This is a genomic window from Opitutia bacterium ISCC 52, from assembly GCA_014529675.2.
Lineage (GTDB): Bacteria > Verrucomicrobiota > Verrucomicrobiia > Opitutales > UBA2995 > UBA2995.
This window is the reverse complement of the sequence record CP076040.1, coordinates 3344946-3402616: the sequence shown is the minus strand read 5'-3', so window position 1 is coordinate 3402616 and position 57671 is coordinate 3344946. Positions and strand designations below refer to the sequence as shown.

Below are 57671 nucleotides of genomic sequence, written 5' to 3'. Positions count from 1 at the left end.
ACCCGTATCCCAATCGGCTTAAAACGGTTGCTCTGCTAGCTGTATCAAAACAGATGACTCACAACGTCCTCGTTAACGGGCAAAATTTTAAGCCGTTCATTCTCAACCTCGAAGCAGCTGCACGGGTAGCTTGGGATCCGAATGGATTTGATGAGGATGAATTCTACGATGAATGGACTACCCGTTATTTTGGGAAGTCTGCCTCATTCTCTGCGACTCAGAGTCTGAAGCTGCTCCATGATGTTCACCACTACGCAGTGGGTTTTCGGGAGCTTATGAAGGCGTCGGAAAAGATTCTTAAGAATCTTGAGAATGGAAAAGTTGAAATGGAGGAACTTGCAAACGTGAGGACTTCGCTTGCTCTGGCCCAAAAATCTCTTGAGTTAGCTGAAGAGGGATTGCCCTTTGTACCGGAGCATTCGATAAATGTTTATGACGACCAAGTATTGTTTCCCGTCAAAATCTTTGTTGAGAATCTCCAATTCTTGAAGAGTTTGATCGAATTCAACAATGCCTACGTCGCCAATCCAGGTAGGAGAAATTCGAAATCCCGCGAGCAAATTCGAGCTCTTGGTCTAACTGCCCGTGAGCAGTTGCTCAATTTGCGGATCTCTCTGGAGCAGGGCTCTCGTTGGGAAAAGTGGCAGGGCTGGTATGATCCTGAAAACTTCCGGATTCATACGCCGCCTCCGGCATTGAAGGACATTGATAGGGTGCTAGAGACACTTTGATTGCGAAGTTTTCCCAAAAAATAAAATCTCGCGAATCCGAATTCTAGGTTCTAACGTATAAATTCCTGGATTTGCTATGAAGTCATTGTCGATAGGGGCGTTGGTTCTGGCGCTCAGCTCTCTAATTTATATCCCGGTAACCGCAAACAATGAGTTTGAGGAGATTGATGCCGAGCTGATGGACCGAGCAGTGGTCCTACAACTTCCAGAAGGGGTAAGGCGCATACGTCTGCGTATTCTTGATGAAAGTGGAAACTGGGAGACACATACGATTGCCCACCTGAAGGGTAGTGAAGGTTTTCTGAAACTACGTGTACCAGATGGGGTGCAGAAGGATGAGATTGAAGTCTCGGCCAGTTGGTCAGATCCCTTCCCTTACGAGTTTTATTCCGGTGAAACGGTTTTTGATCCTTCTGAGCCGGATGGAAACAGCAATGGTGCCCGACTTGCCGATGCTGAGGGAGTAGCTTATGGAACTAGCGAATCGACCGTCGAAGAGTCAGACATCTGGAAATGGCGTGATCAAACGCTCTATTTCTTTAATCAATATCGCGGATTACAGGTTATCGATTCATCTGATCCGGCAGATCCCAAACGAGTCGCCACGATGCGTGTTCCATTTGGGGGAGAACAAATGTATCTTCACCCGACGGAGAACATGGTCGTACTTCTGACCTACAACGGTAACACGGGGAATGGGCAAGTGCTTCTGGTTGAGCATGAAGATTCGGACACGCTAACAGAGAAAATGACTATCGATGTACCTGGCTACATCCTGGAATCTCGCTTGGTCGGAAATATACTCTATGTGGTATCGCGACGTTGGTGGCAGGAGAGTACTGTCGATGAAGAGAGTGGAGTCGAGCACCTGCGATCTGTATCTGGCCTAGCTGTGAGCAAGATCGATATGGCCGATCCCGAGAATGTAGTGGTTGCTGATCCTCTTGAGTTACGTGACGGTAAGTACAACTACTGGGGCGGAATTGTGCAGGCGACTTCTAGAGCCCTCATGATTGCGACTTCCGCCTATGACCATATAACCAGAACGACGCTCTCTACGGTGCATGTGGTTGATATCTCAGATCCTGAAGTGGATCCGATACTCACTCACGAATTTCCCAGCAAAGGCCACGTCCGTAATAAATTTAACCTGAACTTAAAGGACGATATCCTCACCGTGGTCAGTCAGGTCTGGCGTGATGAAAACAGGCAACGGTACGCCAGTGTGGAGACCTTTGATATTTCAGAACCCAGTGAGGAGCCGGTGGAAGCTTTGGCCGCCCTGGAATTTGCCAACAATGAATCGATCACCTCTTCCCGTTTTTCTGGAGACCTTCTATATGTAGTTACCTTTCTGAGGATTGATCCTCTATTTGTCATCAGTCTGGCCGATCCGGCCAATCCTCAACTCTTGGGTGAATTGGAAGTCCCGGGCTTTTCCACTCATTTGGAACCGATGGGTGATGATGCTTTGGTTTCAGTGGGTGTAGAAGAAAATCAAATTGCAGTGTCTTGGTTTGATGTTTCGGATCCAACCGATCCTACGCTCGCATCGCGTGTATACATTGGCGAGGAAGACGGCTGGTCCTGGTCGGAAGCGAATTGGGACGAAAAGGCCTTTGGCTTTTTCCCGGAAGAAGGTTGGGCGCTCGTCCCATTCTCTGGTTATGATCCAGATAATGGATCCATCAGTGGTATCCAACTGGTTGAGCTTGGTGAGGGAGAGCTGGCGAAGCGTGGGGCCATCGAACACGATTTTCGGGCACGTCGGGCACGAGTCATGGACGAGGTGGTAGTATCTATTTCGGGTCAGTCGCTCAAGTCACTTGATATTTCTGATCCGGATAATCCGGAGCTCCTTGCTACCTTGCCTTTGGCCTGGCCAGTTGACTTGGTGCATCGTGTAGGGGATTACTTGGTACAGCTTCAACGGGGTCCAGGCTTCTGGTATTGGGGCGGCAACGATCAAAAGCCTCAGTTGCATGTTACTTCACTCGACGATGCAGACGAATTACTTGCCTCCATAGCATTGCCTGAAGGCAGGATCGTTGGATCGATTTTGCTCGAAAATTACTTGGTGATTGCACAGTCCAACTATGGGAATAATCAAATAGCAGAAGGTGAGTGGGAATATCGGGATAGCTTCCGCACGACGATTATTGATCTTTCGAATCCGGCCGAACCCGTCGTTCTGGGCTCGGTCATGGATGAATTGGTTTCCAATCAATATGTCTTCTATGGTTCCAGTGATTATCAGGCTAAGTTGTTGGAGGATGGCACCTTGCTCTGGTATCCGGGAGAGCAAAACTCCTATTTCTTCCTGGAACCTGGGTTTGCTGATTCAGGCAGGCTTTCCTCTGACTTTATCAGTCCTTACTACTCTCCTGGAGGGAAGTTGTATTTAGTAAATATTGAGGACAAGAGCGCACCGGAGATTCTTAGTTCCGTTAATTTACTGACCAATCTTACGAATGGTGACGAGCCAAGAGAATGTTGGTCGGAAGGGCAAATCAGAGTTCTCGATTCGGTTGTTTACTATGGCCTGCAAAGTTCTGAGTTCATTGAAACCGTGGAGGGTCAGAATCGGTGGATGGCCCGTCACTGGTTAGGACAGATTAATCTGAGCAACGCCACAGAGCCACAACGGCTTCCTCTCGTTGAGATTCCAGGTACTTTTGAGAACGTGATCGATAACGGTTCCGGCGGTGTCATTCTATTTTCCTCAGTCTACCGGGGTTATTACGACAAAGAAGTATGGCGTAGTGCTTTCCGGGTACAGGCTTCCGCCTTTGATGGTGTTTCGGCCTACTTGATTGATGAGCTGGTGGATGAGGATTCCAACTATGGCCCCAAATTGTTTGAAGATGAGTTCGTTGTGTTGGGTCGTACTGAATACACCGAAGGTAAATCGCTAACAGAATTAACGACCTACGAGTGGCTCAACAGCGGGGCCTTTTTTGAACATCAGGCGGTGAATCATGAGGGTGCTATTTACCGTTTGGGTGTGGTGGATGATATACTCGTTGCACCAGGATCTGGCGAATTGAGCTTTATGGATTTCACGGATCCTGCCGACCCACAAAAAACGACGATTTCCTTTCCCGATATCTACTTCTGGCAACGCATAGATCTTATTGATGTTTTTGAACGCGAACTCGCCTATATTCCCCAAGGCTGGTACGGTGTAGAGACCTTGGATTTCGGCGGCGCTTTCTCAAATGTCGAGTCCTCATTGGAAGCTCCACAGCTTCAAATGCATCATGAAGATGAATGGATGATCATTGGTGCGGAACAGCTTTCGTTCACTCAAGCAAGTGGAAGTCATATACTGGAAGAGTTGGGAGACGGGGAACCATGGGCGTATGCCGATACGGTGGTTCAAAAGTCTTACAATGATTGGATGACGCAACTCCTCGGGTTAGGAGAAGGAGATAATGTGCCCGAAAGCGCAGGGGATCTCGATGGAGATGGGGTATCCAATGGTTTTGAATTCCTTACAGGTTCGAACCCTGAGGATGATCAGGATGTATTACCCATTGTCAGCTGGGTGGCAGAAGGCGAAGACGGAGAACGTTATCTCTATCTTCAAGTTGCTCAAAATGTGCATTCAGTGGAGGGGCAGGAAGTGATGCCTCAGTTTTCCTATAACCTCAAGGATTGGATCTCATTTCCGGAAGGACACGAAATTACCGATTTGGATTTTCGCACTGGAAAGTTAGTGCGGTACTTGGAGCCGATTGATTCAACTGAAACGATATTTATTCGTCTGTTGTTGTCAGACGGTTGAGCAATTTTCTAGCAGTCTAGTTGAAGCTTGTTCCTTTCAGATAGCATCTGCTAGGGTGCTGACTATGTCTCCCTTTGATCAAAAACCCCTGCATCGATTATTTCATACCATTAATTGGTTTGGCTTTTTTGGCCTCCTGTTTTTTTGTTTGGTTATGACCTTAGCTAATGGACGGCGACCCGGGTTTAACTATGAAGAGGACAAAGTTCCTGAATATACCTTGCCGGATCCTTTGATCCTTGAAGATGGATCTAAAATTCGGTCAGCCGCCCAATGGATAGGGAGGCAGCGTGGTGAGATCTTGGCGTTATTCGAAGACCAAATGTATGGGCGTCGACCAGGGCGACCAGTTCTAAAGCGTGTTTCGACTGAGGCTGTAGAAGCTAATGTATTGAATGGGAAAGCCCACCGTACGGAGCTTGTTATTCGCTACGAGGATGTAAGCCCTGATTTTGAAATGCGCGTCTTGATGTATATTCCGGTTGGCGAAGGTCCCCATCCCGTGTTTCTCGGGTACAATTTTAATGGCAACCACACCATACAAGCTGACCCGGAAATAACCTTGTCCGACAAATGGATGCGAAAGGGGAATGAAAATGGAAACGTAAACCACCGTGCGACCGATGCTGCTCGGGGATTAAGCGCAAACCGCTGGCCGGTGGAAACGATTATTGATCGTGGTTATGCGTTAGCCACGGTTTATTATGGGGATGTAGAACCCGATCATAAGGACGGTTGGAAGCACGGCGTTCGCGCACATATTAAGACCGATGAGTCGGGTAACCCGTTGGCGCTGGAAGACTGGAGTGCCATATCGGCGTGGGCCTGGGGATTGAGCCTGGTGGTGGATGAGTTCGGAAAAATGTCACACATCGACGGTTCTAAGATCGCCGTGATTGGTCACTCGCGACTGGGGAAGACTTCCCTCTGGGCTGGGGCGGCGGATCCTCGATTTGCACTCGTGATTTCAAACAATTCTGGTTGCGGTGGTGCTGCACTGAGTAGACGGGCATTCGGCGAAACGGTTAAAAAGATCAACGATACTTTCCCCCATTGGTTTTGTAAGAGTTTCAAGCAGTATAATGCTAACGAGGCAGCCTTGCCGCTCGATCAGCATATGTTGATTTCTCTGATGGCCCCCCGACCGGTTTATATCGCGAGTGCCGTGGAAGATGAGTGGGCGGATCCCCATGGAGAGTTTCTTTCGGGAAAGCATGCCGGACCCGTGTATGAGCTCTTTGGCAAATCGGGCGTTGGAGTAGAGAAGCAGCCACCCCTCAATCAACCTGTAGGTGACTCAATCGGGTATCATATACGTACGGGAAAGCACGATGTGACCGGTTTCGATTGGGAGCAGTATTTGAATTTTGCCGACCGCCACTTTAACGATTAATACGATGTTCGATTTAGTCCCTGACCCAAATAAAGAAAACAACATCCGGTGGACCAGCGGTTGCTGCAAAGGCATGCTGTTTGGAGCTATCTCTTTTGCCGTTGTCAGCGTGATTGCCTATTCAATCTGGGCATTCCGTCTGGTGCCTGGACGGTATCCCATGTGGGGATCTATTGCGGTTGTTTACCTTGGTTTATCAAGTTTTGCATTAGGGCAACTGGTGGTAAAACCGAAGAGCGCAATGAAGTTCTTTGGATTATTCGCCGTCTCCTTTTTTCTCTACGCAGTTAGTTACTGTGTTTTCTGGTTTGGCCTAAAAGGAAAGTTCCAAGCAGACCTCTTCGGGTCATTCTTTGGGCTCTTGATTATGGCTGTGCTGTTTCGCTCCGCATTTGGCAGTGCGAAGGCACTGCTACCCCTTGTATCTGTCCTCTTTACCTGTCACACGCTCGGCTATTACCTTGGAGGTGAACTTCATGCAGCAGTGCCTGGTTTTATGGGTCGCATCCTTTGGGGACTCGGTCACGGCCTGGGGTTTGGAGCTGGTTTAGGGCACCTTATGTATCAGTGCCAGTCACGTGAATAATTTCTATTAAATAGTACCTCTATGAAGCTACGTTCTGTACTTACTCTAATTTCTCTATGTCTCAGTTTGGTTGCTGCTGATGTCTCAGCACACGAATTATCTCCAGCTGAGAAGGCAGCCATCGCTCTGCCAGATAGTTATGAAGGCCTTCCAGGAGATGGCCCGATTCGAGGTCAACATGACTGGTTTCAGAATGTGTGGAATCAGCGGCGAGGATCTTGGCATCACCGCACCGAACAAGATCAGGGTGCGGTTGTATTCTTAGGGGATTCCATATCGCATGGATGGCGAGATCTACCTAATCTCTTTCCTGAACTCAAAATCGCTAATCGTGGCATCAGTGGTGATACGACGCGGGGTATGCTCATCCGATTGGATGAAGATGTCCTGGCGCTTAATCCAAGTGCGGTCGTGATGCTTATGGGAACCAATGACCTGGCCGATGGTGCGACTCCTGAACAAATTTATGGCAATGTGAAATTGATGCTCGATGCGTTCAAAGCTCACAACCCGGACATGCCTATCATTTTGTGTCGGGTTATGCCTAGTCATCCCGATAAGAAACGCACGCCGGAAGATATTCAGGCCATCAACGATGCTTTGGCCTCCGTTGCTAAAGGCGATATCCGTATTACTGTCTTGGATACCTGGACACTGTTTGCGAATGAGGAAGGTAACTCCAAGTTGGAAGAGTTTCCCGACCTACTTCATCCCAATGGTAAAGGCTACAAGAAATGGGCAGAGGCCTTGCGTCCTGTTTTTGCCACGCTCGGTATGGTCGAGACCGCTCCCGATACTTTTGTTGTTGAGAATGATTTTGTTCCTCTCTTCAGCGGGAAAAACTTAAATGGTTGGGGCTTTAAAGTGACTCCTCCTCGTAAGCCGAATAAGAACGGACTGATATTTTCTTCCTTCGATAAGCCTGAGAATTTTTATGGAAAAACCGTCAGCAGTGATGGTCGTTATTTGGCCATCAATGATCGACTGGTAGTGACCACTCCGACTGAGGGTCGTCGGATCCAACAGCTTTGGACCACGCGTGATTTTGAAAAAGACTTCGTGTTGAAACTGGAATTCCGCGCTACACCCAATGCCGACAGTGGAGTGTTTCTAAAAGGTAAACAGCTCCAGTGCCGCGACTTTCCTTTGGCAGGTCCCTATACGGACTTAAAGCACTATCGCCAAGGTGGTTGGAACGAACTGGTCATCACCGTCACGGGAACGACCGCGCATGCTACCTGCAACGGGGAAGTTATCGAAGAGGCTATGGAGATTCCAGCCAAGGGCGCCATCGGTCTGGAAGGGGACCGTGGTCAGATCGAGTACCGACGAATTCGAATTAAAGAGATGTGATTTCAAGTCGCCGTGTCAGGAACTTGTCCTACTAATTCCAACACATCTTCAGCGCAACCCCAGGAGAGTGTGTAGCCACTACCGCCATGTCCGTAATTATGGATGACTGGAAGTTCAGTTATGGCTTGATCGAGCTCAAGTCGGACTGATTTGCGTCCTGGACGAAGACCTACTTTGTGCTGAAGAACTTTTTGGGATTCGGTTTCAGGAACGATTTTTTCGCATCGGGCCCGAATATTGGAGGCGGTTTCCGGGTGTGCTTCAAGGTCCCAATTGTCGGCAAGCGCGGTTCCTCCGAGAAGGCAATCGTTGGACCTTGGCACGATGTAGCTTGGGTATTCGCCTGCGTCGTGGGTGGTAATCGGCTCATTGGGCTTATCCAGCTTTTCAATCACCACGACCTGGCCTCGAATGGGATACACGGACTCATCCTTGACCAACTGCCTGGCCCAGACTCCGCTGCAATTGATTACGACATCGTAGTTTCCTTTTAATTCTTCAAGCGAGTGGAGATCGTGCTCAATAATGTTGGCTCCAAGCGATTGAACTTTCTCGTGGAGGTACTTCATGTAGCTAGCGGTTTCGATCAGATAAGTGTCGAATTCGTATGCATCGCTGAATGCCTCAGGCAGTTGTTCGGTAGGAATCTTTTTATAGTTTTGGAGCAGATCCAGATACCAGGGATCTTTTGCTGGCTCTTTAAAGATTTCACGATTGCGCGTCAGACTGATACCGCATTCCGGATGTTTCATTTCCCTTGAAAACACGTCGCGGGTAAAGCGTGCCCATTCCAGAGCACGACCGTGCGGCCCGACCCTGTATGGGCACCAAAAGGAAGCTGCCACATCCGAAGTTGTATGGGGAGTGATATCCCGTGCATGAATATCCACCGAGTGTCCTGCTTCAAGAAGGCGAATTGCGGAGGTGAGGCCAATGACGCCGGCACCCACAACTGCGATTTGCTTTTCGGTATCTACTTTAGCGGCCATATTTCTCCTCAAATACTTTTACCGGGTTCCAGTCAGGGTCGTTGTAGAGCTGCTTGTTTCTCTCCCATTTGCTGTTGGGGTAGTAGTCGAATATTTCTCCTTGGCCAAGGATGCGGGGATCCTTGTGTGCGATGAGGTCACTCTGCAATTGTTTCCACATGCCTTCCTTGATTTTTGCGTAGCTTGGATTGTCGGCCAGGTTGTTAACGCAGTGGGGGTCGTTGAGAATATCGTAGAGCTCCTCCTTGGGGCGTTTACCGAAACTCATTTTAAAATAGTGATACTCGGGGTCAGAAGGTTTTAGGTCTGTTAGATAGGTTTTTGTGGGTGAACCATCGGTATTCTTGTATCCATATTCTGGATCCCCAGCTGGCCAACGGTGAGGAAGCAGGTTTCTAGAATAGAGGAAGAAGTCGTTTCGGATCGCTCGAACGGGGTAAGATACAGAGCGTAATCCATTGTCTACCCGTCCTACGTCGTGACGCTCTTTGCCAAGCAAGGTATAGCTTCGATCTTCGTCAATACGACCGGAATCCTTGGACATGAGTTGTGGAAGGAAGCTCTGTCCTGTCATTTGGTCAGGTGCATCAACTTTTAGAAGATCAAGCAGGGTAGGAGCCCAATCGGGAAAGGTGATAAAGTCAGAAACCACGCGTTGGGGAGCTATCGTTCCTTTCCACATAGCGACGAACGGTACCCTGAAGCCTTCGTCATAGATTTGTCCCTTCACGCGGGGGAAGGGCATGCCGTGATCAGAGGTAGCAACAATCAGTGTATTCTCTAATAGTCCTCTTTCTTCCAGCAGTTTGAGTGCCGCCCCGATCTGTTTGTCATACCATTCCACCTCAATGGCATAGTCGGCTAGGTCGCCGCGAATAGTTTCGTTGTCCGGATAAAAATTCTGCACCTCCACGTCATCCAGATTGCGTCCGTCCTTTTTCCAAGAGTCTTTCTCGTAACCCCTGTGAGGTTCCTTTGTGCCTAACCAGAAACAGAACGGTTGGGAGGTTTCATCCCATTCATAGAGGAAATCAGAGAAGTTTGCAGGGTAGTCCATTTTATTGATGCCTTTGTAAGGCACATCCCGCTTGTTATTGTTGTAGGCATGGCCGGCTGGATTGTCGTTTTTGGCGTTATTTGCATTCACGTCGCTCCTTCGCCAAGTTCCAGGTCCCCAGCCTTTACCGGTAAAACCGATGAAGTAACCATTCTCTTCCAGGATATAAGGATAAAAGATCCACTTGTCCGAGAGGATGGGATTGTGATTGGTCGCCTCTTCAAGTTGCCAGGAGTAACGGCCTGTGACCAGACAGGCTCGAGCTGGCGCGCATTTGGGGTTATTGTTATAGGCGTTTGTAAATAACACACCTTCTTCCGCCAGGCGATCGAAGTGAGGGGTCTCAACATAATTGGCACCATAGGCTCCAAAGCTGTTCCGTGAGGCATCGTCTGCGATGAGGAAGAGGATATTGGGGCGGTCGTCTCCTTGGAGAGCAATCAGGCTAAATAGATTGAGTAGGGCTAGGGTGAGTAGGGTAGGTCTCATGGGAAAGAAGGTGGCAGGTGTCGGGTGTCAGGGAAATGATTTTTTTAACCACAGATGTACACAGATAGACGTAGATCTAAAGCTCAGCCTATGGATAGGAAAACCAGAATCTGTGTTCATCTGAGGTTTTAAACCATACTTACATTAAGCATACGCACTATCAGTGGTTCACTATCACTTCTTCCACTCGACAAATTCCAGTGCGCGGCGTTCTGACCAATAGGTTCTGCTTCGACTGAAGGTGACGAAACCGACATGTCCTCCATGAGAGGGAATCTCAAGGTGGAAGAATTTGCTCTCTCGTGCGGCCTTGGTGGGATAGCAATCTTGCGGAAGAAAGGTATCGTCGGCGGCGTTGATGAGCAGGGTAGGAATGCGTATGCTAGGCAGGTAGGGTTTGCTGCTGGATTGCGTCCAATAGTCCACAGCGTCCTTGAATCCATGAAGAGGAGCTGTGTATTCGTTATCAAATTCCCTAAAGGTCCTCATCTCCTTCAGTCCTCTATCCTCAATTTTCCCTGGGAAACGTCTCATCTTTAGCCTGATCTTTTTTCGCAGGGTGAGCATGAAGCGCTCCATGTAGAGACGGTTTTCTGCGCGCTCGAGGCGATAAGAACTGCTTTGTAAGTCGCAAGGTACTGAAAAAGTGACTGCACTTTTAATGCGCGTATCCACTTCCTGGGCACGCTCACCTAAATACTTGAGCGTCACATTGCCTCCCAAGCTGAATCCAATCAGTGAGATCTCTGTGAACTCATCCATGTTGAATACATGATCGAGTATGGTCTGCAGCTCCTCTGTAGCACCGCTATGATAAGACTGTGGCTTACGATTCATTTCTCCGCTGCAGCCACGAAAGTTCCAGGCGAAGGTGTTCCAACCAGCATTGCTGAAGGTCCGGGCCATGCCTTGTATATACGCTCGGTGTGAGCTTCCTTCCAGTCCGTGCGTCAGAATAACCAACTTCCGGGATGTGTGGCATCGGTACCAATCCAAATCCAAGAAGTCACCATCCGGGGTATCGATGCGCTCCCTCTCCTTCGTTATCAAGGGAACTTGCCGGATTACAGATGGATAAATCGTTTGCAGATGTGCTGATCGAAAAAACCAAGGTGCACGATAGGTGGAGTTGTGGATAAGCGGCATTATCAGCTATGGAAGTGAAAAGAGCTTGTTCCGCAAGCCTCGCAAATGTGCTCGCCTTGTTTGTGGTGGCGAAACTTAATAACGGTAGCATGAATCAAACCCTAAGACTACTCACTCTGCTTTGTATACTTCCATGGCTCGTTCAGGCCCAATCCGGTAATACTGATCGAAGTGGAGGGATCGTTCCCGATGAAATGATGGTTTACAAGAATGTACCTGGAAAGGTCACTGAATTGAAGCTCCATATATTTTACCCAGGGGGACACAAAAAAAACGCAAGTTCCCCTGCTATGGTTTTCTTTTTCGGAGGTGCTTGGAATGGAGGTGACGCTCGTCATTTTTATGCTCAGGCCAGCTATTTGGCTTCCCGAGGTATGGTGGTCATCTGCCCGGATTACAGGACGAAGAATAGCCATGGTGCTCTGCCGTATCATTGCGTTGAAGATGGCCGGGCGGCTATGCGTTATGTTCGGGAAAATGCAAACAAGCTGGGTATCGATCCTGATCGCATTGCAGCCGGAGGGGGATCGGCTGGAGGCCATGTGGCTGCTGCTACCGCAACGATTGATCGATTTGATTCAGGACGAAATTTGGATGTGGATCCCTTTCCGAATGCTTTAGTACTCTTTAATCCAGTGTACGCCAACGGCCCGGGTGATTATGGGTACGATCGAGTGAAGGACTACTGGACCTACTTCTCCCCCATGCACAATATTGATAAGGATCACCCGCCTGCCTTGGTGTTCTTTGGTGACAGCGACGACCTGGTGCCCGTGCCAACCGCGGAGGAGTACCAGCGGCGTATGCAGGAACTGGGAATCCGCAGTGAACTTCAGGTGTTTTCGGATAAAGGGCATGGGTTCTTCAACTGGGATAGAGATGACTCTCCGACTAAGGAAATTATAACAGCCACGTTTTCGGCTATGGATACGTTTTTAGAGTCTCTCGGATATCTGGAAGGCGAGCCCACGGCGGCTGACTGGGTAGCCTCACGGCTTTAATTTGTAGGAGCTGCTTCAGCTGCGATTTATAAAAAGCCAAGCTGGTGCTCGGCGCTCCCAGGTTCGCAGCTAAAGCAGCTCCTACATTTTAAATGAAATGCTTCTTATTAGATGAATCCATCTGACCACAGCTTCCACATACTCGACATCGTTCTTCCTCTTGAGCGATCGGAAGACGAAGTCGAATGGCGTAAGGCTTCAGCTGAAAAGCTTGCGGTGTTGCCGGATGAGATTGTCGATATCCGTTTGCGAAAGCATTCGATCGATGCCCGTCAGAAACAGATAAAGATTCAGCTTCGGTTGGAGGTCTCTCTGGATGGCGAGTTGCCTGCAGACCCTGAGCTTACCCCTTCTTACTCAGCTATTGGCAGTGAGGCCAAACGAATCATCATTGTCGGATGTGGACCAGCAGGGATGTTTGCCGCTTTGAGGTGCATTGAGCTCGGTTTCAAACCGATCATTCTTGAGCGTGGAAAAGATGCCTCGAGTCGCCGCTTTGACTTAGCCCCATTACTCCGTGAAGGGCGCGTGATTGAGGATTCGAATTATTGCTTTGGTGAGGGTGGGGCAGGTACCTTTTCTGATGGAAAACTCTATACCCGGGCCACCAAGCGTGGGCCGGTTCGTCATGTCTATGAGAGTTTGGTCGCGCACGGTGCACCTTACAATATTCTCACTGATGCGCATCCGCACATAGGATCCAATTTGCTACCCAAGGTAGTCATGGCGATGCGTCATTCCATCCTCAACGCTGGTGGTGAAGTTCACTTTGGAACACGGGTGATTGGATTCATCCGATCTCCGGATATGCAAACCCTGCTCGGAGTTCGTTCTGCCGATGGGAAGGAGTTTCTTGGGGCGGGAGTCATCTTGGCTACCGGTCACAGCGCTCGGGATATATTTAAACTCCTGCAAGAGGACCAGGTAGCCATCGAGCAAGCACCCTTTGCGGTGGGCGTGCGCATCGAACACCCGCAGCCTCTCATCGATAGCATTCAATACCACTTTGACCGAAAGGTGGAAAGACCCCGCATCTTGCCGGCGGCCCGCTATCAACTGGCCACCAAGATCGATGGTCGTGGGGTCCATTCCTTTTGCATGTGTCCGGGAGGATTCATCGTGCCAGCTGCTACTGAAAACGATGAAGTGGTGGTCAATGGTATGTCCTTGGCCCGTCGTGACTCTCCCTTTGCTAACAGTGGATTGGTCGTCACGGTTGAGCCTGCGGATACGGCGGCATTACAGTCAGAGTTTGGCGCCTTAGCGGGAGTCGCATTTCAAAAGGAACTAGAAGTGCTAGCCTCAAAAACGGGTGGAGGCAAACAACAGGCTCCGGCTCAACGTGTGACAGACTTTTTGAAAGGTCGCCTGTCAGACGAACTTCCTGAAACGAGCTACCGTCCTGGAATTGTATCCGCTCCATTGCAGGAATTGTTACCTGCCTTTATTGCCGACCGTATGCAGCGTGGGCTCGTTCAATTTGGAAAATCCAAGCCAGGCTATATTACGGACGAGTCTAATCTAATCGGGTTTGAGACTCGAACCAGCTCACCCGTTCGTATTCCGCGAGATAAAGCTAGCTGCGAACATGTTGAACTCAAGAGGCTATATCCGTGCGGTGAAGGCGCCGGCTATGCGGGTGGTATTGTGTCGGCTGCCTTAGACGGTCTGCGGTGTGCAGATGCGGCTTGTGGAAACAAGTAGGGCCTCACTCTATTGCGGTGTCCGAGAGTTTTTGAAGCGGCGCCCTCGGCAAGGTCGCGCTACCTTTTGAAATTAAAGGGGTAGGGCAAGAGCGTCCCGCTCTGCCGTCCGTTGTTGTTGCCAACGAAGCATCGTTTACTCAGTGAAAGACTTGCTACCGAGTGCCGACGATTAAGAGTCCTGCGAAGAGCAGGCCAAAAAGCAGCCATGCTCTCACCCAAAGGAGCGGCCAGGTTTTTACCCACAAGATCATGATGCTAATCTTTGCTTTGCCGAGGGCAGCTATAACTACGGCAGCGACTATCATGATATAACCCAGGAGCTTGAAGATCGACTCATATTGGGTTGCCGATGCTGCAAAAATGAGAGTCACTCCCAGAAACAGACGAATGAGGATAGCTATGATGAAGCTCGCTTTGTTTTTCCAGAAATCGGTGACCCATCCGATCAATTGTTTGGGAAAGACTAGCCCGTAAAGGCAGAGCAATCCTATGACTGCTCCGAAGACCATTACGATTTGAGCGGCTAGTTTTGGGTCCATAACCGTTTAATCGATTTTGATGATTTCATTGACCTTCCAGACGGGAGCTTGTCCCTTACGTTGGAGGCGCAGCCAATTGAGAGAGGCTTCATGGACGATTTCATGTCCCCCTTTGAAGATCGTGATGCGGGTGTTGTCGCCAATCTTTCGATAGAGTGGGCGGCGGTTTCCATAAGCAGGATCTTTAAGATCTCCCGATCCATCGGCGGGAGGCGTTTGCGTCGCGTAAAATGAATCGATGTCTTCTTCGCTAATGGCATGTTTACCTGAAACCACCCGATTGAAAGCGAGCAAAGAGTGCGTAAATGGTACGCTGCCTTTACGCCCGTCATCGATGCCGTGATTGATATCCAGGTTCACGCCGCCTGCTCGGGACAGATATGTTAGGGGAGAGCGATAGCGACCTTGCTCAGTGGCCTCTTCATCAATGCCAGGGCGGCCTCCGAGAGCTTTCTCAATCTCTGTCGCGTAACGCTTGTTTTTCTTGTCGACCGATTTCTGCTCCCACCAGGTTTGGATGTTCGTGATCGGGCACCAGGCAGATACTCCCGCCCAGATTTCCGGATGACGCCCTGCCATGAGCAGGGACATATGTCCGCCTCCTGAAGTGCCGGTTAGATAAATACGATCCTCATCCACATTGTAGGTTTTTACCATGTACTCGACCGCACTTACGATATCTCCCACAGCCAAGTCTGATCCGAGGGCCTTGGGTGTACGATTCTTTCCCCGGAAATTGGGGTGAATAAGAAACCAGTCGTTTTGCCTGCACCATTCGCCAAAGAGTGGCTGACCCCCTTCTTGGAGAAAATCATTGGACCACGTATGGAGGGCAACGAGGAGCGGGCGTTTGCTTTCCGATTTTTTGGCGGCATAGACCAATGCGGGTTGTTGCGAGTTGTCTGCGGCGCTCGGGTAATAGATCTCTTTGACCCGACGTGACCAACGGTTTTGGGCTTCCACCGAAAGCATTGGAGCCAACAGGCTAATGATTAAAAATAGGAAAATGGGTAGTTTGAAGCGATTCATGAACGACATCTGCTTAGTAATTGAATAAATCCTGTTTCTTGTAGTTTTGCCCACTTGCCAAATTCATGGAGCGAACGACTTTGTTTTGCACATTCTTCGTTAGTCTTCGGCCCTTGCAAGCCTTTGCCACCATCTTGTGTGTTATCTGCTCAGTGGAAGCGTTCACCAAATCATGATTTGTCAGGCCGTGCTCCTCCATCTTTTGGGCAATCGGCTGATCTCCGAGATTTCTTTCTAGGGTTTCTTCCATTCGTTAATCCTCATACTGTGATGGCTTGGATTATCCTTTGGCAAGGAAACGTATCACCTGGGTAAAGAAGGGATACGAACTTGCATCTCAGAGTAAGAATGGTTTGATGAACGTATGATCATGTCTCCTCAGGACGCTCTTAAAGAACACTTTGGCCTGGAAAGCTTTCGCTATCCACAGGAGGAGGTCATCGAATCAATTCTGGAGAAGCGGGATACTCAGGTGATTATGCCAACCGGAGGGGGCAAGAGTCTTTGCTACCAATTGCCGGCTCTTTTGTTGCCGGGAGTGACGCTGGTCATCTCTCCTTTGATCGCATTGATGAAGGATCAGGTAGATGCTCTGAAAGCTAAAGGCATTTCTGCCGCCATGATCAATAGCTCTCAATCGTGGGCGGAACAGCAGGCGATTCTGGCATCATTGAAGGAGGGTGAGCTCAAACTGCTCTACATTGCCCCGGAGCGTTTTCGGTCGAGAGTATTCACCGATTCCTTGAGAGGGATTGATATCTCATTGGTTGCCGTGGATGAGGCGCATTGTATTTCCCAATGGGGACATGACTTCCGACCTGACTACCTGCGTTTGGGAGAAGCGCTTCAATATTTGGGGCAGCCGTTGTGTGCTGCATTTACCGCTACTGCTACTCCAGAAGTTCGTGAGGATATTCAGAATAACCTGCGATTGAAATCACCCAGGTCCTTTGTGTCTGGGTTTTCGCGACCCAACCTGACTTTCACTATTCGTAAGCCAAAAACCAAGCTGAAGAAATACGCGCGAATCCGTTGCTTGATTGAACTGCACAAGACCGGAATCGTCTACTGTGCTACTCGCAAGAGTGTCGAAGAGGTATCGGGTTGGATGAAGGAAGACGATCAGGACCATGTCATTTACCACGGTGGTCTAAGCGATTCTGAACGCAGTGCTGCTCAGGATCGGTTTATTTCCGGGGAAAGTTCGGTGGCGGTTGCGACCAACGCATTTGGTATGGGTATCGACCGTGCGGATATTCGCTTTGTTTGTCATTATGAGATGCCGGGCAGCATTGAAGCCTTTTACCAGGAGGCCGGCCGGGCAGGACGCGATGGGAAACCCGGGTTTTGTGAACTGCAATTCATGTATGCTGACAAACGCGTGCAGGACTTCTTTATCGAGGGAAGTAATCCGGACGCAAAGCTCATTCAAAGCACTTATGCCCATTTGCATTCAGAGGCACCCGACAACTACGAGCTCTACATGCCCATGGATGAGCTCGTCTATCGACTGGGTAAGAAAACAAACGGCATGTCAGTGAGTGCGGCCATAGGTGTGTTACGTAGGCAGGGGATTATTGAACGCTTCGATGTACCTGGGAGTCGGGTACGAGGCACTCGGCTATTGCAACCGGACCTCAAGCCCAAGGACTTGGTCCTTGATGCGGAAGCTCTCGCAGTCAAAAAGAAGCGAGATGAGAACAAACTCAAAAAAGTGATTCAATGGGCCTATGCTCAGAATTGTCGTGAGCAATGGATCCTTCGTTATTTTGGTGAGCAGCATAGTCAGCCTTGTGGCCGTTGCGATGCTTGCATGGCAGCCATTGATTCTCCGGCCCGTGCGCTCGATGAGAACGAGAGCATCATCGTTCAAAAAGCCCTGAGTGGTATCGCCCGAATGTCCCACCGCCTGAGCAAGCATGAGTGGGAAGCAAAGTTTGGTCGCGATCGGATCATCAAGTGCCTGCTGGGGAGTAAGGCCAAATCAATTCTCCAGGCCGGCCTCGATCAACTGCCTACTTGGGGTATCCTGAAAGCGCATACATCCGATTTTGTTTCTGATCTTTTCGATGCGATGGCTCAGCAAGGATTAATCGAAACAACCGATGGGGAGTATCCAATGGTTCAGATTACGGAATTTGGCAGCGGGGTGATGTTTGGTGAGGAATTCACTGAGCTCGCCTGGCCCGAAGTAAAGTTGGAGGACCTGGCTGCCAGTAAATCCGAGGATATCGATTACGAAGAAGATCTGTTCAAAGCCCTCGTTTCTAAACGCAACGAGCTTCGCCGACAACGCGGCAACGTGCCAGCTTACACTATTTTCCCCAATCTGGTGTTAAAGAAACTGGCAGCTCTCAAGCCAGCTACTCCTGAAGAAGCCATGGAGATCAAAGGTATTGGCCCTGCCAAAGCAGATACCATTCTGCCGCACTTCCTTGAGATTATTCAGCAGCACGGATGAATCCTAGAAGGATACCGCTGCAGGCTGGCTGACGCGAAGAACAGATTGTTGTCCGCTGATCTCTTTCCACAGGGTTCGGATCTCATCTACTTTCCTGGAATTCTCCTCTGTGTCCTTGTGAATCAAAATCAGGATACGTGTTCGGTTGCGTCGAGGCGTCTGTCCTTCTTTGATACGCCACTGACCGGTTCCCTCCAGGAGGGTGAGCCCTTCCGGAAAGCGTGGAGTCACTGCTTCGTTAATATAATTTTCCCAGCGTGAGTCCTTGCTGCCGTCTGCTGGCATCGCTGGCCGCTCAGACGTCTACGGGGCAATTTGCTGTCACTAAATTCCAAATGGAATTGGCAGATAATGGCACCAATCCCTTCGATCGGCTCCCTCGGGCCCGTTGCGTAGGGCCGAATGGGCAGCAGTTTACGGTGCCGGGCTATTATACTGGAGGAAACAATTACTCTATCCGTGTCAGCTTTCCTGAACCTGGTAATTGGACGGTTAGCTCTGAGGAGACCGACGATACTTGGCAGGTTTCAGTTTCATCAAACCCTTAGAAGAAAACCGTAATCGCTAGCTGTCCTTTTGGTAATGGGCGGCGACTACATCTGGATGGGAACGCATCCTGATCTTCATGATATTCTCACCATAAAGTGAATGGATCGGATCACCCGCATTGTCATGGTGTCCGCCCGTCGCCAATGAATCGAACTCATCGGGAAGGGAAATGGGATTGAACACAGCATCCAGGCGAGGGTTCATAAAATATGCGATGGATATTCTTTCCTGACCTAATGGCGGGCTTTTCACCTGGTGCTTGGTTGCTTTTAAAAACCCATTGGTCGCCGCCTGGAACATTTCTCCCAGATTCACGATGAACGTGCCCGGGACTGGGGTGACATCGTGTAGTTCTCCATCTCGCAGAACCTGCAAGCCAATGACTTTATTTTGCAGGATAAAAGTAAACAGCCCAGAGTCATGGTGCAGCCCAAGACCTTGTGAGGAATCCGGTCCTGGTGCTTGTCCAGGGTAGCGAGAGATCTTCATGCGGGAATAGGGATCCGGCGACATGGTATCGTCAAAATAGTGATAGTCTTTGCCTAGTCCCATCGCCAGGGCCCGAAACAATTCCATCGCAACGGATTCCATTGAACTCATCCAATCGGTAACCGTAGTGCGCATCTCGGGCATGGATCTTGGCCATTGGTTGGGGCCTTTGAGGTGTAGCCAGATCGGGTCATTTTCTTGTAAGGAAATGGCAGCTTCTTCAGGACCGATGTCTATCTGATCTCGCCAGTCACTTTGTCCGTTGGTTCGCTCGTCCCCTAAAATGGTATAGCCCCGAAAGTGGGGTGAATTTACAATCGCTATTTCGCGTCGTTCTTCCTCTGGCAATTTGAAGAACCGCTTGGATGCGGACAGTAGTTGCTCACTTTTTTCTTCAGGAATTTGATGACCGGACAAAAAGAAGAACCCAGAGCTCCGGCTGGTATCGATCAGTGATTTACAGAATGCCTGTCCTTCTTTGCCGAAGGGGTCTTTTAGAAATAGAGAGATATCTAGAATCGGTAACATGCGAACGCGTTTTGTAGGACTGATTTATCGGGCGAGTGTTATTACGGATTAGGGGAGGTGAATAGGAGAGTCAAGGATCCCCATCGGACGTCTATAGCTTTTGACCTTTGGTCAGGAGATCCGCATGCTGTTTGAAACTATAGCTATGGAAAACACTACGAGCGACGAACCCCAGTCCCCTGTTTCGTCAAAAGAGAAAGGACCTACTCTACGCCGGGCACTCGGTCCTCGAATTGCGATCGCGGTTGTGGTGGGCAATGTGATCGGCTCGGGCATTTTTCTGAAACCAGGTAACATTGCAGCCGAGTCAGGTAACTTTGGATTAATCATTTCGGTATGGGTGTTTGGCGGAGTGCTTTGTATTCTCGGAGCACTCTGTCTAGCTGAGTTGGCGGCGATGTTACCCAAAGCAGGAGGTATGTATGTTTACATCCGTGAAGCCTATGGGCGTAAGGTGGCTTTCCTTGCCGGGTGGAATGAGTTTTTATTCGCCAAACCAGCGAGTATCGGCGCTCTTTCGATTGCGTTCACCGGCTCACTCGGACTTTCGATGGGGTGGCAGTTATCGGGGTTTCAACAAGCGATGTTGGCAACCTTGGTTATTATTCTGCTTTCCTGGGTAAACATCATGGGCGTGCTTTGGGGTGGGCGTTTGCAACTGGCAGTTACGGTTGTCAAAGCCCTTTTTCTTGGACTGGTGGCAGCCATTCCGTTCATACTTATTCCCTTCGTTGAGCAGAGCATCCAAGTCTCCAATTATGGGACCATTATTGAGCCGAGACAAATCTCCCTATCTGCTCAGGTAGGTGTGGTGTTACTTGCCGTCATGTGGGCCTATAACGGTTGGAATGGTGTCGTTCCGTTGGCTGAAGAAATAAAATCCCCTCAGCGCAATCTCCCCATTTCTCTGTTTGCTGGAATCGGTATTCTTATAGCCCTCTATCTGGCTGCGAATTTCGCCTACCATGGAGTGCTTTCCATGGAAGAAATGGCCTCCGCTGGAAATCACGTTGCCGAGCAAATGCTGCTCAAGTTGGTCGGGCCTGCAGGGATGGCAGCTATGTCTGCTGTGATCATGTGCAGCACCTTTGGCGCGATAAATACCAATTTGCTCATCGCTCCGCGCGTGACCTTTGCCATGGGCCGAGATGGGGTGTTCTTCCGGACACTGGGACGTGTGCACCCCGAGTATCAAACTCCGGTTCCTGCGATTCTAGTGACCGCTTTGATGGCCATCGGCCTGGTATTCCTCGTGCCGCTTGGTCAGCACCTCGTCAGGGATGTTTCAGTGGAAGAGATCGCTTCGCCCGTGATGCAACTCATTGTTGGAAGCCTCCAGGATTCTTCGATCTTTGAACTGTTGACCAATTTTATTATTTTTTCTCTTGGAGGGTTTGTTAGTCTGGCTGTTTTTGCTGTGATTGTCCTCCGATTTAAACAACCAGATCTTGCTCGGCCCTATAGGTCTTGGGGATATCCCGTGACTCCAGTCATCTTCCTCAGCGTTTATATCTGGTTCATGATTCAGATTTACCTCAACAAACCCCTTGAGTCGCGGATTGGGCTGTTGTTTATCGCATTGGGCATTCCCGTTTATTTCCTCTACCAGAAATGGTCTTCATCCTCCAAAACGGAAAGATAGAATTGTGACAAGCGAACCCAATACCATCCCCGAGTTTACCTCTTTTAACATACGACCTCTGACAGGCAGTCTGGGGGCAGAGATTCTGGACACCGATCTGAGCCATGCCAGTGACGAGGAGATTGCCCAAGTGCAACAAGCGCTCGACCACTATCACGTATTAGCCATACGAGATCAAAAGCTAGATCCCAATAGTTTCCATAAACTGGCTCGAAGGTTTGGTCCATTCAGTGGAAATCCGGTTCATGTCCCACTCGAAGGTTTCGATGATTTGGTTCGGTTTACTCGCGAGGCAGAAGACCGTGGTCCGGTGGTCGGTGAAGATTTGCATATGGATCTGGCTTGGATGGAAATTCCACCAGGTACAACCATACTTTATGGCGAAGAAATACCTCCCGTCGGAGGAGATACAATGTTTGCGAGTTTATCAGCTGCTTATGAAGGATTATCGGACGCGATGCGCGATCTCATCCATAATTTGGTCGGAGTTCACAGTGGAAAAGGAGTTTTCGCACTCAATGCGTCTCACGCCACTGCCTTTTCTGTGAAAGAAAGTGGGCAGAAGGTTGATGATATTGAGACCGCGCATCCGCTGGTGTGTCGCCATCCAAATACGGGTCGAAAGCACTTGTATATAAGTCGTGCGCTTTGCCGTTTCGTCGGCATGACGGAGGCAGAGAGCAAACCGATTATCGATTATCTTATAACGCACGCCCAGAAAGTAGAGTATGCCTGCAGACTACGATGGGCACCCAATACACTCACCATGTGGGCGAATACCTGTCTTATGCATGCCGCTATCAATGACTATTCTGGACAACGGCGAGTTGTTTTAAGAACGACCGTTGCTGGCGCACGTCCCTTGGCCGCAGGGGATTAGGTGAGATTTGTGCCTCGTAGCTGGAACCGGCGACTTTAGTTTGATGTCCATTCAAATTGGTGACTTTACATCGCTCACATCTCCTTTCAGTTTGATGGTTTTGAAGAGCGTTTAAGGCTCTCTAATATTGAGAATTTATTTCCTGCCCCAAAAGCTATGAAATTAATGAAACCCTTTCTGATTCTTGCGACCTTGATCGGGATTACAGCCCCGCTATTATCTAAGCCACTCGTTTACGAAGGCACCGAAGGATTCGGAAAAGGAAAACACATTGTCTTCATCGCTAACGATCACGAATACCGTTCGGAGGAAACCTGTCCTGCGCTCGCCAAGATTTTGGCCAAACGCTATGGCTTTAAATGCACGGTTATTTTTGGACTCGATGAAAATGGTGCGATCCAAGGTGGCGGTAAGAATATGCCAGGAACGGAAGCATTGAAGGATGCGGATATGCTCTTTTTCTATTCCCGTTTTATGGATTTACCAGACGAGCAAGTAGATCATCTGGTTGATTACTTTGAACGCGGGGGTCCAGTGGTTGGAGTGCGTACTTCAACCCATTGCTTTAATGGACAAGAAGGCAAGTGGGAGAAATTGAATTTCAATTATACGGGTGATGACTACATGGGCGGCTTGGGTGAACAGATACTCGGCATTACCTGGCACAAGGAACGTGGGCAGTCACATTACGGATCTAATCATGTCATGGGTTGTCGGATAACACCGGTCGCTAGTGCAAAGGGACATCCCATCAATACCGGAGTGAAAAGTATCCATGCATACTCGGGTGCCTACAAATCACCGCCTCCAGCAGACGCAACCCCGCTCTTGGAAGTGCAGGTCCTCAACACCTTTCACGCAAGTGACGATATCAATACGGAAAAACCCATCGTGAATGCCGGTTGGACTCGAGGTTTTTATGTGGCTCCTTCCGGTGCCAAAAAGAATGCCCGGGTCGTCTATGCCTCCTATGGAGCTTCCGAAGATTTGCTCAGCGAAGATGGGCGACGCTTTCTCATCAATGCCTGCCTCTGGGCCGGAGGTTGGGAGAAGCAGATCAAAGCCCATCTTAATGTGGACATCGTGGGCGGTTTTGCTCCCAGTGCTTATAATAACGGCGTGGGCATCTCGGGTGTTAAACCAGACGAGTTAGCGTCTTGGGATAGTCAAATCATGCCGAAAAGTGCGGAGATCGGAGGCCTTTCAGATCCCGCCAAGGTAGCCAAATTAGGTCGAGTTATTAAAAATCGTCCTGAACTCCGAGCGCGCATTGCCGGCGAGCACCCAGAGTTTTTTGTTAAGGGTGGTTTGTTGGAAGGTTTCTGAGAAGCTCGGAAAGTCCAGTAACTACGCGGGTTTAGATCAAGCTAACAGCTTGTAGCTTATAAAAGGTTTTATAACTTTTGTCTCAGGCGGCTGTTTGGGTCGTCCCCCTGTCATTATTCTGATGCGTGTTGTGGGACTATTAAGCTGCAGTCGTCATGCATTTAAGAATTTCCCAACGATTCCTCCTCCAAACCTTGGTAATATTGCTGAGTTTGGGACTGTCCGTGCTCTCAAGTTCTTCCTCTGAATCTGAAAACGCTGGGCCTTCAGGATTCGACAAACTGACGGTGGGTAAAAATACCTACTACAAAGTCCGTGTGAATGCGGTCACGCCGGATGCGATTACCATATTTCATTCCAAGGGTATTACCAAAGTTCCACTGTCCAAGCTTTCACCAGACTTACAGAAGGCATTTAATTTTGATCCGGAGGAGTCGGCTAACTATCTTCAAGAGCAGCGGCAACGGTCAGAGCAGGCCATTGCTGAGCGCCAACGGCTCATGAAAGCTGCGCAAGCGCGTTCCTCCGAAAAGGAGTCTTCAGATCTGCTTCAAAAGCTTAATGCTCCAATCGAGCTCAAAGAGTCGATGGATCTTCGACCTAGAATACGAGAGCTGTCTCTCATCTCCAAAAGCCAAGGCCTACGACCCAGTTGTGCAGTGTTTGCAGTGGTGAGTGCTTTGGAAATACAAAGTGCCAGACATACCAATAGAGCGGCTCGGCTTTCGGAAGAGTATTTAATTTGGGCGACGCGCAAATCGCTGGGCTTAGACAAAATGGCCTCTCGAATGAAAGGGTACAAAGTCGTGGGGGCGGATGCGGGTTTTGCACTTATGGAAGTCGTATCGGCTGTGCGCAGCTATGGGGTTCCTACCCAAAGCGAAATGCCTAATACCTTCGGTAAAGGTATGGATGCCATCGAATCTCCCCCCGAGCAGCTCATTCAAAATGCACGTGAACGTGGTAAAATCACCGCTTACAATGTAGCTGCCCGTGATCCTTCAACCAGCTTGGAATACATCGTTAAGATATTAAACGAGAAGCAACCGGTGGTCATTGGGATGGGGTGGCCCACTTGGCGGAAATTGGGTCGAGGGCATTTCCTTTCCAAGCAGACGGCCAGAGAAGGATACGCTCATGCCGTAACTTTGGTCGGGTACAAATGCGAGACGGGCCGACTGGAGGATACCCGGTTTATCTTTAAGAATTCCTACGGGGTAAGTTGGGGGATGGGTGGCTACGGAATTGCCACCTATGAATATCTCTTAAAGAACTTAGGCAGTGCCATCTACTTAGATACCATTTCGATCTAACCATTACCGCCACATATCGGAACGCATTTCCAACGAGCTTTTGATAGGATTCGTTTTCGTAGGCTTTCTTCGTGAATCCTGGGTTTATCTAGACCACTTTTGATTGGTCGTAGCTGTGGGCCCAGGCAAGGGCTGGAGCCAGCTCTCTTCATGAAAGTGAGTTTGAGCGATTACCTTGCTTTTTGCACGGGACCAACACCTTGCGGATTGACCGTCCTTGGTTTGTCGATCGGTTGGGCTTCCTTGGAAAGTGTGTTCATGTCGAGTGGGAGGATTTTACCGTCGGTCAGTGTTTTTATCCGAAGATCCTTTATGTGTACGCTGTTTGGATTCCCACGATGCAATTGGATCGCGAGTAGCCCTTCCAGTGATCGGCCTGATTCGTGATGATCAACCAGCTCAGAAGTGATCTGTCCATTAACTTTGTGAATCATCTGGTTTCCGCGAGCGATGACTGTGAATACATTCCACTCGGAAAGATCTACCTTCACTGCTTCGTGTTCGGAGGTCAGCCAACGATTACCTTCTAAGTCGAGAGCCACCTTCTTCCCATTGAGCCCAAAGATACCACGTCCCTTTTCTTCGTAAGTCATACCGGTATGTTCGAGGGCCGGATGGATGTCGCACTGATAGCCAGAAATGACCCAGGGGCCGATTTCAGGAAGTGTGCGACTACGGTATTGGATACCCGAATTGTTGTCACCGAGAATGCGGACGGTAGCCTGTAGCTCAAAGTCTTTGACCGTGCCTCCCTGCCAAATGAGGAAGCTGTTATGCTTCAAATCCTCTGGTCCGGAATTGGTCCCGATGACAATTCCATCCGCCACTTTCCAATGAGCGGGGGATCCATCCCAGCCATCGAGGTTCTTCCCATTGAACAAAGGTTGGAACTCCTCCTCAGCATGAAGTAGTGATGCGAAGCAGAGTAGATACAGTAGTGATGCTAGCTGTTTCATGTGCGGTGGTGGTTTGAGTTAATCAGATGCCAATCATCAATCGGCGAACGGCCAGTATCCAGATTCCCGTAATGGGTTCTCGAGTTTGGCTTTACGAAGCAGGGCGATGGTTTCCTCTTCGGTAAGACGGGGTAGGTTGAGCTTATCGTCATTAGCCAACTCATAGGCTAAGAGGCTGATGATCGCGATGGATTTTGAAAGGGTTGTTTCATCCACTTTATCGAAGGTATCACCAAAGTCGTGATAGAATCGGGATGATGCTTCATTGATCGGAGCGTAGAGCGTGATCGAAGGAATGCCTTGTATAATGAAAGGCATGTGATCGCTTCCATTCCAGGGTTTGTTGTCCATGGCTCTTGTGAAGGAGAGCGCGTTTAGCTGATTTGAAAATTCTTCGAGGAAAGGAATCAGCGAGTCGAATCCCATGGCATTGATCCCGATGGGGTCTCCGACCATGTCCATGTTGATCATAGCCCTTATTGGATCGTTCTTGTGTTTCTCCATGTAGGCATAAGATCCATACAGGCCAAATTCCTCTGCGTTGAACCAAACAAACTCCAGGGTGTAGTGATTATTCGGGTGGATGGCTTTCAAGAGTCGAGCGACGTCATAGGCCTGGGCAATTCCCAATCCATTGTCCAAAGCTCCCTGACCAAGATCCCAGGAATCGAAGTGTGCTCCGATGACGATCTTCTCTTCTACTTGACCGGGGAGTGTGGCTACCAGGTTGGCCGTTCGCATTGGTTTGGTCTCTGATCGCGTGGTCAATTGAACGCTTGGAGTTTCTCCTCGTTTAATGAGTCGTTTTAGCCAGTGTCCTTCTTCTTCAGTGATTGTATAAACCGGTATGGGTGAAGGACTGCCCTCACGGTGCTGTGTTCGAGCCAGGAGTTGTCCTCCGTTCTTACGGTTGATCAGGAGAAGGCCTTTGAGCCCACGTTCATTCACCAGGAGATCAATCGTCTTGGTGCTCAATTTGACGTTCGCAGGGACCAGCCCGATTTTACCCTTCAACTCTGCCGTTATTTCTTCCTCCTTCGATTTGTCGATGAGTGTGACCTCTGCCGAAAAGCTTGGATGGGATTGAACGTAACCAAGTGCAATCGCTCTCAAGGGTCGGTTCACAGGCTCAATTAAAACCGCTTCGTCCTTACCCCGAACCCAGCCCGGGAAGGTAAAGGATTCTTGCCACGATTTGATCCCTTCTTTCTCCAAAGCTTCTTGAATAAATGTCATCGATTGTTCGTTCGATGCTGATCCTGTGATACGTCCACCAAAGCGATCCGACATCTCCTCGAGCAGATGATAGGCTTGGTTATCTAGATAGGCAGCTCCCATCAGGCGTTCCCGGATGGGTGAGTTGCTTCCTTCGAGCGATGCAGAAATAAAGAGAAGTAGAGTCAGTCCTCTAAGGATATTACGTTTCATAATACGGGCTTATCAGCGTAGCGATTCTATGCTTTCTTGCTCTCGTCCAACAGAAACGCCACACCATCAGGCTCACGCTCGTGCTTCCAACCGTAGAACAAGAGCATCCCATCTACTGCAGAACCGTCCGGGCGTAGTACGGGTTGCACATTGTTGTAACGCATGCCCGCATACTTTTTAGGATCAGGCGAAATGTCTCGATGCTTACTCCAGCTATAACCTTTGTCTTTTGAAATCCATTGCTCGATCCTTCCTCCGCCGTGGGAGTTGTTAACCCCTTCAAGATCAAGGTAACCTTCTCCAACGATTACATAGGCGTGGATGTGACCTTTTTTGTCTCTACGAATATAGCCACTATTCCATTGGTGATTGGATGCAGTGATAGGTGTCTGAACCCAGCGGCCGGTAACATCTTTTCTTACATAATAGTAAGTGTGTGTTCTTATGTCCTGTTCGGACAACACGTGCAGTAACGCCGGATTGTTGTTTTCATCCAACATCACTGCTGGAGGAACACCAGCACCGCGCCAATCGGTGTCCCAGATCATGCACTTTTCTTTGGCGGTGTAATAATCAACCGGTGTATCGAGTACTTCATTACGTTCGTTAAGCACCTCTTGGGTCTCGAGATTTATTTTCACATAGGACAGATTATATTTCCACTCATTACTCACCTCGTGCTTGTAGCGTGGATTATAGAACCGCCTGGGCTCTTTGGCTTTGTTGTCATCGTAGTCGGTGAAAATGACATGTAAGAAACGCCCATCGGCACTGGTTACTTTACAGTGGTAGGTGGACCAATCTGGATGCGATACCAAGTCGAGGTCCGTGACATCTTTGTCGCGTGCCTTCCAGGTGCGACCATTGTCTGTGCTGAGGCTGTAGGTCCAGGAACTGGTGTGACCGGCGGTTCGATAATAGATCACCTGGCTGTTGTCATACACTTGAAACAGGGTGGGGTAGGACATGCCGGAAGCAATATCCTGGGCCTTGATCCAACCCGATGATTCGTCCGTACCCATTTCTCCTGGTTTCTTGGAAATCAAGTGAGTGCCAGGCGTTCTGTGGCAGCCATGAAGCACATGGAGGTGACCTTCGTTATCGGCCCACACAATGGGACAATAGTGATGGTCGGTGGTCGGCTTTCCCAAGTGTACGGGTTCCGAAAAGGTTCTCGTTTTGGGATCGTAGCTGATGAGCAGGGTATACGCTTTACCACCCCCGGAGCGATCACCGTTGTTGGCTGTTACGCGTTCAACGGAGTTGCCTTTGTAACCAATAAATACCTTACCGTTTAAATAGACGGCTTGTGGTCGCTGACGGTTGTCATAAAGCATCTTCTTTCCACCTTTGTAGCCAAATGGGAGGATGCCCTCTGTTTTATCTGAGGCCCATGACCACTTGGGTATTACGCCCGCGACTGGCACTGCCAGGGCTGTTTTTACAAAATCTCTTCTTTTCATTTCTAGATAGTTAAAGTGTTTTATCGAACCATTAGACGAGTCCAAAGATGGGTTTGTTCGTCATCCAGGCGCCGTCGGTAAAGTCGGGGAAAGCCATGGGGGAGCTGCCGGTGGAAATCGATGCTTCAGAGAGTGGAGCAATGGCCATCCAGGCCGCTGCATCATAAGCGTCAATGGGAGGCGAAGATTGATTCCTGATACAGGCGACAAATTCGCGCAGCTCGAGAAAATCGGTTCCGCCGTGACCGGCTGTTTCCGCTTCATGCAAATAACTTTTCCAGAGAGGGTGCTCATACTTTTCCTGGAAGGGTCCAAAGGGTTCCCATTGGTGCTTCGGGCTTTTGCCATCGAGGTAGATCACTGATTTTTCCTTGGAGGAAGAATCCCCATCTTGCATCCACATGCCAGCCGTTCCTTGAACCTGATACATGAAACTCATGGGGCGGGGCAGTCGTGTATCAAAGGTCATGACCACGGTCTCTCCGTTAAAGCATTTCAACGTGGTTGTTACGATGTCACCCTGGTTCCAATGAATGTTTCGCCGCTTGTGACTTGAATCGAGATTGTCTTTAGACCATTGGCTGAGTCCTCGCGATTTGGAAGCGGTGGATGTCAGGTGTTGAATGCGATTACCGCGTTGGATATTCAGGCATTGAGCTATGGGACCGAAACCATGCGTCGGATAAAGCTCTCCATTGCGATGTTCGTTGTGAGTCGATCGGTAATCACCCTCTCCTTTGGCGGTCGGTCCTGTTCCTTTTCCAAGAACAATGCGCTCACGCAGGTCGTGCCCATAACCACAGGTGCAATGAATCAATTCTCCAAAGAGACCCTGGCGCACCATGTTCAGCACGGCCATGTTGTATCGAAAATAGCAGTAGTTTTCCAAAAGCATGCAGGGGACTCGTGTTTCCTCATAGGTGTTGACGAGTTCCCAGCACTCGTCGACTGACGAAGCAGGTCCTACCTCTGTCGCCGCATATTTACCCGCCTTCATGGCCGCTATGGTCATGGGAATGTGTAGCTCCCAGGGGGTGCAAATAATCACGCCATCCAGATCATCCCGTTCTAAAAGATCCAAATAGGACAGTTCGTGGTCAGCATAGCCATCGGGCCTTGCCCCTTGCGTTTTCTCAACCAGGTCTTGTGCCGCTTTCAGGTTTCTCGGAAATGTATCACAAACGGCGGTCACGCTAACGTTGGGTAATCGCATGGTTGTCTTGAGCATACCCGTTCCACGGCCACCGATACCGATGATTCCCAGTTTGATCTTTCGATCGTCTTTGCCTTGGAGGATGGCGGGCGCTGTAGATAGGGCGAGGCTGGCCGCTACGCCGCTTTTTATGAAAGTGCGTCGTTCTATTTTATTACTCATGGGGTAGATCTGAATCTTAGGGTTAACTCCTTCCGATATGCCATCGGAATCCCAGTTCTTCAGCAAAGAAAAAATACCTTAAGCCTCTAAATGTATACTGTCTTCCGGTAAGTACCCGACTGCATCTTCAGAGTGCTTTAAGTCTACCCATCGGTAATCACTATTTGAAAGGCCGTAGAGAATTTCAAACTGAACACTATCGGGGGCTCTTAGGCAGCACTCGACCAGGCGAACCATGTCGTTCTTGGTGCTCGCGTTTGGCAAAACAGCTTGCGGTACTTGATCCTTAGAGTGGATGCCGCCCATCCGGATACAGATACAGGACAGATCTGTTGTGCTGCTATACATACGTGCCAGTGCCTCTCCAAAAACCTTGCTTGAGCCATAAAAGTTTACCGGCCAGGTAGGAGCTGTGACAGAAATGTGATCATACGATTCCGGGACGTTTTTATAGTCCATCTCGTAGATGCTCTTATAGGGCTCCATATTACGGAAATATCCAAAACTTACTTGGATGGAACTCGCATAGATCACTCGTCCAATTCCTGAAGCCTTAGCGGCCTCAAACAGGTGCTGAGTGGCTTCTATGTTATTTTTTAATGTGCTTTCCCAAGCAGCTTGGTCGTCGGGATCAGCGGCCATATGGACGATGGTATTGATTCCCTTAAACTGCTTTTTAAGCTCACCTTCATTCGACAGGTCCGATAAAATAAAACGGTCTTCTGGCACTTCGGTGAACTCGTCTGGGTGAAGGCGCGATGATCTTTCTTTGTTTCGATCCAATCCATAAACATCGTACCAATCGGGCTTTGCAGACAAGTGTCTATAAATACAGCTTCCAACCAGCCCGTAAACGCCAGTGATAAGAATGGATTGTTTCTGCATGTAACTTGGATCGTGCTTCGTGCAATAGGTCAAATATCCATCATGCGCTCAATGTCCGGATCCAGCTTCGTCTTGGTCGTGAAAAGCGATACACCCATGAACAGGATCATCGAACTTACGAAGGCTACCAGTTGACCATTCATGCCATAAGGGAATGTTATTCCAAACAGTTGAGTACTAAGGTTGATGGTCAAAGCCGTTACGATGGCCGCGACCGCACCGCTGACGGTGGCCCCTTTCCAGTTTAGGCCGATGGCTACGACAGGGAATATAGAGGCCGCGAAGGTTCCCCAGCCGAAAGCTCCCAGTAGTGCGACCAGAGTGGCGTCTTTGTAATGTGAATACAGTGCAAAGGCAGCCGCTACGATTGCGAGGAGTGCTGTGACCATTCGAGCCCAGAACAATTCGTTTTGAATACTTTTTCCGCGAATGGCTTTTGGTATGTCGTGGATGATCGCCGCTGTTCCAATATTTAGAAATGCATCGGAGGTGGACATGATGGCAGCAAACAGGCCTGCAAAAACCACACCCGCCAGCAAGGGGTTTGTGAATATGGAAAGGAACGCCGACGCAGCATCATCCGGTAGCGCCAATGGAGAGATCTTTCCATCGATAACGGCTGCACGCATGACGACTCCGATGGATACCCATAACAAGGCCGCCATTATATAACCAAATAAGGACATGGGCAAAATGGTGCGATTTTCCGCCATTTTTCGATTCATCATCATTTTGGTGATCAGGTGAGGCTGACCGGCCATCCCAAGACCAAAGACGAAGAACCAACCCATGGAGGCGATGATACCAGCCGCACCGAAGGGCATCATGGATTCCGGGTCATCAGCCACGATAATGGAGGTGGCTTCCTGTATGCCTCCGTCAAATACCGACATGGCAGTGAATAGGATCAAAGTCCCGGCTACGATCATAATGGAGCCTTGAACCAGGTCGGTGTAAACCGAAGCGATAATTCCACCCGAGACACAATAGAAAATGAGTACCGCGGATGAAACGATTACGCAGGTTACCAGTCCAATGCTGGCAAACATTTCAGTGCCGGAAAGAATCGCCTGCATGACCACGGCCATGGCTAGTATTTGTGTTGCAAGGTAACCCATGACACCGAGCACAATCGTGATCGCTATGAGCAGTTGTACTGTTTGGCTTTTATAGCGCGCCACCACTACATCCGGTAGTGAGATACAATCCCGCACTTCGGCGATCATGCGAATACGTTTAGCTACTAAAAAGAAGGCCAATGCATAGCCGGTGGAAGAAACAGCCACCATCCAGAACGAACTGGCTCCGATGGAGTAAACGAGTCCGGGACCGCCCACGAATCCAAAACCGCTTAAGGTGCTCGAAAATAAAGCCAGTGCTAATACGATGGGTCCCAGGCCACGTCCCGCTATGAAAAAATCGGACGCATTGTGAGTGCGGCGCATTGCCCAAATTCCGGTAACGATACAGAACACCATGTAGAGGAGTACCGCACCGACGATAATTTCTTGTCTAAAGCCTTCCATACAGATGACTAATCGGATTCCGATTTGCTTTTGAGTAACTGGTTAAAAGATTCCTCGTCCTCCGGTGTATAAATAAATTTTCTAAACCCGAAGGTGTAAATGGCTACCAACGGAATAGCGCACAGCCAGGTTCCATATAGCTGCCAGGCAGTAGGTGTAGGGAACCCGAATGAATAGGTGGTTTCACCGCTTTCGAGAAATGCCTGATGACTCATGAAAAGCTTCCAGGAAACCAGCATCGTGAACGCAAACGCTGCGCCTGCATAAATCCAGAACTCTCGGGTCCTCTTTTTGGGGGACACACCAAAAGCGGCCAGGCTAACGATCATCAGAAAGACCAGAGATATAAACGCGAACCCATAGTGGCCGATAAAGGCTATGCGCGCAGCCCCATCCCCGCCGATTTTCATGCTGGCTATACTCGGGTGGTTAGTGCCTCCAGGATCCGCAACCGGCTCGGCAAATCCGATGAAGATAAGGATCAGCCCCAGTGCAGATGAGATAGCCAGGAGTACATAGATGAGTTTGTTGTCCTGTGTCGTGTCCATTGCGCGATTCTGATCCTTTTATGGGGATGTCGCACTAGAACTGCAAGAACGGGTTCGAGTCTTCGACCAGAAAATTTGGATACGCCTATTAATTTCTCTGCTTCCGATACATGTCTATGTCCGGGCCTTCGGCTTGGATCTCCTCGTATAGCCCCACCATGCGGTTCTTGAGGCGTTCGAATCGTTTTGCTTGCTTAGTCGCCAGGTTGTTTTGCTCTGCCGGATCTTTCTCGAGATTGTAGAGTGTAAAGCGAGAGAGCTCAGCTTCTTTAATAAATTTCAAAATAGACCATCCCTCGGGATGAACAGCGTCATTGCTGCTTCCGGGGTCTTTTTGGGGAACCATGGTCGCGAGCAGCTTGTAGTCGCCTATGCGCATAGCGGTTTCAAATCCACCGCGAGCGTGCCAGAGCCACCAGAAGAGGGGGACCTCACGGTCGAGTTCCTTTTGATCAACTAGAGCCGGGAGCGTGTTGGTGCCATCGAGAGGTTTTTCGGAAGTAGGATTGATGCCTGCTGCTGCACAGAAGGTGGGAAGCCAATCTGTTCCGTTTATAGGTTCATCGTTGACGCTTCCCGCTTCGACTCGGCCGGGCCAACGGACGATGCCGGGAACGCGGATCCCGCCTTCGTGCATGTGCCCCTTGGCGCCGCTCAAGTTGGCCGAGCTACCGAAGGCAGTGGGTGTCCGGTGTTCGGGGCCGTTGTCGGAAGTGAAAACTATTAGAGTGTTTTCTGTGAGCCCTTTTTCATCAAGGTATTTGAGGAGTCGACCGATGTGGTGGTCGAGCATGGTTACGCAACCAAAGTAAAGGTCAGGGGCTTTGAGTACGTCTCTACGTTTGACCGTTGGGCCGCCCGATACTTTTAGATACTCGAGGTGAGAAGCTATTTTCTCTTTGGGATAAAGGGTCCGAAATTCATCCGCAGCTAGAACCGGTGTGTGGGGTTCGCTGAACCAAAGGTTGGCGTAAAACGGTTTATCTTCATCCCGTTGGTCCAACCAATCCATTGTCTCGTTCACAACCACTTCGCTCATCCAGCCTTCGACTTGCTCGACTGGCTTTCCGTTCCTCAGGAAACCTTTGGCGTCTTTCCCAAAGTTACTTTCATGGGCTAGCCAATGATCGAAACCATGATCTCCTGGGTAGGGTTGTTTGCCTGAATAGAAGTCACCTGAGAGGTGCCATTTTCCAGCAAACATGGTTTGATAACCGGCAGTCTTGAGCTTCTCAGCTACTGTGGTTTCATCGGTTGGGACATGGAGGGTTTCGAAACGGGCAAAGTCATACATGCCGACTCGATAGGGTGTGCGACCCGTTAGCATTCCCGTGCGAGCAGGAGAACAATTCGGACTTGCGGCATAGCACTGAGTCAGCTTCATGCCTTCGGAAGCCATCCGATCCAAGTTGGGCGATTGAATGATCTTGGAACCGAAACTACCCAGATCGCCATAGCCCATGTCATCGGCGAGGAGGAAGATAATGTTGGGCTGTTCAGGAGAAGACTTCGCCCAGCTTCCCGATTGCAAAAACAGGAAAGTGACAAGCGCAAAACAGAGTAGGGCCAATGCCCGGGTAGGGTATTTCATTTCGTTTGTGTTCTCGGGGTAGGGAGAAATGAACTAGACGATGGTCCAACCGCCGTCAACAACGAGGGTATGTCCAGTGATCATCGACGCTGCCTCTGAGGCTAGGAAAATTACGGGTGCTGAAATCTCTTCCGGTTCTGCCAGGCCTCTTCGAATGAGATTATTCTGTTTGATGGCCTCTGAAAAGGTTTCGCTGTCCTTCATGGCTTGCTCCGCCAACGGGGAGCGCGTCACGGTAGGGGCGACTGCGTTAACACGAATTCCAAACTCAGCCCATTCTGCCGCCATGGTCTTAGTCAGGTTATTGACGCCCGCTTTGGCTCCACTGTAGGGGCCTCGTTCGGGCGCACCTATCACGCCTGCCTGGGAAGTGATATTGATAATCACACCACCGTCTTTCTGAGTCATCATTTGTTTGGCTGCTGCCTGACCGCAGAAGAATACATTCTTTAAATTTGCATCTACAATGAGATCGTACTGCGCTTCATCGTAGTCGATGATCTTCGCCAGCTTGTTATAGCCGGCATTGTTGATGAGGACATCAATACGGCCGTAGTGATCGATCACTGCCTTGATGAATGCTTGGATGGAATCGACATTGGTAACATCGACCGGATGAAAAAAGCATTCTCCGCCGGCGTTTCCGATTTCAATGGCCAAGGTCTCCAACTCAGCTGTGGTTCGGCTACCAACAGCCAGTTTTGCTCCTGACTTGAAAGCGTCGGTAGCCATGACACGACCAAGCCCGCGGCCGGCTCCGGTGACAATGACCACCTGATTATCTAAAGAGAAATTGGGAAGAGAAGGCATAATTCTATATGAGTTGTAGGAGCTGCTTTAGCTGCGATCTCCTGGAAACGCCAAGCTCCAGCTTGGCAGCAAGTTTGATTCAAAGTCACTCTGAAAGGAGTTGTAAATCATAGCGTCAATCTAAACGACGGACTCGAATGTCCTCAAAGTAAACAATGCTATCGGGATCGTGACCTTGCAAGGCGATGGCACCTCCTTCAGTTCGTAGGACTCGGCCTAAACGTTTCTCGGAACGTTCTGGCTTTTCTGGTTCGGTATAGTCAACCAGTTGAGTGCCATTGATCGAAACCGTGATCTGTTTATCTACCACCTTGATGTTCAGTTTGAACCACTCCGCTTCTTTGACGGGTGATTCAGGTATGTCCACTATTTCATAGAGACTGCCCGTCTTTCTCTTTTCACTGGCTTTGCTGTTTATCTGGACTTCGTAACCGTTTTTCAGGTGATACTTGTCATCACGAATCTCCTCATCGGTGTGAATGAACACACCGGAATTCGAGTCGGCCTTACAAAGAACAGAGGCTTCAAACTCAAAATTCTTAAAGAGAATGAATTCGTTCTCCTGATTCCCCACAAAGAAAAGGTGAGACTTCCGCTTGGCAGGGTCTTTGCAGTGAGCCTTGAGCAGCCCGTTCTCAACGGTGAAAGACTCGGGCAGAATATTTGCTTTCCAGCCGTTCAGGTCTTTGCCGTTGAACAACGACTGCCATTTACCATCTGAAAAAACTGGCGTTGTGAATCCGATTAAGATGACAAGTAAAAGAATATTATTAGCTCTCATGCCTAATGAATGTTTTTCTCAATAAAATCACGGCAGAGCAGGGATGCTCTTGCCCTACCAATACGCCATAGAGAGGTAGGGCTACTGCGTCCTCGCAGTGCCGGTTTTTCGAATTTTATATGTTCGACCATCAGACTACTCCGCCAAGTATTTATCAAACTACGCTACAAACTGTGGCTCGTCATCGATCCGGTTCTTCCAGCCGTGCTTGGCACCTTTTTTCACCACCAGTTCGAAGCGGACTCCGAAGCGTTCTGCCTGCCTTCCAAAGCTTTCAGCCTGAAAGAGTGGGACGACATTATCCATGTCACCATGGATAATGTAAACCGGAGCGGTTTCCCGGTTGATGTGGTATATGGAAGACATTGCATGGCCGAGCTCTATGCGTCCTTCAGCCGTTTCCGACTCGGGACCGAATGCCGGTTGCCATCGAGCTTGCTTACCCACACCTACAGCCATGTCGCCTGGCTCTGCCCACTTACGATAATCAGTAGGTGGGTAAAAGACAGCGGCGGCCTGAACTTCACTGCTGGCCCGATCGATTGGATCCTCAGCATCGGGATCGCCAGGGGCACCTTTTGTTGCAAGAATCAAACTCAAGTGGCCCCCTGCACTGGCGCCAGTTGCTCCGATCCTGTCAGGATCGATATTCCATTGATCGGCGTTGAAGCGAATGTAGCGCACCGCCCTATGCATAAAGCTGATGATGTCCCGCACTTTGTCGCGGGGTTGTGACCCATGTACTATTGAGAATACGGTGTATCCACTATTTGTATACGGAGCTGAGTAATTGTCATTGACCCTGGCGTGACTCGATTTCCAGCCCCCACTGACGATCTTGATGACGGCGGCCCCATTGGGTTTCTCCGGGATGAACACATCCATGGTGAGGGCAACACCCTCGGTTTTGTGATAAATGATATCCAGGATACGCTCAACGCCTGCTGTCAGGCTATGGGCAAGGAGAATGAGTGCTAAGGTGGAAACGGTTTTTGTCATGCGAGTAGAGTTCATGAAGTTTAGGGTTTATTATCTAGGGAAGGGGTCTCCCTCTGTTGGGTTGGGGAGTGTCCCGTGATGCGCTTAAAAACCCTTGAGAAGTGATAGGGGTTTTTAAATCCGAGATCGAAACTGATTTCCTTGATGCTCTTGCGGGTTGAATCGAGAAGCTCTCTTGCGACGTTGACCTTGTAGCGGGTCAGGTAGCTGCCGGGAGATTCGCCAAAGAGTTCGGAGCAGTGCTTGGAAAGGGTCGACTTACTTAGTTCCATGAACTCGGCCAGCTCTTCGATCGAAGTTCGGTTGGATAAGTTTCTGCGGGCGAATCGTTCCATGCGGCTCATGAAGCGTTGATCGTCAGAAATTTTTCTAAAGGCTGGGGCAAGACGGTTCTTGGGGATATGGTTGAGGAGTATCCAGCAGATGTGCTCCACCAGGCAGTCTTGGATTTCAGATGAGAATCGATGGTCCGACTTTGACTCCGTACTGATGGCATTGAGAAGCGGTTTGATTTCCTTAGTGGGTGCGGTGAATACCTGCATAGCTGGATCCAGATCATCAGTGAAGATCCGGTAGTGATCCCCTTGTTTCAAGGAACCTCCCCCCAGGTCGAATTGCAGGACAAAGTGGCGTTGTCCTGTTTCGCAGTCCACTTCATGTAAGTCCCCGGGTTTGACCAGTAGGCATTGCGGCGAGTCCAAACTGATAGCGGTCCCATTTAAGCGGGTTTTATAAGGCCCTTTGCTTACCACGATCAGTTCATAACTGGAATGACGATGCGAAGGATGCCTGGTAGGTGCATCGATGGCGACCTCATTAAAACCCAGAAAATAAGGTTTCAAAGAGATCCGATAGGGCTCTTCCGTGTTGCGCCGTGTTTTTGATACAACTCGGTAGTTCGCATCGTTCCAGCCAATGGGAAAGTCGATGTGATCTATTTCCTCCTGATGGGCTGGCATCGATATGGGTGGGGTTAATTGAGTTTCGAAGTTATTCGGTTTCGGAAACAAGTCTTTCTGCAGGATTGGGGAACTCAAGTTATTTAATGGGACGGTGCATCTTTCAAATGTTATGGATTGCATAGCTGACTTCTATTCACTCAGAGCATGCTGAGCTTTCAGCGATCGATGAATTCGGTCGAAGATTAGGGCATATCTCCCCAACCAAAGACATATCTAAAATTACGTTTACGCGTTTGGAGGTGGATCTTACCTCCCATTTGAATGCATAGTAGTTGCTTCGAGAACTAAACTGTGTTGGCTCTTGAACTGAATCGGGCCTCCAAATTCTTCCCTATTTCAAAAATGAAGCACAACTTAATATTTGTTCCTCTTGTTCGAATTTTATCATTTGGCTTAGTCGCATTAATCTCCAGCCCATGTATATCGCAAGCGGAGTCGGTTCCCAAAGGTCTTATCGGTGACTGGACTCTTTATCTGACATCTAACGAACCTGCCTGGTTGAAAGTGGAAGAGGTGGATGGCGAGCCAGTCGTTCACATGCGGGTTCATGTTCAATCAGCTGGACCCCACAAGATCACGGAGTTTAAAAACGGTCGCATCACCTTCGATATGAAGATCAAACGCGAAGTAGGGGAGGGAGGACCGCAAACGAAGGCCAATACCGTTTCAGTCGGTCTTAAAAATGGGAAGCTGGATGGACTCATCATGGGAGACTGGGATGAAAAGAAATTCAACCGGATCACCTTTACGGGTAAGAAATATCCGCCCATGCCTTCTAAACCCGATCTTTCAAAAGTACGGTTTGGTAAACCTAAGACCTTATTCAATGGAAAGGATCTGACCGGATGGGTAATCGACAATCCCGAGAAGAAAAACGGGTGGCGAGCAGAGGATGGAATGCTCGTAAACGTTTCACCCAAGACCGATTTTGGTTCCACCGGATCTTACGGAAACATTCAAACCGTCGAAAATTTTGAAGACTTCTGGTTGCACATCGAGTTTCTCATTGAAGCAAATCGAAACAGCGGTGTTTACCTCCGCGGTATGTATGAAGCCCAAGTCGTGGACCGCGATAGTCGCATGCAAGGACTGCAGGGTGTCGGTGCCATCTTTAGCCGCATCGCCCCTTCTGTAAATGCAGGCAGATTACCCGGTGAGTGGCAGACCTATGACCTGACCTTGGTTGATCGCCATGTGACCGTTGTTCTGAATGGTGTGACCGTCATTGATAACCAACCGGTTGAAGGACCGACAGGTGGGGCTATCAATACCGACCCGACGATGCCTGGGCCGATTCACCTGCAAGGGGATCACACCTCGGTAAAATACCGGGACATCTACTTGGCGCCGGTGATTAAGGACTAGGTTTCCTTTCCGCATCTATGGGTGCTTCTGGGCGTGCCTTCTGCTCCAATTTTGCCTGAATTAGGGGAGTAGACTTCTTCAAGCGTCTCTATTTGTATGATCTATTCTTCAAATACCTTGCTTCTCCCAGTAGTCGTACCTGAACTGTGGTGACAATTCTCTAACTAACTACACGTGCAGGAAGCCATTCAACAGCTGTTTACCCCCATGGGATTGTTTCTCATTGTACTGGGGACGTCTCTCGGAATCTTTGTGGGAGCGGTGCCGGGGTTGACCGGGACGATGCTCTTAGCGTTGATCTTGCCGCTGACATACGGGGCGGATCCGCAGTATGCGCTTACCCTGCTGATCAGTGTATACGTGGGTGCGATCAGTGGGGGAATGATCACTTCGATTTTGCTCCGTATGCCGGGCACACCGGCGTCGATCGTGACTACTTTTGATGGTTTTCCCATGGCTCAGAACGGTCAGGCGGAACGGGCTCTTGGGCTCGGGGTCATGGCTTCCTTTTTCGGGGGACTTATTTCCTGGGTGTTCCTAGTGCTGCTCGCACGTCCGATCGCGCTTTTATCGACCAAGTTTGGCCCCTTCGAGTATTTCAGCCTGGTTATGATGGCCCTGGTCTTGATCGCGAGCATCGGAGGTAAGTCGATTCCTCGGTCCTTGTTCTCCGGCTTTCTAGGAATTTTGTTATCCATGCCGGGTATCGCGGTGGCAACAGGGCAGACTCGTTTGACCTTTGGGATACCAAGTCTGATCGATGGATTTAAATTGCTGCCCGTTCTTATAGGTCTCTTCGCAGTGAATCAGATCTTTCGGGATATCATGGATATCAAGAACGAGAGCAAGATTGAGGCCATTGAAACCAAAGGTGTTTCAATAAGGTTCAAGGACCTCGTCGATCATGGATTTAATCTCGTTCGATCGTCTGTTATCGGAACCTGGATCGGTTTGCTTCCGGGTATTGGTGCAAACATCGGTTCTGTGACTGCCTACACCGTTGCGAAAAGCTCCTCCAAAACACCTGAAAAATTCGGCACTGGTCACGATGAAGGAGTCGTCGCGGGCGAGGCCGCCAATAACGCAACGGTTGGTGGTGCGCTGATCCCATTGATTTCCATGGGGCTTCCCGGATCAGTCGTGGAAGCGGTACTGCTAGGGGCGTTGGTCATACACGGATTGCAACCGGGGCCACGACTATTTGATGAGCATCCAGTGATGGTATACACGATCATGGGCGCCATGCTTATGGCGAATATCGCCATGGTCATCATCATGCGGTTTTCCATGCGCGGCCTGGCCAAGATCTCCAAGATCCCGCGGACCTACATGCTGCCGGTGATTCTCATCTTTTGTGTCATCGGTTCCTTCGCGCTTTCTAATCGCCTCTTCGACGTATGGGTCATGCTTGGCTTTGGGGCGCTGGGATTTATTTTGGAGTCCAATAAAATTCCATTGGCACCGTTCGTTATCGGGTTCGTTCTCGGCCCTATCGCGGAAGAGAATCTTACCTCCGGTCTGATTTCCACGAATGGTTCCTGGTTGCCTCTCATCACGCGACCCATTCCGCTCATCTTTCTCCTGGTTGCGCTGACCATGTTGTTCCTGCCCATGATCCGGAGGCGACTCTCTAAAACTGCAACCCCAACAGCCTCGTGAAATTTCCCCGCCTTGTCATAACGGTTGTGCTATCGATCCTCATTTGTCTGCTGCTAGTGTGGCGGCTGTCGAATATTTCGGGAAGTGGGATGACCGAGTTCCCTAATCAACCGCTCCAGATCGTCGTGCCTTATGCAGCGGGCGGTGGAACCGATGTATTCGCGCGGACCTTACAAAAGTCGATCAACGCCCGAGAGAGCCTTCCTCAACCGGTTGTGATCATCAATCAACCCGGTGGAGTTGGGACTATTGGATCGCGCTTTGTTTTGGGGTCTCGGCCGGACGGCTATCGCTTACTTTGCATCAATGATGTGGTGATCACCACTGAATTATCTGGAACGGTCAACTATGGTCCGGAAGATTTCACTCCAGTTGCCCAGACTGGAAATCTCACGACCATGGTGGTGGTTCGAGAAGATGCACCCTTCAAGAATCTATCTGACTTTCTCGATGAAGCGGAAGCCAACCCTAAGAGTTTACGTATGGGAGCGGATGTTGGGTCTCCGGCCTTTTTTAACTCTAAAGTGATCGAAGGATCCCGTCCAGGCGCCGAATTAAATTACATCTCCAGTGGCGGTGGTCAGAAACGGTTTACCCAGCTACTCGGCGGACACCTGGATGCGGCGATATTTTCCTTGGGAGAGTACAACAGTTACCGTGCTTCGGACGGAACGCCTCCAGATCAGAACATCAAGGCGATTGCCGTACTCGATGGTGAGCGCAGTCGTTTTTATCCGGACATTCCTACTGCGACTGAGCAGGGGATCCCTATTTATTCGGGTAACGCCTACTACTGGTTGGCGCCTAAAGGTACGCCACAACCGGTGGTCGAAAAGCTGGCCGGTTACTTTGAGCGTACCTTGGAAGACCCCACGGTATTGGCCGAGCTCGAGCAGCAATCGATCGGAATTGCGTTTCGTAAGGGAGACGAGCTCGTTAAATTTCTAAGTGATAAAAAACAAGGCCTGGGAGGATTGGAATCTGAAGAGCCAGCCGACGTGCCCAATTTTCCAAAGTGGGTCATCGCCATTGTGGTGGTTCTGGGCATCTCGATCATTATTGGCAAGATTCGCAAACCGGACTCCAATGAGGCCGGGACTGGTGAAGGCAGGATCGCCTTGGTGGCCGGCATGATCATGATCTTTTACATCACTTGCTTGCAGTTCGGTCTGCCTTATGGATTGGTAACATCCCCGGCTCTCTTCCTTCTTGGTGGAACTCTGGCCGGCTGGCAACGGCCCAAACTTGTTTCGATTGTTCAGATGGCTCTGCTTTTTGGCCTAGGGTCAGAATACATTTTTACGACTCTGTTTTCTGTTCCATTGCCGTAGATCGATAAGAGGAATTTCTTCAGTAACTATCCGATACCCATCAGAATAGATTAGGCGTTGCTCTATTCGATTGGTTCCGAATGCTGGTGAGACTCACCTGAGTTTATCTTCTCCCCATGAACAACCGCCCCACCAACGTACGTTGGACCATCTTTGCTTTAGCTTCAATGACCTCGTTGATGTTGTACCTGCATCGTTACACCTGGGCGATTATCCGACCTGAACTGGAACGCGAGTATGGTTTTTCCAATACACAATTGGAGCATATATTTACCATGTTCAACTTTACCTATGCGTTCGGGAATCTTCCTGGTGGAATTGTGGCTGATCTTTTTGGGGCGCATGTGTTCTTGAGCTCTATCATCTTCGCCTGGTCGGCCTGTTTGATCGGGTTTGCCCTGGCAGGCTCCTTTTGGGCGTTTGGTGGATTGCGGCTCTTCTTCGGACTCGCTCAGGGGGGTGCCTATCCAAGTTTGACCAGCATCACCAAAAACTGGTTTCCCGTATCTTCCCGAACGTCGGTACAAGGATTTATCGCAGGGACGTCTGGACGTATGGGCGGAGCCTTGGCACCGATCCTCATGGCCACGGTTTTGATGGGATATTTTGGAATGAATTGGAGGACTGCGCTCATCGCCATGGCAGGTTTGGGTATTGTATTCGCAGCCCTGTTCTTCGTCATTGTCAGAAACCGACCCGAAGAAGATAAACGGGTCAATGAGTCCGAAGTAAAATTGATCCGGAAAGGTGAAGAGACGCAAAAAGCGGCCACGAGGGTGATGTCGTTCAAGAAGGCATTGAGTCGACGCAACTTTCAACTGCTTATTTTTCAGCAATACTGTAACGCAGGTGCAGATATTGTTTACACGTCCGTTCTGGGAAGCCTGTTTCTGTCTAAAGGCATTACGATAACGGAAATGGGAATCTATGCCAGTATGCCATTATTTGGAGGTGCTATTGGTGGTTTTGTAGGAGGTATTCTCAATGATGTGATGATCAAGACCACAGGCAGTCGGCGCTGGGGTCGAAGTATCATGGGGATCATGGGAAAAGGTACCGCGGCTCTTATTTTGTTTTTCGCCATAAAGCAAAGTAGTGTGGCTGGATTGGCTTGGGGATTGTTTTGTGTAAAGTTTTTCGCCGATTGGTCTCTGCCGACGATGATTGGTACATGTACGGATATTGGCGGAAAGCATCCTGCGACGGCTTTAGTATGGTTAATATGACCGGAAATATCGGCGCTCTTTCTACGCCCCTGGTGGTGGGTCCCCTGTTGGATCACTTTTCTACTATTGAATTGATTAATGGTGAAGCGACGCGGATCACCGACTACAATCCCATGTTTGCCCTAAACCATTTTTCCACGCTGGACCCCAGGCTAGTCATACGGCTAACCGAAGGGGGCGCACCGATGTAGTCTTCTATCATTTGTACCGCCGCTTCGGGTACGTCTACGGAGGTGTCTCGAAAGTTCGACATTTCTGGAGCGTGCGTTTCCACGTACTTAGTGATTTTGCCGACCATGTTAAAAAGTTCCCCGCTGTCATGCAGAGGTTGATAGTGCTTCAGCATGAGCTCGATGAAACCGGGCCAATGAATTAAATGTCTCCACAGTGTGGGGAGGGCAGTCGTCGGGAGATTAACGCCCAATGCTATGGTCCGCTCCAACAAAGACCAATTTTCGAGATCGATTTCCGCTTTCGAAAGCAAGGGTGGTAATTCTGGCCATTGAACCGTTGGTAATTTAACGGGGTCACCTTGTCTATAGCTTCCTTTACGAACGAGTGCGGTAAGCGCGATCAGATTCAGACTGTTTGAACGATTGTACGCGGCGAGAATTGAGCTGATCGGTCGAAGATCTGCCTCGTTAATACCAGCAGACATCAACTCATTAGTGGTGATCGCTTTTGGAATAGGGAGGTGTATGTCTGCTCTTAATTGTTTGAGCAACGCATCGGGTTGACCTGACAGGTAAATCGGCTTTGTCGCTGCCCAAGCTGCTTCAAGTCCACCCTCAATGGCATCTAGAGTTCGCCAGATAGACGTGACGAGAGGAATCTGCATGACTTCTCGGATCTCGGCAAAAATCTCCGCTGTCCTGCCAGTAGCTGCAGCTTCTGAAATGGCGTTTACGGGGTCGTGACCGTGTTCAGCAGACATGGCATCATTCAGACTCGAAGTTGCTCAGCCAGATTGAGGAAATCGGATGCATTCACATCTACGCTCTCATCAGTTTCGAGATCCGGTTTGTATTCACCGTCTCCGAATTCATCTGGGCGAGCTATAAAGGCTGTCGATAGACCGTTCTTCTTTGCATTTTGCAGATCCGTTAAGTGAGCCGCGGCAATCATCACTTCATAAGCTTTGAGTCCCAGGGTTTCAACGGCTCCCAGATACACACTCGCATCGGGTTTGTATGACCGATAGTTTTCTCCGCTCAGAACGATGTCCCAGGGTAGTCCGGCATGCTTTGCCAGATTCACCAGCAGTCCAATGTTACCGTTGGAAAGGCTGCCAATGATGAATTTCTGTTTAAGGCGTGTTAGGCCTTCAACCGAATCACGCCACGGGTCGAGTCGATGCCAGGCTTTGTTCAACTGGATGGTTTCCTCTTCGTTGAGATCATCCAATCCAAACTCGGGTTTAAGACTCTCGAGCCGCTCCAGGTGTAGTGCGTCTGCTGATACCCATTCTCGCTTTCCGTTCACCACGTCTTGAGTGCCGGTATAGTAGCCATCTCTCCAACGGTCTGCAAAGCGGCCCCAATCACCAGATATCCCTAGTCTGTTACCGACCTTAGAAACTTCGCGAATGATGGATCCACGCCAGTCCACTATGGTTCCGAAGACATCAAAGAGTATAGCTTTTACTTGATTCATGGTTGACTGACCACCCACCAGGGCGCGCCTTCTGTGTTGAGGGTCTGCGTGTGTTTGAGCTGTCCCTTCTCGTCGATGCGAAAAACCCGGAGTTTCCCGGATTGCTGCCCCGCCGCGATTAAAAAGTCTCCATCGGGTGTGATGTTGAACGAACGCGGAACTGGTTCCACGAATGTGTGCTGAATGAAACTCAGAGTACCATCTATTTCATCGATCGCATAACTGGCGATAGAGTTATGTCCTCGGTTGGCGATGTATACAAATTCGCCGGAGGGGTGGACTTCGATATCCGCCGTGGAGTTGTTGTCTGAAAATTCGGTGGGAAGGCTGGATAAGGTTTCGATGGTCGAGAAAGTGCCGTCTCTCGTATCCAGCGAGTAGGTGCTAATGCTACTGCCTTGCTCATTACTCCCATAAGCTATGCTGGAAGTAGGATGAAACCAGAGGTGTCGTGGCCCCGTGCTCGCTGCTCGTTGAAGAAATGGTGGATTGGTTGGTGTCAAATTACCGGTCCGGGTATTGATCTTGAATTGAAAGATTTTATTGGGCCGCGTGTGTGGGACAAAAAGATATTCGCCCTTGGGATCCGTTACCACTGCGTGGGCATTGGCATCGGTCTTGATCGTTTGGATTGGGTCTTGTGAAAGCGTACCGTCTTCATGGATACCGTATACATTGACCTGCCCGGCTTGGTAGTAAGAGCAGAATAAAAACTTTCCAGATTCGTGGACTCGGACGTAACCCGGATAGGATTCTGCACTTACTTCATTGAGCTGAGTTGCCTGCCCGTTTTCGTCCAGCGCGTAAGCAGTGATCTTGCCCAATTGCCGAATGGATACATAGAGGCGGTCACCAGCTTCGTTAAAACTAAAACATCCCGGAGGCCCGCTGGTAGGAATGTTGTTTTCGAGGCTCAGTGTTCCCGATTGTTCGTCGAGCGCGTAGACCTTCAGTTGGTTGGGATTCGATGTTGAAACGAAAACACGACTCGCATGAGCGGGAAGTGGAATAATGGAAAAAATTAACCACATCACGAGCGATAGCGAGAAGGCCTGACAATGGACACTACCGAGGTTTGCCGACAGTCTTAGAATGGACACGAATATAAAGAGAAGAGATCTAAGGTAATACATAATTAACGGTATTCGTGGTTAATTCCTGAACATTTTTCAGATGAAATTGCGGCATAGCAAGGATGCTATGGCCCTACCTGCCTATTCTCATTCCTCCCGGAACAGCGGACTGTGCGCCACGGCCGCAATCGTGTCGACGATACGATAATCGTTTTCAGCTGACTTCGCTAGAATCTTCTCGAGCTCCCAGTAGTTATTGGGTTCTTCGCCATTGGCGTAGGTGAGGAGCTTGGAAATGAAACAGCGGACAAAGCGATCGCGATTGGCCTCCGAGGACATCAAGGCACGGTATTCGATAATATCCTTATACTCGGTGCCATTGCGAAATTTCTCGGAGGAATCAACGGGGATGGGCTCGTTTTCCCAAGGTTTGGGAACGGGTGGCAGACCCAGAGATGCCAGGCGTTTGTCTTCTTCCGCAATTTTCTCGAGTTCTTTCTCAGAAGGGCGTTCCGCGATTTGCATGGTGTACGTGTCACGCCAGGCTCCCATAGGATCGAAGTTCTCAAACGCGTAACCGTAAGGATCAATGGCTCGGTGGCAGGATGCGCAGGTTTCATCAGCCGTGTGAGCGGCCAGAATCTCTTTGATGGTCTTTGCCTGCCGTACATCAGGCTCCTGAATGTTTACATCAGCCGGTGGGGGATTCGGATGAATACCCAACAAGTTTTCCATTACGTAGATGGCTCGGTGAATGGGGGAGGTGCCCAGACTGTCGGCGGTTAGCGTCAGGAAGGCACCCATGCCGAGCAGTCCGCCACGACGTCCATCCTTAAACGTGTATTTACGTAACTTGGAATCTTGAGGAACCCCTTGAACATCGTAGACCTTGGCTAAGTCGGCATTGATGAATGAATAGTTGGCCGACAGAAATTCTGGTATCGGAATATTCTTATCGATCGCATGTTCGAAAAAGGCCACGGCCTCATCCACCATATCCTGGCTGACGCGTTTGCGATCGTAGAGTGGGAAATGTTCCGGATCCGGAGCCATGAAGTTGATGCGATCCAGTTGTAGCCAGGCCTGTGAAAATTCCTTTAAGAATTCTTCGGCTTCGTTTTTACGGAACTGGCGTTTGACCTCGTTACGCACTTCTCGATAACTGTCGAGACCTCCTTTACGGGCAGAAGCGAGAGTCCGTTCATTGGGGATGGTGCTCTTAAGGAAGTAGCTGAATTTGGATGCAAATCGTTCGGCAGCTTCTCCGTCTTCCGAATTGACAAGGAGAAAAGAGGGAGAGACCAGGATGGCCACGATGCCTTCCTTGAAAGCACCAATGGTACCCAGGTTTTTGGCACTGGATTGGACCAGACCTATTATGGCATTGAGTTCACCCTCGCGTACCTCTCGGCGCCAGGCCCGTTCGGCAATGGGACGTAAAATGGTTTCCGCATTTTCAATCGTTGGGTTCTTCCCAAGGATTGCGATATGGCGTTTGGGCGGCCAGCTTTCATAGAGAGGGCCTTCGATTTCTGCGCCAAAAAGACGAGGGCGCGGTCCCTGCCAGTAGTCCATCCAGTGTACCCAATGGCTTGGAACGTCCTTTCTGGATTTTGCAACGGGCACTTCTTCGCTAACGACATAGTTATAGAGGTCCTTGTTTGTCTCTTTGAGGAAGTCGTGTGCGATTCGATATTGAAACTTGAAGTTACCATTGCCCCTCATGCGTAGGCCGTCCGTCTTATGGGAGAGCAATAACCTTGTACCTTCGGCGAGCCACTCATCGATTTCGTAGGTCCCTGCTGTCCCATCTCGCAGGTCGAATGTGTGATTCCTGTCCCCGAGTTCCACGCCAAGTTGAATGGGATCTCCGTGATACATACCGGTTTCTTCGGCATCGTAAATGCCTCGATCTATGCCTGCTGCCTGGATCTTGATGCGGTAGCGACCCGATTCTGGTATGGTCTTGAAATTTTCAAAGAAGGCGCGGAGCCTGATATCCAAAATCTCAATACTATCCTCAGTACGATTGTCGCGTTGGTAGCGGTTTCTTTGGGACGGGTTTGTGACCTTGAGATGCTCAACACCAACCGTGTATTTTTGAGTCTTAGGTTGAGGGCCTTCAAAAAGCGTGGCGTCCAGGATGCGACGAAGGGAGGTGATGTATTGCTCTAGATGATACTGGCTTAATCCTAATGCGTCGGGATTGGTGTCGAATCCATCTTCCAAGGTATCACCCAGAAGGTTGGCGACCGGTTGATGAGTCCCGACATCTTCGATGAGCAACACGTGGGCCACGCTGTTTGCCAGCTCCCGGTTGTTGAGACGGCGTGGCGAAGAGCGGTGTGGCGCAGAGTCTTGTTCGTGGTAATCTCTTATCTTTTGCCTCAGAAACAGTATCAAGCGCTCACGATCAGCTTCCGAGAGCTCGCTCTTTTCAGGGGGAGGCATCTCGTTGGTGGTTACGAAGTCCAAACTGTCCTCCCAGAGGAAAAAATTGTCGTAGTCCGGGCTCTTACCCAAATAGTTCAGACTGAGGTCACCTTTGAGATCCTCATCATTGTGACATTTGCCGCAATGGGTCTCCATGAGAGCCTCATTGGCTAGAGTCGTGGAGCTGGTGGCTATGGAAGCAACCAGCACAAATGGTAAAATAGACTTAGGCATTGGAGGGAAGGTCGAAAGCACCAGTGCTGGTGTTGAATTCGTCCTGTTCGATGCCGAAGCGTTGCTGCAGGGTGACGTAAAGATTACAGAGCGGCATGTTCTTACCAGCGCTGTTGCGTGTGTCGACATGGCCCTTGTGCTTGAATCCGCCTCCAGCGACCAGGATAGGAAGATTGCGATTCGAGTGAGTGCCTCCATAACCCATACCACTTCCAAAGAGAATGACGGTATGATCGAGCATCGTTCCATCCGCATTGGGCTCTTTGATCTCATCCAGTCTTTTCATTAGACGGCTGAGCTGAGAAACTTGGAACGATTCGATGGCGACCAGTTCGTCGATCACTTCCTGCTTCTTCCCATTGTGAGTACAAGCGTGGTAACCACGTGTTACGCCATCGACGTCGGTGTAACTCAACTCATTCGGAAATGCCACGGTGGCTACCCGGGTCAGGTCCGTTTGGAACGCATAGCCGATCATGTCGAAGATGGCGCTGTAGCGATTTTTCACCGTGACCTCGTAACTGTTAAAATGCTCGGAAATATCGTACTCGGGTTTGTCCTTATCAATCCAATTGGCTCGATCTGAGAATGCTCCTTCCAATTCGCGCACGGACGTTTCGTATTGGTCGAGTCGTTCCTTGTCAGTATTGGATCCGTTGCGCTTCAGGGTCGATAATTGATCACCCACCGCATCTAGAATACTTCCGTTGCGTTCAATGAGTTCCCGTCGTGTTTTGCGTTCCTTCGTTGTGAGATTGAGGAAGAGGTGATCGAAGAGTTTTTGTGGATCCGTGTAAGGTTTGACCTCTACGCCATTGGAATTCCAGCTCATACGAATGCCACGTTCGAGGGCGGCGTTGATATAGGGGAAGCGGACTTGGGAACTGGTTCTACGGGCAATCAATTGATCGATCGAAATGTTCTTTTCCGGATAGGCTCCGGCGGTCTCAGGAAGAATCCCATTCAAGAATGCAATCTCCCGTCCATGCCCACTGACCATGCCATGGTCGGTGTGGGAAAGGATGGTCAATCGATCTCGGATCCATTCCAAAGACTTCAAGGTCTTGGACATGGTATAGTCCTGTCCAAATTCGCGAGGAAAGAAATTTTCTGGATGTGCACCCAGCGGATTTCCAACTACCAGGAAGCGGGTAGGGGCTTGAGCAGCTGCGCTGCTACCGAAAGAAAAGGAATCGAGCATCGGTAGCGCAAGGGCGCCACCCATACCTTTCAAAAACGTGCGTCGATTGATGTTCATATAGGGTAATTGCTTAGTGGAGACAAACGTCGCTGAGCGGCGTCTTTCGTTAGGGTTACTCCGTATGGTAGAGCAATAGTTACATTTTTTGACACTGGTGTGTCAAATGGGCTATTACTTGATCCGGACCGCTCGGCGATCGTTCTCTACCTTCCTTTTTATTGTATGGCCAGCGGTGGTAGGGACGCATCGCCGAGGCGTCCGTCCAATGGATCTGAGCATTCCACGGTCTATGGACCGTGACTACAGTTGGGACGTTTTCTTTCTGACTCCAAGTAGCGACGGTGGTGACACCGTCGAATTTTATATAAACCGCCTACTCAATCTCTATACTGAACAACCGTTGTCCTGCCGTAATAAACAGTGTGTTCCCATCTTCGCCCCCGAAGGTGCAGTTGGTAATGTTATCCTGTGGGATCGGTATAAAGCGCTGCAGTCCTTTTCCGTTCGGATCGATTACATAAATACCGGCCTTGTATTTACGTGGTTCGGGAACGGGTGCATGGTTGAAGTTCCAACCGGCTGTCACATAGAGGTTTCCATCCTTACCGACTGCCATGCCATCAGGACCACGGTCAATTCCAAGACTGCTTCGCCAATCAAAGAGCTGCTTCTGGGTAGAGGTATCCAGATCCCCATTCTTTTTTAAAGCAAACCGCCACAGCTTACGATTCCCTTTGGGCATGCCTCCGGCGTTGTCTGCAACGAAGAGAAACTTTTCATCGGATGAAATCGCAATCCCGTTGGGACGATCAATTTCGTGCGTCAGAATTTGTGTGACCGATCCATCCGGATCGATTCGGTAAACCCCTTCAATGGATTTCCCATCCTTGTCAAAGATCTCCTTGCCGGCCTGCGGGCCGTAACGGGGGTCGGTAAAAAAGATACGTCCCTTCGAGTCGATGGCTAGGTCGTTGGGCGCGTTATAGCGATTTCCTTGATAGTTGTCGGTCAGGTAAACAATGGTTCCATCAGCTTCGGTTCGCGTAATGCCTCGAACGCTGTCTGCAATGCCACCCTGACAGGCAATGAGTCTATTCTCATTGTCGAAGGCCAGTCCGTTGGCATGCATCGATGGACTGCGATAGACTTGCACCGCCCCCGAAGCATCGCGACGCATGATGCGGTTATTCAATACATCGGTGAAGAACACACTTTTTGAGGGCGCATGCCACGCGGGCCCTTCGGTGAATGCAACATTCCCTTCCACCTTCAATCCGGAATTGTCTCCTGCTGCCATGACCGTTTCTTCGGTGGCAGCCTGGTTTGTAAAGGGGAAAGAAATCAGCGCGAATAGAGCAGCGAATCGAGAAAACATGGATTAGGACTAAGGGATCGCTGAGTGGACGGTCAAGCTCCGCAAGATTCATCTCCAACACTGAATTGAAACGCTCTCCGTCGAAATGTGTATAGATTCCGATTTCTATTGCTGGTAAGGTTATGAGTACCGCAATATTCACCAATCGTTTCCTTAAGACTCATACCATGAGGATATTCTTCCTCTATTTCTTATGCGCTTCTAGCGCGTTTGCTTCTAGTAAGCCCAATATCCTATTTATCGCTGCTGATGACTTACGACCGGAACTAGGTTGTTATGGATCGGACATAGCGATAACACCGAATCTGGATGCCCTGGCTGCAGAGGGGCTTCTGTTCAATCGCGCCTATTGCCAGGAAGCGATTTGTAGTCCTTCGCGAGCCAGTCTCATGACAGGTGCACGGCCTGATACGATTGGTGTGATTGAAAACTACACCTATTTCCGGGATGCCAATCCCGATATCCTGACGCTTCCCCAGCACCTGATCGCTAACGGTTACGAAACCACTTACGCTGGTAAAATTTATCATGGAAGATTCAACGATCCGGACCTCTCTTGGAGTCGCGAAGCTGTTAAGAATCTGCCAGGCATCAAACGTCCGGTATCTTACGCAAAGAAGGAGAATGTAGAGATTGCGGCTAAGAACCGGGCAGATGCAGCCGCCAATTACGATGAGAAGGCGCGCCAGGGCCTGGGCAACGGACCGGCCTATGAAGCGGGTGACGTACCTGATCATGCCTATACCGATGGTTACGATACGCTGCGGGCGATCGCGACCATGAAGGAAATGGTTAAAAATGATAAACCTTTCTTCCTCGGGCTGGGTTTCAAAAAGCCGCACCTGAACTGGATCGCTCCCCAAAAGTATTGGGACTACTATGATGCCGAGGACATCGAATTAGCTGAGCATCAGGAAGCGCCGAAGAATGGAGCGGCCATGGGCTTACATGCCTCGTTTGAACTCCGTGTGCGTCATGGCATACCCAAGGATGGTCCCATTGGTCCGGAGCTCTCACGCACCCTTCGACATGCCTACCTCGCTTGCACCAGCTATATCGATGCGCAGGTAGGGCTCATGATAGATGCACTGGAAGAAGCAGGTGTTCGAGATAATACCATTATCATCTTTTGGGGAGATCATGGGTGGCACCTGGGAGATATGGGCGTGTGGGGGAAGGCCACCAATTACGAAATCGGTACTCGTGTGCCCCTCATGATTTCGACACCAGACATGTCTGATGAAAACAGAGGCAAAAAGACCGATGCCCTGGTTGAGCTCATTGATATGTATCCGACCTTGTGCGAGCTCACAGGGGTTGACCTTCCAAGTCATTTGGAAGGTACCAGTTTTGTCCCATTGATTGAAAAACCGGATCGTGCTTGGAAGAAAGCAGCCTTCAGCCAGTTTCCAAATCCTGCCCTACGCGAGTGGGCTGCCAATCCACTTTCCCAGGGAACGCGAGAAACCTTCTTTGGACCACTCATTGAAAAAGTGGAAGCGAGGATCATTCAGCAACAGGGTGACAAATGGGATCGCGAGTTGTTTGAGAATGATTTGATGGGTTATGCGATGCGAACGAATCGGTACCGCTTTGTAATCTGGAAGGACTACCTGGATCCAAGTGCGGAACCACTCTTTATGGAACTGTACGACCATAAGAATGATCCTTCTGAGACGAAGAACATCGCAGACAGACGACCGAAGGTGGTGGAAACGTTGTTAAAACAATTCAATGCAGGTTGGAAGGCGGCAGTGCCGAAGCGCTAAATTATTTGTAGGAGCAATTGTTGTTCGCTTCGCTGTCGCCTGACGGCTCGGTAAAATCGCGACTCGAAAACTACAAGCATTCCAGGTCGCGAACAAGTTTGCTCCTACAGAAAGATATAATGTGCAGAGTTTCCTGCCGGCGAGTGCTTGCTACGCGATATGTGCCCCTTTGGTTTCCACATAGACCGAATAGAGCGAGGTGCTTCCGGTCATAAACAGGCGGTTGCGCTTGGTGCCTCCGAAGCAGACGTTGCTGCAGATTTCTGGTAGAATGATTTGTCCTATGCGATCTCCATCGGGTGCGAAAATGTGGACTCCATCATAGCCGTCACCGACCCAGCCGGCACTCGACCAGATGTTACCGTCCTCATCGGCGCGGATACCGTCTGCGATGCCGGATACCGTTTCGCCATTTAATTCCATTTCCATAGAAGCAAAGGTGCGCCCATTTGATAGGCTTTTGGAATCAACCACATCCCAGACTTTGATTTCTCCCTTCGCGTCTTCGTAATGACTGACACCTGAATCAGCTACGTAGAGCTTCTTGTAATCCGGGGAGAAGCAGAGGCCGTTGGGTTTAAATATCTCATCCGTAACCTGGGTCAATTCCCCCGACTTTCCATCGATACGATAGACCGCTTCCTTTTGCATAGGTTGTATCGATCCGGTGTTCATGCGGGTGCCTTCATAGTTCATGAGACCGCCATAGCCTGGATCCGTGAACCAGATGTCGCCGTTTGGATGCACCACGGCATCGTTGGGAGCATTGAGCGATTTCCCTTTATAGCTTTCTGCCAGGGTGGTGACGCTGCCATCGTACTCGTAGCGAACCACTCGTCGGGTGCCATGCTGGCATGAAATCTGGCGGCCCTGGTAATCGAAGGTATTCCCGTTACTGTTTTCACTCGGGTGTCTGAAGTTGCTGACTTCTCCATTTTCCTCCAGCCAACGCAGTTGGATATTGTTTGGGATATCACTCCAGACGAGGTAGCGACCGACGCCGTTCCAAGCCGGGCCTTCTGCCCAGAGCATGTCTTCACTGTGATAAAGGCGCTGGATATGAGTCGTGCCTAGCTTGTATTTGCCGAAGCGAGGATCGATTGCGACTACGTGTGGATCCGGGTAACGTACGGGAGGTGCCTCGGCATTGTAGCTTCGAGCAAATGCTGTTGAGGCTAGCCCTGCGGAAAGAAATCCGAGAAATGAGCGGCGGTTCAATTTTGTGGGCAGGGATGCTTTGTTTGCTGCCAGTGGAAATGACGAATTTGATGATTTGCTCATAGGAAAAGTGTCTTATCCTTGAATGGGGTAGTCAATGTTCAGTCTTTTCTAATGGGTAGGCTATTCAATATTCATGGTCTAAAGACTGGCCGGACCTTTGTCATTTGATAGTGTGTTTCTTATTCCCTGGTTGATATTCCAAATGCGGAATGATTGAGTTACCTTACTGAACCTCTAAGCAATTCTATGATCCGATCTCTAATAACTCTGCTCCTTGTTCTCTCTTTCTTTGGCTGTTCTCAAAAAAAAGAGTGGTATAAGGGGAATACACATACGCATACGGTTCTCTGCGGACATGCCGATTCGACGCCTGAGGCAGTTACCAAGTGGTACCACGATCGCGGGTACAACTTTCTTGTGCTTTCCGAGCACAATATCTTTATCGATCCGGCGGATGTGAAAATGCCGGATAACAAGCGGGATGACTTTATACTCATTCCTGGCGAGGAAGTAACTGGAGGAGGCCACGCACACACAACCGCTCTCAATACGGTCGGACTTGTTGATCCTGCACTGGAGCAACGTGAGGGGGCTTCTAAAACGGAGGTTATTCAAGATCATGTGGATGGAACCATTGAACAGCATGGTCATGCTATTTTGAATCACCCGAACTTTCGCTATATGAATACGACCGAGGACATTCGTCCGGTCCAGGGCCTTCATATGTTTGAGCTCTTTAATGGACATCCCCAGGTAAACAATTTTGGCAATGATGAGCACATCTCAATTGAGGTGATGTGGGATCAATTATTGTCCGACGGAATGTTGATTTACGGTGTGTCCTCAGATGACGCGCACAACTTCCTGAAGCTAGGCCCTGATGTTTCGAATCCCGGTCGCGGTTGGGTGATGGTTCGGTCAGGTTCGCTGACTCCCGACGCGATTGCGGAGGCCATGTATCACGGAGACTTTTATGCGACGAGTGGAGTGATGCTGAGCCAATTGGATTCCGGCCAAGGAGGGATTTCTGTAACTGTGGATGAAGAGGCGACCAACCGTGAACTCGAAAGTACTTTTGTAAGTGGTCACAAAGTAGACGAAGGAGAAGCGGGTTACGTAATCGAGTTTATCGGTGACGGGGGCGAGGTTTTGAAAGAGGTCAAGGGTGTTAGCGCTTCTTCTGAGGTTTCGTCCGCTAGTTCTTATACCCGTGCTAAGATAACCTTTACTCGGAAATCCACCGACGGTTTTGAAAACTTTTATTGTTGGACCCAGCCCGTCTTCACCGATGGCAGGCAACATTACGACCATGATTAGATTACTTGTATTGCTTCTCTGTCTCGCGAGTTCCTTGGTAGCAGCGGACAAGCCCAACATCATTATCGTCATGGCGGACGACCAGGGGTGGGGTGATATGGGCTACTACGACCATCCCTATGTAAAGACGCCGAACTTCGACGATATGTCGAGGAACTCACTCAGGTTTGATCGATTTTATGCGTCGGCCCCTGTTTGTTCGCCGACCCGTGCAGCTGTTCTGACAGGACGAAATCCCAATCGTGTAAATGTCCTCAATCATGGCCGTTCGATGCGACCTCAGGAAACGACGATTGCCGAGGCGTTGAAAACAGTGGGGTATGCCACGGGTCACTTTGGCAAATGGCATGTGGGGTCTTGCCAACCTACCAGTCCGGTCAATCCCACTAACAGTGGTTTCGATACCTGGCTATCCACGCCCAACTTCTATGATCTCGATCCGGTAATGAGTCGTAATGGTATTGCTGAGCAGCTGAAAGGGGAGAGCTCGATGATTGCGATAGAAGCAGCCTTGGACTTTATCCGTCAGCATGCTTCTGACGGCACCCCCTTTTTCAGTATTGTCTGGTTTGGTTCGCCGCACAGTCCCTTTGATGCGCTGGAAGGCGACAAACAGTTATACAACGGTGAACACATGGCTGAATACTATCGCGAAATAACAGCGATGGATCGAGCGTTTGGGAAATTGCGGAATGAACTTAAAACTCTGGGTATCGCTGAAAATACGTTGCTTTGGTACACAAGCGATAACGGAGGACTGAATGAAGAAACGTCCGGAGGCCGGATGAAAAAGGGTTCGATTTATGAAGGGGGCCTTCGAGTTCCTGCCATGATCGAATGGCCAGCACGATTACCCAAAAGTAGAATCACCGATGTGGTTAGCTTTAGCTCTGATATTTATCCAACCCTGGTTGAGCTGACAGGAGCCCAGGTTGATAATCAGTATCCACTCGATGGAATCAGTCTCGTTGACTTGATCTATGGGAAAATGAAAAAGCGAGAGTCCGGTATTGGTTTCTGGCGATACCCATACCCGGGGCGACTCACCTACGCCGATCGGATGATGATCGCTCTTATGAAAGCACAAGAAGCTGGCCATGAGTTCGATCCTGAGGGTCGACTCGACTTGGATGCAGCTGAGATTAAAGAAGTTTTTCCAGAAGACCAATTCCCGGGCCATGCTGCCTGGTTAGAGTTTCCTTGGAAACTACACCGGATCGTTAATGGGGATAGCCAGCACTTTGAACTCTATAACTTAGAATCTGATCCGGAGGAAACGACTAACGTGTCACTGGACAACAGCGACCGTGTTAGGCGTATGGAGGATTCCTTGAAAGCCTGGCAGACTTCAGTGATGCAGAGTCTGAACGGGAAGGATTATTAGAATACAGTCCTATCCCTCTTGTTTCTGCTTCTGAGCCGCCCGCTTTCGGGCAACCGCTCGTTTAGCCAACTCGTCGACAATGACACCGCCAAGGATCACCGCACCAATGACG

Annotated in this window: 48 protein-coding genes (2 of these 48 cut by a window edge); 20 read left to right on the top strand and 28 right to left on the bottom strand. The window is 49.7% G+C overall.

The features are described from left to right. The 5 genes from GA003_14475 to GA003_14455 form a co-directional block, all read left to right on the top strand. A protein-coding gene (locus GA003_14475; GenBank protein QXD27220.1) for a glycosyl hydrolase 115 family protein crosses the window boundary here: on the top strand, positions 1-731 show its final stretch. Its footprint begins 1231 nt before the window's first position; the window shows 731 of its 1962 coding nt (coding positions 1232-1962); its start codon lies off the left edge, out of view; the stop codon is at positions 729-731. A 76-nt stretch (positions 732-807) separates the two neighbouring features. After that, positions 808-4518, top strand: a complete 3711-nt coding sequence (locus tag GA003_14470) for a beta-propeller domain-containing protein (GenBank protein ID QXD27219.1) — start codon at positions 808-810, stop codon at positions 4516-4518. Positions 4519-4672: 154 nt separating this feature from the next. Next, positions 4673-5911 (top strand): acetylxylan esterase, encoded by a 1239-nt coding sequence (locus tag GA003_14465; protein ID QXD27218.1) that lies wholly within the window; start codon positions 4673-4675, stop codon positions 5909-5911. A gap of 4 nt (positions 5912-5915) precedes the next feature. Then, the gene (locus GA003_14460) at positions 5916-6497 is read left to right on the top strand and encodes a hypothetical protein (protein ID QXD27217.1); all 582 of its coding nucleotides are present in this window, start codon (positions 5916-5918) and stop codon (positions 6495-6497) included. Between the two features lie 21 nt (positions 6498-6518). Then, a complete protein-coding gene (locus GA003_14455) occupies positions 6519-7850 on the top strand; it encodes a DUF1080 domain-containing protein (GenBank protein ID QXD27216.1) in 1332 nt (443 codons plus the stop codon). A 2-nt stretch (positions 7851-7852) separates the two neighbouring features. Here the strand turns inward: GA003_14455 and GA003_14450 are convergent, their stop codons facing one another. The 3 genes from GA003_14450 to GA003_14440 form a co-directional block, all read right to left on the bottom strand. After that, positions 7853-8839: an FAD-binding oxidoreductase gene (locus GA003_14450; protein ID QXD27215.1), complete on the bottom strand. Its 987-nt coding sequence runs from the start codon at positions 8837-8839 to the stop codon at positions 7853-7855. Next, the gene (locus tag GA003_14445) at positions 8829-10385 is read right to left on the bottom strand and encodes a sulfatase (protein ID QXD27214.1); all 1557 of its coding nucleotides are present in this window, start codon (positions 10383-10385) and stop codon (positions 8829-8831) included. Before GA003_14445 ends, GA003_14450 begins: the two co-directional genes overlap by 11 nt. 174 nt (positions 10386-10559) lie before the next feature. Next, positions 10560-11531 carry an alpha/beta fold hydrolase gene (locus GA003_14440; GenBank protein ID QXD27213.1) on the bottom strand — a complete coding sequence of 324 codons (972 nt, stop codon included), beginning with the start codon at positions 11529-11531 and terminating at the stop codon, positions 10560-10562. 89 nt (positions 11532-11620) lie between these two features. On the opposite strand from GA003_14440, the gene GA003_14435 reads away from it, so the two are divergent. Further along, positions 11621-12532 (top strand): alpha/beta hydrolase, encoded by a 912-nt coding sequence (locus GA003_14435; GenBank protein QXD27212.1) that lies wholly within the window; start codon positions 11621-11623, stop codon positions 12530-12532. Between the two features lie 111 nt (positions 12533-12643). After that, positions 12644-14236, top strand: coding sequence for an FAD-binding protein (locus GA003_14430; protein ID QXD27211.1), 1593 nt, complete (start codon positions 12644-12646; stop codon positions 14234-14236). 154 nt (positions 14237-14390) lie between these two features. On the opposite strand, the gene GA003_14425 is transcribed toward GA003_14430, so the two are convergent. The 3 genes from GA003_14425 to GA003_14415 are packed head-to-tail and all read right to left on the bottom strand — an operon-like array spanning position 14391 to position 16056. Further along, positions 14391-14777: a hypothetical protein gene (locus GA003_14425; protein ID QXD27210.1), complete on the bottom strand. Its 387-nt coding sequence runs from the start codon at positions 14775-14777 to the stop codon at positions 14391-14393. Positions 14778-14783: 6 nt separating this feature from the next. Then, complete coding sequence (locus GA003_14420; protein QXD27209.1) at positions 14784-15806, bottom strand: S9 family peptidase; 1023 nt, start codon at positions 15804-15806, stop codon at positions 14784-14786. Between the two features lie 13 nt (positions 15807-15819). Next, entirely contained in the window at positions 15820-16056 is a 237-nt protein-coding gene (locus tag GA003_14415) for a hypothetical protein (GenBank protein QXD27208.1), read from the bottom strand. Positions 16057-16170: 114 nt separating this feature from the next. On the opposite strand from GA003_14415, the gene GA003_14410 reads away from it, so the two are divergent. Beyond that, entirely contained in the window at positions 16171-18267 is a 2097-nt protein-coding gene (locus GA003_14410; GenBank protein QXD27207.1) for an ATP-dependent DNA helicase, read from the top strand. 3 nt (positions 18268-18270) lie between these two features. On the opposite strand, the gene GA003_14405 is transcribed toward GA003_14410, so the two are convergent. Then, positions 18271-18552, bottom strand: coding sequence for a DUF3574 domain-containing protein (locus tag GA003_14405; GenBank protein ID QXD27206.1), 282 nt, complete (start codon positions 18550-18552; stop codon positions 18271-18273). A 50-nt stretch (positions 18553-18602) separates the two neighbouring features. Between GA003_14405 and GA003_14400 the strand changes: the two genes are divergently transcribed. Beyond that, a complete protein-coding gene (locus tag GA003_14400) occupies positions 18603-18815 on the top strand; it encodes a DUF5060 domain-containing protein (protein ID QXD27205.1) in 213 nt (70 codons plus the stop codon). 16 nt (positions 18816-18831) lie between these two features. Here the strand turns inward: GA003_14400 and GA003_14395 are convergent, their stop codons facing one another. Further along, entirely contained in the window at positions 18832-19833 is a 1002-nt protein-coding gene (locus GA003_14395; GenBank protein ID QXD27204.1) for an isopenicillin N synthase family oxygenase, read from the bottom strand. A gap of 145 nt (positions 19834-19978) precedes the next feature. Between GA003_14395 and GA003_14390 the strand changes: the two genes are divergently transcribed. The 4 genes from GA003_14390 to GA003_14375 all read left to right on the top strand — a co-directional run bounded on the left by GA003_14390 (position 19979) and on the right by GA003_14375 (position 24994). Next, a complete protein-coding gene (locus GA003_14390; protein ID QXD27203.1) occupies positions 19979-21475 on the top strand; it encodes an amino acid permease in 1497 nt (498 codons plus the stop codon). Positions 21476-21479: 4 nt separating this feature from the next. Beyond that, entirely contained in the window at positions 21480-22355 is an 876-nt protein-coding gene (locus tag GA003_14385; GenBank protein QXD27202.1) for a TauD/TfdA family dioxygenase, read from the top strand. A gap of 165 nt (positions 22356-22520) precedes the next feature. Next, on the top strand, positions 22521-23681 hold the full coding sequence (locus GA003_14380; GenBank protein ID QXD27201.1) for a hypothetical protein: 1161 nt from the start codon (positions 22521-22523) through the stop codon (positions 23679-23681). Between the two features lie 155 nt (positions 23682-23836). Then, complete coding sequence (locus tag GA003_14375) at positions 23837-24994, top strand: C1 family peptidase (GenBank protein QXD27200.1); 1158 nt, start codon at positions 23837-23839, stop codon at positions 24992-24994. Between the two features lie 170 nt (positions 24995-25164). On the opposite strand, the gene GA003_14370 is transcribed toward GA003_14375, so the two are convergent. From GA003_14370 to GA003_14315, 12 genes are all read right to left on the bottom strand, one after another. Then, positions 25165-25950: a DUF1080 domain-containing protein gene (locus GA003_14370; GenBank protein QXD27199.1), complete on the bottom strand. Its 786-nt coding sequence runs from the start codon at positions 25948-25950 to the stop codon at positions 25165-25167. 36 nt (positions 25951-25986) lie between these two features. Beyond that, positions 25987-27378 (bottom strand): M28 family peptidase, encoded by a 1392-nt coding sequence (locus tag GA003_14365; GenBank protein QXD27198.1) that lies wholly within the window; start codon positions 27376-27378, stop codon positions 25987-25989. 26 nt (positions 27379-27404) lie between these two features. Continuing rightward, the gene (locus GA003_14360) at positions 27405-28841 is read right to left on the bottom strand and encodes a BNR-4 repeat-containing protein (GenBank protein QXD27197.1); all 1437 of its coding nucleotides are present in this window, start codon (positions 28839-28841) and stop codon (positions 27405-27407) included. 31 nt (positions 28842-28872) lie between these two features. Then, entirely contained in the window at positions 28873-30216 is a 1344-nt protein-coding gene (locus tag GA003_14355; protein QXD27196.1) for a Gfo/Idh/MocA family oxidoreductase, read from the bottom strand. A gap of 78 nt (positions 30217-30294) precedes the next feature. Further along, on the bottom strand, positions 30295-31101 hold the full coding sequence (locus GA003_14350; GenBank protein ID QXD27195.1) for an NAD(P)-dependent oxidoreductase: 807 nt from the start codon (positions 31099-31101) through the stop codon (positions 30295-30297). A gap of 29 nt (positions 31102-31130) precedes the next feature. Next, positions 31131-32627 carry a hypothetical protein gene (locus tag GA003_14345; GenBank protein QXD27194.1) on the bottom strand — a complete coding sequence of 499 codons (1497 nt, stop codon included), beginning with the start codon at positions 32625-32627 and terminating at the stop codon, positions 31131-31133. Between the two features lie 8 nt (positions 32628-32635). Next, positions 32636-33175 carry a hypothetical protein gene (locus tag GA003_14340; protein QXD27193.1) on the bottom strand — a complete coding sequence of 180 codons (540 nt, stop codon included), beginning with the start codon at positions 33173-33175 and terminating at the stop codon, positions 32636-32638. A gap of 88 nt (positions 33176-33263) precedes the next feature. Continuing rightward, the gene (locus GA003_14335) at positions 33264-34766 is read right to left on the bottom strand and encodes a sulfatase-like hydrolase/transferase (protein ID QXD27192.1); all 1503 of its coding nucleotides are present in this window, start codon (positions 34764-34766) and stop codon (positions 33264-33266) included. Positions 34767-34799: 33 nt separating this feature from the next. Next, positions 34800-35576, bottom strand: a complete 777-nt coding sequence (locus GA003_14330; GenBank protein QXD27191.1) for a glucose 1-dehydrogenase — start codon at positions 35574-35576, stop codon at positions 34800-34802. A gap of 115 nt (positions 35577-35691) precedes the next feature. Beyond that, entirely contained in the window at positions 35692-36357 is a 666-nt protein-coding gene (locus GA003_14325; GenBank protein QXD27190.1) for a DUF1080 domain-containing protein, read from the bottom strand. Between the two features lie 159 nt (positions 36358-36516). Further along, the gene (locus GA003_14320) at positions 36517-37371 is read right to left on the bottom strand and encodes an alpha/beta hydrolase (protein QXD27189.1); all 855 of its coding nucleotides are present in this window, start codon (positions 37369-37371) and stop codon (positions 36517-36519) included. A gap of 5 nt (positions 37372-37376) precedes the next feature. After that, on the bottom strand, positions 37377-38393 hold the full coding sequence (locus tag GA003_14315; protein ID QXD27188.1) for an AraC family transcriptional regulator: 1017 nt from the start codon (positions 38391-38393) through the stop codon (positions 37377-37379). Positions 38394-38660: 267 nt separating this feature from the next. On the opposite strand from GA003_14315, the gene GA003_14310 reads away from it, so the two are divergent. The 4 genes from GA003_14310 to GA003_14295 all read left to right on the top strand — a co-directional run bounded on the left by GA003_14310 (position 38661) and on the right by GA003_14295 (position 43899). Next, positions 38661-39683, top strand: a complete 1023-nt coding sequence (locus GA003_14310; protein ID QXD27187.1) for a DUF1080 domain-containing protein — start codon at positions 38661-38663, stop codon at positions 39681-39683. Positions 39684-39890: 207 nt separating this feature from the next. Beyond that, positions 39891-41342, top strand: coding sequence for a tripartite tricarboxylate transporter permease (locus GA003_14305; GenBank protein QXD30446.1), 1452 nt, complete (start codon positions 39891-39893; stop codon positions 41340-41342). 89 nt (positions 41343-41431) lie between these two features. Further along, a complete protein-coding gene (locus GA003_14300; GenBank protein ID QXD27186.1) occupies positions 41432-42673 on the top strand; it encodes a tripartite tricarboxylate transporter TctB family protein in 1242 nt (413 codons plus the stop codon). Between the two features lie 116 nt (positions 42674-42789). Beyond that, positions 42790-43899, top strand: a complete 1110-nt coding sequence (locus tag GA003_14295) for an MFS transporter (GenBank protein ID QXD27185.1) — start codon at positions 42790-42792, stop codon at positions 43897-43899. Positions 43900-44002: 103 nt separating this feature from the next. Here the strand turns inward: GA003_14295 and GA003_14290 are convergent, their stop codons facing one another. The 6 genes from GA003_14290 to GA003_14265 form a co-directional block, all read right to left on the bottom strand. Next, positions 44003-44833, bottom strand: a complete 831-nt coding sequence (locus tag GA003_14290; protein QXD27184.1) for a hypothetical protein — start codon at positions 44831-44833, stop codon at positions 44003-44005. A gap of 8 nt (positions 44834-44841) precedes the next feature. Beyond that, positions 44842-45552 carry a haloacid dehalogenase type II gene (locus tag GA003_14285; GenBank protein QXD27183.1) on the bottom strand — a complete coding sequence of 237 codons (711 nt, stop codon included), beginning with the start codon at positions 45550-45552 and terminating at the stop codon, positions 44842-44844. Continuing rightward, the gene (locus tag GA003_14280; protein ID QXD27182.1) at positions 45549-46652 is read right to left on the bottom strand and encodes a beta-propeller fold lactonase family protein; all 1104 of its coding nucleotides are present in this window, start codon (positions 46650-46652) and stop codon (positions 45549-45551) included. Before GA003_14280 ends, GA003_14285 begins: the two co-directional genes overlap by 4 nt. 120 nt (positions 46653-46772) lie before the next feature. Further along, entirely contained in the window at positions 46773-49292 is a 2520-nt protein-coding gene (locus tag GA003_14275; GenBank protein ID QXD27181.1) for a DUF1588 domain-containing protein, read from the bottom strand. Further along, positions 49285-50550, bottom strand: coding sequence for a DUF1552 domain-containing protein (locus GA003_14270; GenBank protein QXD27180.1), 1266 nt, complete (start codon positions 50548-50550; stop codon positions 49285-49287). The genes GA003_14275 and GA003_14270 overlap by 8 nt, the downstream gene beginning before the upstream one ends. Positions 50551-50866: 316 nt before the next feature. After that, positions 50867-51868 (bottom strand): SMP-30/gluconolactonase/LRE family protein, encoded by a 1002-nt coding sequence (locus tag GA003_14265; GenBank protein QXD27179.1) that lies wholly within the window; start codon positions 51866-51868, stop codon positions 50867-50869. Between the two features lie 167 nt (positions 51869-52035). Between GA003_14265 and GA003_14260 the strand changes: the two genes are divergently transcribed. Then, a complete protein-coding gene (locus tag GA003_14260; GenBank protein QXD30445.1) occupies positions 52036-53637 on the top strand; it encodes a sulfatase in 1602 nt (533 codons plus the stop codon). A gap of 150 nt (positions 53638-53787) precedes the next feature. On the opposite strand, the gene GA003_14255 is transcribed toward GA003_14260, so the two are convergent. Then, complete coding sequence (locus GA003_14255; GenBank protein ID QXD27178.1) at positions 53788-54918, bottom strand: SMP-30/gluconolactonase/LRE family protein; 1131 nt, start codon at positions 54916-54918, stop codon at positions 53788-53790. 186 nt (positions 54919-55104) lie between these two features. Here GA003_14255 and GA003_14250 point away from each other — a divergent pair, with 186 nt between their 5' ends. Together GA003_14250 and GA003_14245 are read left to right on the top strand one after the other, a co-directional pair. After that, positions 55105-56175, top strand: coding sequence for a CehA/McbA family metallohydrolase (locus tag GA003_14250; GenBank protein ID QXD27177.1), 1071 nt, complete (start codon positions 55105-55107; stop codon positions 56173-56175). Further along, complete coding sequence (locus GA003_14245) at positions 56147-57559, top strand: sulfatase-like hydrolase/transferase (protein QXD30444.1); 1413 nt, start codon at positions 56147-56149, stop codon at positions 57557-57559. The genes GA003_14250 and GA003_14245 overlap by 29 nt, the downstream gene beginning before the upstream one ends. A 9-nt stretch (positions 57560-57568) precedes the next feature. Here the strand turns inward: GA003_14245 and GA003_14240 are convergent, their stop codons facing one another. Further along, positions 57569-57671 carry the 3' end of an ABC transporter permease gene (locus GA003_14240; GenBank protein QXD30443.1) on the bottom strand. It continues 884 nt past the right edge of the window, so 103 of the gene's 987 nt are visible here — the last part of the coding sequence; its start codon lies beyond the right edge, outside the window; it ends in the stop codon at positions 57569-57571.

Excerpts from the sequence above, each read along its gene's own strand:
- GA003_14370 (QXD27199.1), bottom strand. The coding sequence starts at position 25,950 with ATGAAACAGCTAGCATCACTACTGTATCTACTCTGCTTCGCATCACTA.
- GA003_14295 (QXD27185.1), top strand. The coding sequence starts at position 42,790 with ATGAACAACCGCCCCACCAACGTACGTTGGACCATCTTTGCTTTAGCT.
- GA003_14250 (QXD27177.1), top strand. The coding sequence starts at position 55,105 with ATGATCCGATCTCTAATAACTCTGCTCCTTGTTCTCTCTTTCTTTGGC.
- GA003_14450 (QXD27215.1), bottom strand. The coding sequence starts at position 8,839 with ATGGCCGCTAAAGTAGATACCGAAAAGCAAATCGCAGTTGTGGGTGCC.
- GA003_14360 (QXD27197.1), bottom strand. The coding sequence starts at position 28,841 with ATGAAAAGAAGAGATTTTGTAAAAACAGCCCTGGCAGTGCCAGTCGCG.
- GA003_14365 (QXD27198.1), bottom strand. The coding sequence starts at position 27,378 with ATGAAACGTAATATCCTTAGAGGACTGACTCTACTTCTCTTTATTTCT.
- GA003_14270 (QXD27180.1), bottom strand. The coding sequence starts at position 50,550 with ATGAACATCAATCGACGCACGTTTTTGAAAGGTATGGGTGGCGCCCTT.
- GA003_14305 (QXD30446.1), top strand. The coding sequence starts at position 39,891 with ATGGGATTGTTTCTCATTGTACTGGGGACGTCTCTCGGAATCTTTGTG.
- GA003_14390 (QXD27203.1), top strand. The coding sequence starts at position 19,979 with ATGGAAAACACTACGAGCGACGAACCCCAGTCCCCTGTTTCGTCAAAA.
- GA003_14285 (QXD27183.1), bottom strand. The coding sequence starts at position 45,552 with ATGAATCAAGTAAAAGCTATACTCTTTGATGTCTTCGGAACCATAGTG.
- GA003_14470 (QXD27219.1), top strand. The coding sequence starts at position 808 with ATGAAGTCATTGTCGATAGGGGCGTTGGTTCTGGCGCTCAGCTCTCTA.
- GA003_14310 (QXD27187.1), top strand. The coding sequence starts at position 38,661 with ATGAAGCACAACTTAATATTTGTTCCTCTTGTTCGAATTTTATCATTT.
- GA003_14290 (QXD27184.1), bottom strand. The coding sequence starts at position 44,833 with ATGTCTGCTGAACACGGTCACGACCCCGTAAACGCCATTTCAGAAGCT.
- GA003_14405 (QXD27206.1), bottom strand. The coding sequence starts at position 18,552 with ATGCCAGCAGACGGCAGCAAGGACTCACGCTGGGAAAATTATATTAAC.
- GA003_14345 (QXD27194.1), bottom strand. The coding sequence starts at position 32,627 with ATGGAAGGCTTTAGACAAGAAATTATCGTCGGTGCGGTACTCCTCTAC.
- GA003_14340 (QXD27193.1), bottom strand. The coding sequence starts at position 33,175 with ATGGACACGACACAGGACAACAAACTCATCTATGTACTCCTGGCTATC.
- GA003_14255 (QXD27178.1), bottom strand. The coding sequence starts at position 54,918 with ATGAGCAAATCATCAAATTCGTCATTTCCACTGGCAGCAAACAAAGCA.
- GA003_14420 (QXD27209.1), bottom strand. The coding sequence starts at position 15,806 with ATGAATCGCTTCAAACTACCCATTTTCCTATTTTTAATCATTAGCCTG.
- GA003_14320 (QXD27189.1), bottom strand. The coding sequence starts at position 37,371 with ATGAACTCTACTCGCATGACAAAAACCGTTTCCACCTTAGCACTCATT.
- GA003_14430 (QXD27211.1), top strand. The coding sequence starts at position 12,644 with ATGAATCCATCTGACCACAGCTTCCACATACTCGACATCGTTCTTCCT.
- GA003_14395 (QXD27204.1), bottom strand. The coding sequence starts at position 19,833 with ATGTTACCGATTCTAGATATCTCTCTATTTCTAAAAGACCCCTTCGGC.
- GA003_14265 (QXD27179.1), bottom strand. The coding sequence starts at position 51,868 with ATGTTTTCTCGATTCGCTGCTCTATTCGCGCTGATTTCTTTCCCCTTT.
- GA003_14380 (QXD27201.1), top strand. The coding sequence starts at position 22,521 with ATGAAACCCTTTCTGATTCTTGCGACCTTGATCGGGATTACAGCCCCG.
- GA003_14260 (QXD30445.1), top strand. The coding sequence starts at position 52,036 with ATGAGGATATTCTTCCTCTATTTCTTATGCGCTTCTAGCGCGTTTGCT.
- GA003_14410 (QXD27207.1), top strand. The coding sequence starts at position 16,171 with ATGATCATGTCTCCTCAGGACGCTCTTAAAGAACACTTTGGCCTGGAA.
- GA003_14355 (QXD27196.1), bottom strand. The coding sequence starts at position 30,216 with ATGAGTAATAAAATAGAACGACGCACTTTCATAAAAAGCGGCGTAGCG.
- GA003_14440 (QXD27213.1), bottom strand. The coding sequence starts at position 11,531 with ATGCCGCTTATCCACAACTCCACCTATCGTGCACCTTGGTTTTTTCGA.
- GA003_14325 (QXD27190.1), bottom strand. The coding sequence starts at position 36,357 with ATGAGAGCTAATAATATTCTTTTACTTGTCATCTTAATCGGATTCACA.
- GA003_14460 (QXD27217.1), top strand. The coding sequence starts at position 5,916 with ATGTTCGATTTAGTCCCTGACCCAAATAAAGAAAACAACATCCGGTGG.
- GA003_14455 (QXD27216.1), top strand. The coding sequence starts at position 6,519 with ATGAAGCTACGTTCTGTACTTACTCTAATTTCTCTATGTCTCAGTTTG.
- GA003_14435 (QXD27212.1), top strand. The coding sequence starts at position 11,621 with ATGAATCAAACCCTAAGACTACTCACTCTGCTTTGTATACTTCCATGG.
- GA003_14425 (QXD27210.1), bottom strand. The coding sequence starts at position 14,777 with ATGGACCCAAAACTAGCCGCTCAAATCGTAATGGTCTTCGGAGCAGTC.
- GA003_14445 (QXD27214.1), bottom strand. The coding sequence starts at position 10,385 with ATGAGACCTACCCTACTCACCCTAGCCCTACTCAATCTATTTAGCCTG.
- GA003_14350 (QXD27195.1), bottom strand. The coding sequence starts at position 31,101 with ATGCAGAAACAATCCATTCTTATCACTGGCGTTTACGGGCTGGTTGGA.
- GA003_14330 (QXD27191.1), bottom strand. The coding sequence starts at position 35,576 with ATGCCTTCTCTTCCCAATTTCTCTTTAGATAATCAGGTGGTCATTGTC.
- GA003_14465 (QXD27218.1), top strand. The coding sequence starts at position 4,673 with ATGACCTTAGCTAATGGACGGCGACCCGGGTTTAACTATGAAGAGGAC.
- GA003_14375 (QXD27200.1), top strand. The coding sequence starts at position 23,837 with ATGCATTTAAGAATTTCCCAACGATTCCTCCTCCAAACCTTGGTAATA.
- GA003_14245 (QXD30444.1), top strand. The coding sequence starts at position 56,147 with ATGGCAGGCAACATTACGACCATGATTAGATTACTTGTATTGCTTCTC.
- GA003_14275 (QXD27181.1), bottom strand. The coding sequence starts at position 49,292 with ATGCCTAAGTCTATTTTACCATTTGTGCTGGTTGCTTCCATAGCCACC.
- GA003_14300 (QXD27186.1), top strand. The coding sequence starts at position 41,432 with ATGACCGAGTTCCCTAATCAACCGCTCCAGATCGTCGTGCCTTATGCA.
- GA003_14335 (QXD27192.1), bottom strand. The coding sequence starts at position 34,766 with ATGAAATACCCTACCCGGGCATTGGCCCTACTCTGTTTTGCGCTTGTC.
- GA003_14400 (QXD27205.1), top strand. The coding sequence starts at position 18,603 with ATGGAATTGGCAGATAATGGCACCAATCCCTTCGATCGGCTCCCTCGG.
- GA003_14415 (QXD27208.1), bottom strand. The coding sequence starts at position 16,056 with ATGGAAGAAACCCTAGAAAGAAATCTCGGAGATCAGCCGATTGCCCAA.